45 protein-coding genes (1 of these 45 running past the window's edge) are annotated in these 57671 nt (G+C 71.9%); 23 read left to right on the top strand and 22 right to left on the bottom strand.

Annotated features, from left to right (window positions below):
* From IG64_RS22335 to IG64_RS22325, 3 genes are all read right to left on the bottom strand, one after another.
* Positions 1–611 carry the start of an ATP-grasp domain-containing protein gene (locus IG64_RS22335; RefSeq protein ID WP_051813195.1) on the bottom strand. Its footprint begins 631 nt before the window's first position, so the window shows 611 of its 1242 coding nt (coding positions 1–611); the start codon lies at positions 609–611; its stop codon lies beyond the left edge, outside the window.
* Positions 612–816: 205 nt separating this feature from the next.
* Positions 817–2103 carry an MFS transporter gene (locus IG64_RS22330; protein WP_037858981.1) on the bottom strand — a complete coding sequence of 429 codons (1287 nt, stop codon included), beginning with the start codon at positions 2101–2103 and terminating at the stop codon, positions 817–819.
* Between the two features lie 76 nt (positions 2104–2179).
* Positions 2180–2986 carry a helix-turn-helix domain-containing protein gene (locus IG64_RS22325; RefSeq protein WP_199811638.1) on the bottom strand — a complete coding sequence of 269 codons (807 nt, stop codon included), beginning with the start codon at positions 2984–2986 and terminating at the stop codon, positions 2180–2182.
* 215 nt (positions 2987–3201) lie between these two features.
* On the opposite strand from IG64_RS22325, the gene IG64_RS22320 reads away from it, so the two are divergent.
* From IG64_RS22320 to IG64_RS22290, 7 genes are all read left to right on the top strand, one after another.
* Positions 3202–4248 carry a PLP-dependent cysteine synthase family protein gene (locus IG64_RS22320; protein ID WP_078884143.1) on the top strand — a complete coding sequence of 349 codons (1047 nt, stop codon included), beginning with the start codon at positions 3202–3204 and terminating at the stop codon, positions 4246–4248.
* Complete coding sequence (locus IG64_RS22315) at positions 4245–5336, top strand: methyltransferase (protein WP_107474327.1); 1092 nt, start codon at positions 4245–4247, stop codon at positions 5334–5336. Before IG64_RS22320 ends, IG64_RS22315 begins: the two co-directional genes overlap by 4 nt.
* 3 nt (positions 5337–5339) lie before the next feature.
* Entirely contained in the window at positions 5340–6740 is a 1401-nt protein-coding gene (locus IG64_RS22310) for an ATP-grasp domain-containing protein (protein WP_063758826.1), read from the top strand.
* Positions 6741–7619: a TauD/TfdA dioxygenase family protein gene (locus tag IG64_RS22305; RefSeq protein ID WP_037858980.1), complete on the top strand. Its 879-nt coding sequence runs from the start codon at positions 6741–6743 to the stop codon at positions 7617–7619.
* A gap of 2 nt (positions 7620–7621) precedes the next feature.
* On the top strand, positions 7622–8401 hold the full coding sequence (locus IG64_RS22300) for an HpcH/HpaI aldolase family protein (protein ID WP_037858978.1): 780 nt from the start codon (positions 7622–7624) through the stop codon (positions 8399–8401).
* Positions 8398–9324 carry a PLP-dependent cysteine synthase family protein gene (locus IG64_RS22295; RefSeq protein WP_037858976.1) on the top strand — a complete coding sequence of 309 codons (927 nt, stop codon included), beginning with the start codon at positions 8398–8400 and terminating at the stop codon, positions 9322–9324. The genes IG64_RS22300 and IG64_RS22295 overlap by 4 nt, the downstream gene beginning before the upstream one ends.
* A 99-nt stretch (positions 9325–9423) precedes the next feature.
* On the top strand, positions 9424–11067 hold the full coding sequence (locus IG64_RS22290) for an APC family permease (RefSeq protein ID WP_037858974.1): 1644 nt from the start codon (positions 9424–9426) through the stop codon (positions 11065–11067).
* Positions 11068–11286: 219 nt separating this feature from the next.
* Here the strand turns inward: IG64_RS22290 and IG64_RS22285 are convergent, their stop codons facing one another.
* The 7 genes from IG64_RS22285 to IG64_RS22255 all read right to left on the bottom strand — a co-directional run bounded on the left by IG64_RS22285 (position 11287) and on the right by IG64_RS22255 (position 21213).
* Positions 11287–12696 carry a dihydroorotase gene (locus tag IG64_RS22285; RefSeq protein WP_037858972.1) on the bottom strand — a complete coding sequence of 470 codons (1410 nt, stop codon included), beginning with the start codon at positions 12694–12696 and terminating at the stop codon, positions 11287–11289.
* Positions 12684–13835 (bottom strand): acyl-CoA dehydrogenase family protein, encoded by a 1152-nt coding sequence (locus IG64_RS22280; protein ID WP_234438589.1) that lies wholly within the window; start codon positions 13833–13835, stop codon positions 12684–12686. The genes IG64_RS22285 and IG64_RS22280 overlap by 13 nt, the downstream gene beginning before the upstream one ends.
* Positions 13814–14860: a PrpF domain-containing protein gene (locus IG64_RS22275; protein ID WP_037858971.1), complete on the bottom strand. Its 1047-nt coding sequence runs from the start codon at positions 14858–14860 to the stop codon at positions 13814–13816. The genes IG64_RS22280 and IG64_RS22275 overlap by 22 nt, the downstream gene beginning before the upstream one ends.
* Complete coding sequence (gene asnB, locus IG64_RS22270; RefSeq protein ID WP_037858969.1) at positions 14857–16656, bottom strand: asparagine synthase (glutamine-hydrolyzing); 1800 nt, start codon at positions 16654–16656, stop codon at positions 14857–14859. Before asnB ends, IG64_RS22275 begins: the two co-directional genes overlap by 4 nt.
* 323 nt (positions 16657–16979) lie before the next feature.
* Positions 16980–17642 (bottom strand): maleylpyruvate isomerase N-terminal domain-containing protein, encoded by a 663-nt coding sequence (locus IG64_RS22265; protein WP_037858968.1) that lies wholly within the window; start codon positions 17640–17642, stop codon positions 16980–16982.
* A gap of 156 nt (positions 17643–17798) precedes the next feature.
* The gene (locus tag IG64_RS22260; RefSeq protein ID WP_037858967.1) at positions 17799–18404 is read right to left on the bottom strand and encodes a TetR/AcrR family transcriptional regulator; all 606 of its coding nucleotides are present in this window, start codon (positions 18402–18404) and stop codon (positions 17799–17801) included.
* Positions 18405–18687: 283 nt separating this feature from the next.
* Positions 18688–21213 (bottom strand): FtsX-like permease family protein, encoded by a 2526-nt coding sequence (locus IG64_RS22255; RefSeq protein ID WP_037858966.1) that lies wholly within the window; start codon positions 21211–21213, stop codon positions 18688–18690.
* Positions 21214–21398: 185 nt separating this feature from the next.
* Between IG64_RS22255 and IG64_RS22250 the strand changes: the two genes are divergently transcribed.
* Both IG64_RS22250 and IG64_RS22245 read left to right on the top strand, forming a co-directional pair.
* Entirely contained in the window at positions 21399–22784 is a 1386-nt protein-coding gene (locus tag IG64_RS22250) for a sensor histidine kinase (RefSeq protein WP_051813191.1), read from the top strand.
* A complete protein-coding gene (locus tag IG64_RS22245; protein ID WP_037858965.1) occupies positions 22781–23512 on the top strand; it encodes a response regulator transcription factor in 732 nt (243 codons plus the stop codon). Before IG64_RS22250 ends, IG64_RS22245 begins: the two co-directional genes overlap by 4 nt.
* A gap of 527 nt (positions 23513–24039) precedes the next feature.
* Here the strand turns inward: IG64_RS22245 and IG64_RS22240 are convergent.
* Both IG64_RS22240 and IG64_RS22235 read right to left on the bottom strand, forming a co-directional pair.
* Entirely contained in the window at positions 24040–24672 is a 633-nt protein-coding gene (locus IG64_RS22240; protein WP_037858964.1) for a response regulator, read from the bottom strand.
* Complete coding sequence (locus tag IG64_RS22235) at positions 24672–25943, bottom strand: sensor histidine kinase (protein ID WP_037858962.1); 1272 nt, start codon at positions 25941–25943, stop codon at positions 24672–24674. Before IG64_RS22235 ends, IG64_RS22240 begins: the two co-directional genes overlap by 1 nt.
* Positions 25944–26140: 197 nt before the next feature.
* Here IG64_RS22235 and IG64_RS22230 point away from each other — a divergent pair, with 197 nt between their 5' ends.
* Positions 26141–26878, top strand: coding sequence for an ABC transporter ATP-binding protein (locus IG64_RS22230; RefSeq protein ID WP_037858960.1), 738 nt, complete (start codon positions 26141–26143; stop codon positions 26876–26878).
* Entirely contained in the window at positions 26872–29328 is a 2457-nt protein-coding gene (locus IG64_RS22225; protein WP_037858958.1) for an ABC transporter permease, read from the top strand. The genes IG64_RS22230 and IG64_RS22225 overlap by 7 nt, the downstream gene beginning before the upstream one ends.
* A 261-nt stretch (positions 29329–29589) precedes the next feature.
* On the opposite strand, the gene IG64_RS22220 is transcribed toward IG64_RS22225, so the two are convergent.
* Positions 29590–30513 (bottom strand): alpha/beta fold hydrolase, encoded by a 924-nt coding sequence (locus IG64_RS22220; protein ID WP_037858956.1) that lies wholly within the window; start codon positions 30511–30513, stop codon positions 29590–29592.
* 264 nt (positions 30514–30777) lie between these two features.
* On the opposite strand from IG64_RS22220, the gene IG64_RS22215 reads away from it, so the two are divergent.
* On the top strand, positions 30778–31368 hold the full coding sequence (locus IG64_RS22215) for a TetR/AcrR family transcriptional regulator (RefSeq protein WP_037858954.1): 591 nt from the start codon (positions 30778–30780) through the stop codon (positions 31366–31368).
* Between the two features lie 704 nt (positions 31369–32072).
* On the opposite strand, the gene IG64_RS22210 is transcribed toward IG64_RS22215, so the two are convergent.
* The 5 genes from IG64_RS22210 to IG64_RS22190 all read right to left on the bottom strand — a co-directional run bounded on the left by IG64_RS22210 (position 32073) and on the right by IG64_RS22190 (position 38067).
* Complete coding sequence (locus IG64_RS22210) at positions 32073–32459, bottom strand: nuclear transport factor 2 family protein (RefSeq protein ID WP_037858952.1); 387 nt, start codon at positions 32457–32459, stop codon at positions 32073–32075.
* Positions 32460–32540: 81 nt separating this feature from the next.
* Positions 32541–32984, bottom strand: coding sequence for a nuclear transport factor 2 family protein (locus IG64_RS22205; RefSeq protein WP_037858950.1), 444 nt, complete (start codon positions 32982–32984; stop codon positions 32541–32543).
* A gap of 150 nt (positions 32985–33134) precedes the next feature.
* Positions 33135–34625, bottom strand: coding sequence for an MFS transporter (locus tag IG64_RS22200; RefSeq protein WP_037858948.1), 1491 nt, complete (start codon positions 34623–34625; stop codon positions 33135–33137).
* A 323-nt stretch (positions 34626–34948) separates the two neighbouring features.
* Positions 34949–36430, bottom strand: a complete 1482-nt coding sequence (locus IG64_RS22195; RefSeq protein ID WP_037858947.1) for an MFS transporter — start codon at positions 36428–36430, stop codon at positions 34949–34951.
* 1166 nt (positions 36431–37596) lie between these two features.
* On the bottom strand, positions 37597–38067 hold the full coding sequence (locus IG64_RS22190) for an SsgA family sporulation/cell division regulator (RefSeq protein WP_037858945.1): 471 nt from the start codon (positions 38065–38067) through the stop codon (positions 37597–37599).
* Positions 38068–38725: 658 nt separating this feature from the next.
* On the opposite strand from IG64_RS22190, the gene IG64_RS22185 reads away from it, so the two are divergent.
* The 6 genes from IG64_RS22185 (at position 38726) to IG64_RS22160 (ending at position 44605) form a co-directional block, all read left to right on the top strand.
* Entirely contained in the window at positions 38726–39184 is a 459-nt protein-coding gene (locus IG64_RS22185; RefSeq protein WP_037858943.1) for a nuclear transport factor 2 family protein, read from the top strand.
* Between the two features lie 68 nt (positions 39185–39252).
* Positions 39253–40485: an epoxide hydrolase family protein gene (locus IG64_RS22180; protein WP_078884140.1), complete on the top strand. Its 1233-nt coding sequence runs from the start codon at positions 39253–39255 to the stop codon at positions 40483–40485.
* Between the two features lie 190 nt (positions 40486–40675).
* Positions 40676–41617 (top strand): 2-dehydropantoate 2-reductase, encoded by a 942-nt coding sequence (locus IG64_RS22175; protein WP_051813187.1) that lies wholly within the window; start codon positions 40676–40678, stop codon positions 41615–41617.
* A gap of 508 nt (positions 41618–42125) precedes the next feature.
* Positions 42126–43355 carry an epoxide hydrolase family protein gene (locus IG64_RS22170; RefSeq protein WP_037858941.1) on the top strand — a complete coding sequence of 410 codons (1230 nt, stop codon included), beginning with the start codon at positions 42126–42128 and terminating at the stop codon, positions 43353–43355.
* Positions 43356–43646: 291 nt separating this feature from the next.
* A complete protein-coding gene (locus tag IG64_RS22165) occupies positions 43647–44024 on the top strand; it encodes a hypothetical protein (protein ID WP_037858940.1) in 378 nt (125 codons plus the stop codon).
* A 35-nt stretch (positions 44025–44059) separates the two neighbouring features.
* On the top strand, positions 44060–44605 hold the full coding sequence (locus IG64_RS22160) for a carboxymuconolactone decarboxylase family protein (protein ID WP_037858939.1): 546 nt from the start codon (positions 44060–44062) through the stop codon (positions 44603–44605).
* A 1010-nt stretch (positions 44606–45615) separates the two neighbouring features.
* Here the strand turns inward: IG64_RS22160 and IG64_RS22155 are convergent.
* From IG64_RS22155 to IG64_RS22145, 3 genes are all read right to left on the bottom strand, one after another.
* Positions 45616–46389, bottom strand: coding sequence for a GNAT family N-acetyltransferase (locus tag IG64_RS22155; RefSeq protein ID WP_037858938.1), 774 nt, complete (start codon positions 46387–46389; stop codon positions 45616–45618).
* Entirely contained in the window at positions 46386–47039 is a 654-nt protein-coding gene (locus IG64_RS22150) for a TetR/AcrR family transcriptional regulator (protein WP_051813185.1), read from the bottom strand. The genes IG64_RS22155 and IG64_RS22150 overlap by 4 nt, the downstream gene beginning before the upstream one ends.
* Positions 47040–47390: 351 nt before the next feature.
* Positions 47391–47951, bottom strand: coding sequence for a TetR family transcriptional regulator (locus IG64_RS22145; protein WP_037858937.1), 561 nt, complete (start codon positions 47949–47951; stop codon positions 47391–47393).
* A gap of 179 nt (positions 47952–48130) precedes the next feature.
* On the opposite strand from IG64_RS22145, the gene IG64_RS22140 reads away from it, so the two are divergent.
* The 3 genes from IG64_RS22140 (at position 48131) to IG64_RS22130 (ending at position 52157) form a co-directional block, all read left to right on the top strand.
* Positions 48131–50122 (top strand): helix-turn-helix transcriptional regulator, encoded by a 1992-nt coding sequence (locus tag IG64_RS22140; protein WP_078884138.1) that lies wholly within the window; start codon positions 48131–48133, stop codon positions 50120–50122.
* 31 nt (positions 50123–50153) lie between these two features.
* Complete coding sequence (locus tag IG64_RS22135; RefSeq protein ID WP_234438588.1) at positions 50154–51650, top strand: MFS transporter; 1497 nt, start codon at positions 50154–50156, stop codon at positions 51648–51650.
* A 72-nt stretch (positions 51651–51722) separates the two neighbouring features.
* Positions 51723–52157 carry a nuclear transport factor 2 family protein gene (locus IG64_RS22130; protein WP_037858933.1) on the top strand — a complete coding sequence of 145 codons (435 nt, stop codon included), beginning with the start codon at positions 51723–51725 and terminating at the stop codon, positions 52155–52157.
* A gap of 290 nt (positions 52158–52447) precedes the next feature.
* Here the strand turns inward: IG64_RS22130 and IG64_RS22125 are convergent, their stop codons facing one another.
* Positions 52448–54655 (bottom strand): alpha-galactosidase, encoded by a 2208-nt coding sequence (locus IG64_RS22125; RefSeq protein ID WP_037858930.1) that lies wholly within the window; start codon positions 54653–54655, stop codon positions 52448–52450.
* 197 nt (positions 54656–54852) lie between these two features.
* Between IG64_RS22125 and IG64_RS22120 the strand changes: the two genes are divergently transcribed.
* Both IG64_RS22120 and IG64_RS22115 read left to right on the top strand, forming a co-directional pair.
* Positions 54853–56082: an ROK family transcriptional regulator gene (locus tag IG64_RS22120; protein ID WP_078884137.1), complete on the top strand. Its 1230-nt coding sequence runs from the start codon at positions 54853–54855 to the stop codon at positions 56080–56082.
* A 183-nt stretch (positions 56083–56265) separates the two neighbouring features.
* Positions 56266–57579, top strand: a complete 1314-nt coding sequence (locus IG64_RS22115) for an ABC transporter substrate-binding protein (protein WP_037858927.1) — start codon at positions 56266–56268, stop codon at positions 57577–57579.
* Positions 57580–57671: the final 92 nt, after the last annotated feature.

Genomic DNA, 57671 nt, shown 5'->3' with positions numbered 1-57671 from the left:
CTGCTCAGCGTCTCGACGCTGAACTCGGGCCCGCGCAGGTACTCCTCGATCAGCACGGGACCCGCGTAACCCTGGTCGGCGAGCCGGTCCTCCCAGTCGTCCATGTCCCGCGCCTCGTGGATGAGCCGTACACCGCGGCTGCCGGAGAGCAGGGCCGGCTTGGCCACCACGGGCAGCTCCAGCCGCGGCAGCAGCGCCCGGGCCTCCCGTGCCGACCCGGCCACGGTGGCCCGCACCGGCGAGAGACCGCGGTCGCGCAGCAGTTGCCGCATCGCCGCCTTGTCGTTGATGACGCGCAGCGCCTGCGGCGGGTTCGGGGCGAGCCCCAGCGCGTGCGCCTCCTCGCAGACGGGGAGCTGGGTGTCCTCGTTGCCCAGGTGCAGGACGTGTGAGACGCCCAGCCGTGTGGCCGTCCGGGCCACCAGCCGGCGCAGCCCGGCGACGTCCCGGAAGTCGGTGAACAGCAGTTCCTCGGAATACCGCGCCACCTCGTCCCGGTGGTCCTGCGGGATGCGGTCCGGGTCCCAGATGGAGAAGACCCGGAAGCCCTCCTCGGTGGCCTTGCGCACGTACGCGCGCCACGGCATCACCATGAGGATCTTGTCTGTCATCGCTGCGCTCCATTCACTTGTGCGGTGAGCGGGCCGCCGTACGCCGCGCGGCCGGACGGCCGGTCACGACGACGGGCCCGCGCTCGCGGGCCCCCGGCGGACGAGGCGTGTCCCGGGAGGATCTCGGTGCCGCCGGCGACGACGCTCCGCGCCCGCGGCCGTGCGCGCCGGCGGACGGGTGCGGCGTCCGCCTCGCGGACCGCGCTCACGGCTGCGCGCTTTCCTGGGCGACCAGGACGGGCTCGGCGGCCGCCTGCGCGTCGCGCACCCGGAAGAGCGACCGGTACAGGAGCATCGCGCCGGCCCCGAAGACCCCGAACAGCACGCTCATCCCGGCCGCCGGGATCAGCACGCCGATGGTCACGCAGAGCGAGCCGACGATCATCCCCAGCTGCACGTTGATCTGGTACACGGCCATGTACCTGCTCCGGTCCCCGGCGGGCACCAGATCGGCCAGCAGGACCTGGCGGATGGGCACCGACATGATCTCGCCGATGGTGAGCACCACCGCGGCCGCGAGCAGCAGCCAGGGGGCGTTGCTCGCCCCCCACACCATGTATCCGGCCGTGAAGAGGCCGATGCCGCCGAAGATGCGCTGCCGGTCGGACAGGCGGCGGAACAGCCAGGCGGCGAACAGCGCCAGGCAGACCACGATGAGGGTGTTCGCCGCCCGGAGGATGCCGAGCATCTCGACGCCGTCGACGGTCGGCCGCCATCCGCCGACCGCGAGCAGCTGCTGCCGGCCGAAGTCGTCGCTGAGGCGCACGGCGATGTAGTACGAGATCTGGATCTCGATGCTCCGGATCAGCAGGGCGGACAGGATCAGGCGGGCCAGGACGCTGTCGCGCAGCGCCGCCGTGTAGCCGTTCAGGAGCGTCTTCAGCCAGCCACGGTCCTGTGCCGCGGCCGTGTGGCCGCGCGGTGCGGTCTCGCTGATCGCGACCAGGGTGACGAGCGCGATGACGCTCGCCAGCACCGCGGCGCCGGCGAGGAGGTAGAAGAAGTACCGGCCGTAGACGAAGCCGCCCACGAGGGAACCCATGAGGAACGCCAGGTTGATCGACCAGTAGTTGATCGTGTAGATCTGCGCACGCGTCTCTTGCGTGGACACGTCCACCATCATGGCGTCGTTGGCGGGTACCGCGATGCCGAAGAGGCTGGTGCTGAGCAGATAGCAGCAGAAGGTCGCCGTTCCCGAGTGCCACCACGGAGAGTTGGCCAGCGCGAGCAGCACGAGGGCCGCGGCGCTGCCGGTCTCGCCGACCAGGAGGGTGGGGCGCCGGCCGAGGGTGTCGGACATGTGGCCGCCGACGAACGTGCACCCGACGACGGCGACGGCGATCGACAGGGTCAGCAGGCCCGCCGTGGCCGCGCCGTACAGGTGCGAGAAGTGGATCACCATCAGCGGGGCGAGCATGATGTCCAGGAACTTCCGGACGAACCCGACTCCGATGCGCAGCTTCAAGTTCCGGTGTACGTCGGCGGTGATCATGGATACCTCGAAATCCTGGTCGGGCGGTGGGGGGAGCCGGGGCCCGGGGCCGATGCCGGCCGGCCGGACACGCCGTTCAGCCGGCCCGGCCCGCGGCCGGACGGGGCGTGGGGAGCGCGCGCAGGTCCGGCAGCGCGAGCAGGACCGGCGGATCGGTCGGCCTGATCGGGCGCAGGCGCATCGACAGGCTCAGGGCCGTGTGCGGCCCGACCGTCACCGCGTCGCGCCGGTCCACGAACAGCAGTTGGCGGGGGCTGCGGTCCAGGCCCGCGGTCGCGACGGCATGGACGAACCACGTGCCGGGCGGGACGTTCGGCAGGACACAGCGCGGGGGCCGGTCGCCGGCCGCGTCGATGACCTTCGCGGCGACGGGCGGGCTCTGGAGAATGGCGGACGGGAAGAACCCCACGTACGCCCGCAGTCCTGAGCACCCGTCGGGAAAGGAGATCGTCACGGCCGCCGTTCCGCGTGACGCGTGCACGTGGTTCTCCGGCGGGAGGAGACCGAGTACGGTGCCTTCCCCGAGGTGGCGGAACTGGCTCGGTGGCATGCCGACGCTCTGGGTGAAGTAGTTCGTGAACGACCCGAGGCTCTGATATCCCACGGCGGACGAGATGTCCGTGATGGTCCTCGTGGTATTGACCAGCAGGCGCTTCGCCTGATGAATGCGTACCGCGGACAGAAATCGGCCGGGGGTGACGCCGGTGATGTCCCGGAATGTCCGGGCGAAGTGGAAGCGGCTGAGCAGGGCGCTCTTCGAGAGCTCGTCCAGCGAGACCGGCTCGCTGTACCGCTCCCAGATGTACTCGATCGCCCGTTCAATGGATTCGCGGGGGGTGCCCTCGTGGACCTCCGGCGCTGCCCGGCACCTGGCTGCTGTCACGACCGACATTCTGCGCCGCCGAAATATCGCTCCGGTCGAGCACGGCTCGAGCACCGCTCGAACCGGGCTGGGACGGGCTGCGGCGGACCGGGTGTCAGCAATATGGGATATGGCTTGGACTTTGCGCCCGGCGCATGCTGTGAAGCATGCGAGGCGCCCGTCATCCCCGCCGGTGGAAGCCGCCGGCGTGAACGAGACGGCGGAGAGGAATCCTGATGGACGAGGTCCGGAAGATTTTGGCGCCGGTGGTGGACGAACTGCTGAAGCCGTTCAGCCAGGTCGCCGAAACCGAGCTGCAGAGCATGGCTGCCATTCATGAACGATATCCAGGAATAGCCAGATTCCGTGAGCGGCTCGGGAACACCCCGCTCATCGAGGTCCCGTCGAGGCCCGGTGGCGCGACCATTCTCGCGAAGTGCGAATGGGGAAACCCGGCGGGGTCGCTGAAGGACCGCGTGGCCTACGCGCTGGTGTGCGATGCCATCAGGCGCCACGGGGACCGGCCCGCCGAGGAGCTGCGGCTGGTGGAGTACTCGGGCGGGAACCTGGGGCTGGCGCTGTCCTGTCTGTGCGCGGAAGCGGAGATCCCGCTGCGTCTGGTCGTGGCGTCGTTCACCTCGGAGAGCGTGCTGGACACGTTGCGGTCCCGCGGGACCGCGGTGGACATCGCCCCGCAGGAGGAGGGCTTCCTGGGCACGATCAGGCAGGCGCTGCGGATCGCGGACACGGACGGCTCCTGGAAGCTCCTGTTCCAGCACGTCAACCCCGCGAACCTGACGATCCATCAGGCGACCACGGGCACCGAGATCGTCAAGCAGCTGGCCGGCCGCAAGCCGCACACCTGGGTCGCCGCCATCGGTACGGGCGGCACCCTCATCGGCGTGCTGAACATGCTGCGCACCGTCAATCCCGGCGTCCGGGCGGTGGGTGTGACGCCGGCCGAATCCCCCTACGGGCACGGCGGGGCTCCGGCGACTCCCCAAGGACTGTGCGGCACCGGTGGACTCGGGTACGGCCTCAAGCAGCCGTTCGTGAAGGCGTACGAGCATGACGTCGCCGCGCACCAGCAGGTCTCCTATCCGGAAGCGCTGGAGGGTGCCGCGGAGTTCTACAGCCTCACCGGCACGCGGATCGGCACCTCCGCCTCGGCGAACTGGCTGGTCGCGCGCAAGATCGCCGCACAGCTGCCGTCCGACGAGCTGGTGGTCACCATGTTCGCCGACGCCGGAAATCCCGAGCAGTGGAAGGCGATAGGGAAATGACCACGTCCGCGGGGCAACCGGGGAGTCCTGAACACGTCCTGGGACGGTTCCGGGACATCGCGGTCGGCCCGACCAGGTTCATGACCGTGTACGCCTGCTACGAGCTCGGCGTCCTGGACCACCTCCGGAAGAATGACGGTACCTGGGTGTCGGCCGCCCGCCTGGCCGAGGCGGCCGGCGTCCGGCCGGACGCCGTCGAGCAACTGCTGCACCTGCTCGTCAAGGAAGACCTCGTCACCTACGACGAGAGCGCCGGCGGCTACCGGGCAGGCGGCCTCGCCTGCCTCTCCGAGGACGAGTTCGCCCGGGCCATGCGCCTGATGACCATGATCAAAGAGGTCTGTCTGCGGCAGCTCTACCACCTGGCCGACAGCGTGCGGACGGGAAGGGTGGTCGGCCTGGAGGAGATCTTCGGGTTCCACGGCAACCTCTACGAGGCGTGCGCCGAACACGAGCAGCTCCGTACCGCGTGGTCCGCGATGATGGACCAGACGACGTCCCTCATCGACCCGTGGTTCTTCGAGAACGCCGGCATCGAGCACGGCAGCAGGGTGCTCGACCTGGCGGGGCACACCGGACTGGGCGCGATCCTGACGTGCAAGTACAACCCGGAGAAGAACCTCCAGGTGGCCTGCTTCGATTTTCCGGAGAAGCAGGACGATGCGCTGGAGAACTTCCGCGCGCACGGTGTCGAGGAATCCTGCACCTTCATCGGCGGCGACGTGTACGACGGCCTTCCCAAAGGCTTTGACGTCGTCCTGGTGAAGCATTTCCTGGATCAGCTCGGCAAGGAGAACGTGTTCCGGGTGCTTCGCGCCGTCTACGACTGCCTGGAGCCCGGCGGGCGGATCTACGCCCTGGTCCCGACCTACCCGGAGAACGTGAAGGACTCGAGCCAGGCGGACTTCTTCCCGGCGTATTTCCTCGGCTGCAGCACGGCCGAGGGCGGTCCGCAGAAAGTCTCCACCTACAGGCAGTGGATGGAGGAGTGCGGTTTCACCGCCATCGAGACGATCACTCACGAGGCCGGCATGCGGCCTCCCGAGATGATCCATGTGCACAGCATCATCTGCGGAGTGAAGGAATAGCCGGTGAAAAAGCGAATCCTGCTGGTGCACAGCCGGTCCGGTCCGCCCCTTGATTTCGCGCTGCCCCGGCTGGCCGCCCGCGGAGAGCTCCACGTACTCGCGTTCCGGCCGCTGCCGGCCGGGGCGGAGGTGTTCTGCGCCTCGGTCATCCCCGCCCACGAGCGGCGGCTGAAGGGGGACGAACTGGTCGACGCGATCGTGGAGGCGGCCGTCCGGGTCGGTGCGGACGCGGTGTGCGGCCTGTCGGAGTACACGGTGGTCCCGGTCGCGCTGGCGGCCGAACGGCTGGGCCTTCCCGGCCCGGGCCCGGGGGCGGTCTCCTCGCGCGACAAGCGGTTGATGCGGGCCGCGTGGGAGAAGGCCGGGGTGCCCCAGCCGGCGTACCGGACGGTGACTTCGGCCGCTGACCTGCACCGGGCGTTCTCCGGACTGCGGCCGCCGCTGCTGCTGAAGTCGGCGTGGGGCGCCGGCTCGACCGCGCAGCTCGTCATCTCCTCCGAGGAGGAGATCGAGCCGGCGTGGGAGGAGACGTCCGCGGTGATGAAGGCGGCGGACGCGGCGAACGTCCTCATGCTGGAGGTCCCGGGTGCCGAGAACGACTTCCTCGCCGAGGAGATCATCCCGGGGACGACGCGGTCCTGGTGGGAGGACGGAAGCGGCTACGGCGACTATCTGAGCGTGGAGGGAATCGTCGTCGAGGGTGTGTACCACCCGGTCTGCATCACATCGAGGCTGCCGACGATCCCGCCCTACATGGAGCTGTGCAACATAGCGCCGTGCGAACTCCCGCTGCCGCTGCAGCGTGCGGTCGAATCGGTGGCTCGCGCCGCGGTCGACGCCCTGGGGCTGCGCACCTGCGGTACGCACACGGAGATCAAGCTGATGGCGGACGGGGAGCTCGCGCTGATCGAGTCCGCCGCGCGCTTCGGCGGCGCCGCGATCCTCGCGCAGATCGAGCACGTCTACGGCCTCGATCTGGTCGGGATGCTGGCCGACGCGCTGCTCGGACTCCCGGCCGGCCCGCCCGATTCCATGCTGACCGGGCAGGACGCCGAGGGGGCCGCGTGCACGCTGTCCCTTCTCGCCACGAACGCCGTGGGGGACCCGTGGTCCAAGGACCTGGTCTGGGACAGCCGCGTGGTCGACTGGGCGTCCTTGGTGACACCCGGTTCGAGGATCGAGACCGTACCGAGCCTGACGGTCCCGGACGGGACGCCCATGCCGAAGTACGAGCGCAGCGGCGGAAAGATGGTGCTGGGCGGAGTTCTCTACCTGGAGTCGGCGGATCCCGCCACCCTCGTGCACGACGCGTACGCGGTGCTGAACGGCCTGGAGGACGCGTTGGCACGGGGATGGCAGAAGCGGACCGCGCAGGAGTCCGGGAAACACAGGGGGGTTGAGTAGATGAGCGCGATCGGCATCCGGCGCATCGGCGGCCGCATAGGCGCCGAGATCACCGGTATCGACCTGGGCGCCACGATCTCGGATCAGCTGTTCTCCGAGATCAAGCAGGCGTTCCTCGATCACAAGGTGCTGTTCTTCCGCGATCAGGACATCACCGACGAACAGCAGCTGGCCTTCGCCGGCCGCTTCGGCCCGCTCACCCACCGGCATCCGCTGATGCGGACCGCCGAGCAGAGCCCGCAGGTCCTCGTCGTGGACGGGGAGGACCAGCGGGCCAACCACTGGCACTGCGACATCAGCTTCACCGAGACCCCGTCTCTGGGCACCACACTGCGCAGTGTGGTGCTGCCGCCGTACGGCGGAGACACGCTGGTGGCGAGCGGCGAGGCCGGGTACCGGGACCTCCCCGCCGAGTTGCGGGAGATCGCCGACCGGCTGTGGGCGGTGCACACCAACCGTGCGGAGCAGCCGCGCCTGGGCACCGAGCGGGGCGAGGAGGTGCGCCGGGCCTTCCTGGCCAAGCGGTTCGAGACCGCGCACCCGGTCGTCCGCGCCCACCCGGAGACGGGCGAACCCTCCCTGTTCCTCGGCGGCTTCGCCCAGCGGCTGGTGGGAATGACCCTGCGGGAGTCGCGGCCGATCATCGACGTGCTGCAGTCCTACGCCCTGCGTCCGGAGAACCAGGTCCGCTGGACCTGGCGGCCGGGAGACGTGCTCATCTTCGACAACCGCTGCACGCAGCACTACGGCGTCAACGATTACGACAGCCACCGGCGGCTGCTGCACCGGGTCTCGGTCACCGGCGACGTGCCCGTCGGCCTGGACGGGAAACACAGTTACGCGATCCATGCCGGCGACGGCGACGAGGAAGGGCGGTAGACATGTCGTTGCCGGAATCGTTCGCGCGGCGGCTCCGCGCCCGCGAACAGCTCACCGGTTACTGGATCTCGTGCGACAACCCCGTCGCGGTCGAACGCATCGCCCGGCTCGGCTACGACTACATCGGGGTCGACGGCCAGCACGGGGTCCTGTCGCAGCCGGGATGGAACGCCGCGATGATGGCGGTGGACGCCGGACAACGCGCCGCGGGCCTGATCCGGGTCCCCTCCGTGGATCCTGTCGCCATCGGCGCCGCTCTGGACACCGGAGCCCGCGGTGTGATCGTGCCCATGGTGGAATCGCCGGAGCAGGCCGGGATCGCGGTGCGGGCCACCCGGCACTGGCCTGCGGGGACCCGCAGCCTGGCCGGCCCCGTGCGGGCGCAGTTCCGGCTCGGTGACGTCCCGGCCGAGATCGACGAGGGCGTGGTCTGCATCGTCATGATCGAGACCATGGCCGCCCTGAACGACCTGGAGAAGATCTGCGCGACTCCGGGCCTGGACGCCGTCTACCTGGGACCGGCCGACCTGTCCGTGGCGCTCGGCGGACGGTACTTCGGCGATCCCGCGGTGCAGCCGGCGCTGCTGGAGGCGACGACCGCCATCGCCGAGGCCGCCCGGCACGCGGGCATCGCCGCCGGCATCCACTGCATGGACGGGCAGAGCGCGGCCCGGTGGCTGTCGGAGGGCTACACCTTCGCCACCGTCTCCAGCGACATCACCCACCTGGAACAGGTCGCGGCCGCGCACCTGGCGGCGGCCCGTGGGGCGGGGGTCTCATGAGCGCGGAAGGCCGGATCCACCAGTCCGTCGAGGAACTGGTCGGCGGCACCCCACTGCTTCAGTACCGGCTGCCGGGCGCCCCCGAGGACGTGCGGACTCTGGCGAAGCTCGAGATGCTGAACCCGCTCGCCAACGTCAAGGACCGGGCGGTGCTCTACATGTTCCGCGCCGCCCAGCGGTCGGGGGAGCTGGCGGAAGGCGGGACGGTGATCGAGTGCTCCTCCGGGAGCACCGGGATCTCCCTCGCCGCGCTCTGCCTGCGGCACGGTCACCGCTGCATCATCGTCATGCCGGACAACGCCACCGTGGAACGGCAGCTGATCCTGCGCAAGCTGGGGGCCGAGATCAGATTCGTGCCCCACGGCGACGGGCTGCTGGCCGCATGGGCGTACGCGGAGCGGCTGCAGAAGTCCATACCCGGCTCGTGGCTGCCGCACCAGGACACCAACCCCGCCAACGCGCTGGCGCACTACGAGACCACCGGCCCCGAGCTGTGGCGGGACACCGCGGGCGAGATCGACGTCCTGGTGTGCGGCGTCGGCACCGGCGGCACGCTGACCGGGGTCGCACGTTTCCTCAAGGAACGGCGCGACGTCCATGTGGTCGCCGTCGAGCCCACCAGGTCGGCCGTCCTGTCGGGAGGCGAAGCGGGACCGCACGGCATCCCCGGGATCGGGGCGGGCTACGTCTCGCAGATCACGGACCTGGCGCTCATCGACGAGGTGATCGCGGTGTCGGACGACGACGCGGCCGGCACGAGCCGGGAGATCACCCGGGCCACCGGCCTGCTCGCCGGGATCTCGTCGGGGGCCGCGGCCCATGCCGCCCGTGTCGTCTCCAGGCAGCCGCGGTGGTCCGGGGCGACGATCGCCGCGGTGTTCCCCGATTCCGGCGAACGCTACCTCTCGACCGGCGCGGACTGAGGCGCCGGCCGGATCCCTCCCGCCGCGCGTGCGCTGCGCGGCGTCCTCCGGTGCCCGCTACTCTCAACGCACGTACGACGAGAGGGAGGAGACGGTCACGTGCCTCGGGACCGGCCGGCCGACGGGGAGGCGCCCCCGGCGGCAGCGGCCCAGGAACGGCGGCTGCGCCGGGATCTGGGCTTCTGGGGGCTGACGGCGATCGCCTTCTCCAACATCGTGGGCTCCGGGTGGTTGTTCGCCGCGATGTACGCGGCGCAGACGGCGGGCCCGGCGTCCCTGCTGTCGTGGGTGGCGGCGGGCCTGCTGTGCGTCCTGGTGGCGCTGGTGATGATCGAACTGGGCGCGTCCCGGCCGGAGGGCGGTGGCACGGTGCGCTGGCCGCTGTACGCCGGGGGACGGCTGGTGGGCACGCTGATCGGCTGGTCGGTGCTGCTGTCGGTGGGCGGTACCGCGGCGGAGATCAGCGCGATCATGCAGTACGCCGGGCACTACCTGTCCGGGATCTACCGCGACGGCTCCCTGACCGTCGTCGGTCTCGGCGTCGCGGCGGCGCTGAGCGCGGTGCTGACGGTGCTGAACTGGTTCGCGGTGCGGATGTTCGCGCGGCTCAACAACCTGCTGTCCGTCTTCAAGATCGCGGTGCCCGTCGTCACCGTGGTGGCGCTGCTGGCGTCCGGCTGGCACGCCGGGCGGCTCACCGACCACGGCGGATTCGCTCCGTACGGATACGCCGCCTGTCTGTCGGCCCTCGCCGGTGGCGGCATCGTGTACTCGGTGAACGGTTTCCAGGCGCCCCTGGACTTCTCCGGCGAGACCCGGAACCCGCGGCGCACCGTGCCGGCCTCGGTGCTGACCGGGATCGCCCTGGCCGTACTGATGTACCTGGCGTTGCAGGTCGCCTTCCTGTTCACGGTGCCGGAGGGCGCGCTCGGGCACGGCTGGCACGGCGTGGACTTCGAGTCGCCGTTCGGCCAGCTGGCGCTGCTGCTCAACCTGCACTGGCTGTCGGTCCTGCTGTACGCGGACGCCGTCGTCTCGCCGGGCGGTTCGGCCTACGTCGGTGTCGCCCTGGACGCCCGGCACACCTACGCACTGGCCAAGAACGGCACCCTGCCGCGCTGGTTCATGACGGTGGAACCGCGCTCGGGCATCCCCCGCCGAGCGCTGGTGCTGAACCTCGCGGTGATCATGGTGTTCCTGCTGCCGTTCGGCGGCTGGCAGGACATCGTGAGCGTCATGGGGGACATGTACCTGCTGACTTACGCGGCCTCCGCGGTGGCGGCCGCGGTGTTCCTCGCCGATCCGGGCAGCGGCACCGCGGGATGGGTCCCCGGACTGCGCTGGATCGCTCCGGCGAGCTTCACGGTGGCGGCCGAGTTCGTGTACTGGTCGGGCTGGCACGATCTGCGGCTGGCACTGCCCCTGGTGCTGGTGGGCCTGCTGGTGTTCCTCGCCATGCACCGCAGCGCAGGAGCGGCCCGGCCGCTGCTCCCGGAGCTGCGCACGGGAGCGTGGCTGGTGGTGTTCCTGGCGGTCCTCACGCTGCTGTCCTGGCTCGGTTCGTTCGGCGGTTCCGGACGGCTTCCGGCGCCCTGGGACTCCCTGACGGTGGCGGCGTTCGCCTTCGCGGTGTTCTTCTGGGCGGTGCGGGCGGGCACCGGCTGGCTGCGGGCCTCCCGGGGGACGGACGGCGGCGTCTTCCCCGGCGCGGCGTCGCCGGAAGGGCCGTCACCACACCCGTAGGCGTGCCCGGGTGAGTGCCCGACTTCCGCAGCGCCGCGGTGACCTGGCGGCCCGTCGCGCCATGGTGACCGGCATGACCGCTCCACCGCACGTCTCCGGCGCGCCGGACCGGCCCGGCGCGCCGCAGCGGCCCGCGCGCCGGTCCTCTCGCCGGCGGCCCCGCCCCGCGGGCGTCGAACACCCGCACCGCGGGGCGAACACCTCACAGAGCCGCCGGGGTCACGCGGGGGCGCCCTCCGCCGTGAGCGGTTCGCGCGGCACCGCCGCCGGCAGCCAGCGTCCGGTGGGGCTGCCGAAGCTCCGGTCGGCCGCGTCCCAGACCACCTCTCCTGCCCGGATCGTGGTCAGCACCCGGCCGGCCATCGTCCACCCCTCATAGGCCGACCAGCCGCACTTGGCGTGTACGTCGTGGGCGGAGAGCATCCACGGGTCGTCCGGACCGAAGATCGCCAGGTCCGCGTCGGCGCCCGGCTCCAGGCGGCCCTTGCCCGGCAGGCGGAAGAGCGCCGCCGGCGTGGCCGCCAGGTGATCGACGAGCCGCGTGATCGCCACGTCGGAGGATTCGTCGGGCCACCGCCGGCGCATCCCGGTCCAGACGGCGACGGCCAGCTCCTGCACACCGGGAATCCCGGGCGGAGCGTCCGGCACCGGCAGGAGCTTCTCCGCCATGGTGTGCGGAGCGTGGTCACTGCCCAGGGTGGCGACCTCGCCGCGGCGCAGGGCCGCCCACAGCCGGTCCTGGTCCGCCGTGGAGCGGATGGCCGGCGACAGGCGGGTACGCGCCCCGGTCCGCAGCGTGTCGTGGTCGGTGAACGACAGGTGGTGCGAGGTCACCTCGAAGGTGAGGGGCAGCCCCTCGGCGCGTGCGGCCGCGAGCAGGTCGACCTCCTCCCCGCTGGACACGTGCAGGATGTGTGCCTTCGTTCCGTACCGGCGCACGAGCCCGATGACATCGGCCACGGCCGCGATCGCACCGCTGCGCGGCCGTGAACGCTCGTAGGCGGCGTGGTCCCGCAGCCGCCCGCGCACACCGTCGAGCATCGAGAACAGGGTGTCCCGCTCGGCGTGCAGCACCAGCCGGACGTCACCTGCGGCGGCGGCGGCGAAGATCCTCTCCAGCTGGTCCCGGTCCCGTACGACCGTCGGCGCGGTCTGGTGCCCGGCCATGAAGACCTTGGCACTGGTGGCGATCGCGGGGTCGAGGCCGGCGAGCAGTTCGGGATGCTGCGGGTCGGCGCCCAGATGGAACCGGTAGTCGACCAGCGACGACCCGGACACCAGCGCGGCCTTCGCCGCGATCGCCTCCGGCGTCAGTCCCGGAGGCTTCGTGTTCGGCATGTCGATGACCGTGGTGACGCCGCCCGCCACGGCGGCCCGGCCGGCGTGCTCCCAGTCCTCCTTGTGCTCCAGGCCCGGCGTGCGGAAATGCACATGGGAGTCGATCAGCCCGGGCAGGACGTAGGCGTCACCGGCGTCGAGCCGTGGCACTCCCGGCGCGGCCTCGTCGACGCCGGTGACGGCGGCGATCCGGCCCGCGGACACGACGACCGCGCCCCGTCGCACTCCCGTGGGCGTCACGAGGCGCCCGGTCACCACGAGATCGGCACGTTCCGCGCTCAGTTCTCCCATGACGCCGCCACCAGCTCCCGGCACAGATCGTTGGTCGGGCCCATCAGGGTGACCGCCCGGGCATCGGCGATCAAACGGTTCAGCCGGTGATCGACGACGTAACCGGCGGACCCGAGCATGCGGGAGACCTCCAGGCACATCTGCTCGGCGGCGGCCGAGGCGTGCAGCTTGGCCTGCAGGGTGGTCCGGCCCGGATCGTCCGACGACCGGTGGCCCGCGCGCACGACGAAGGCACGCGCCGACTCCAGCAGCGTGCTGAGCGAGACCATCTGGTGCCGGACGGCCTGCGCCCGGGCCGCGTCGAGGCGGGCGCGGTGTCCGGCGGCGAGGTCGTACACCGCCTGGGCGATGCCGGTCGACACCGCGCCGAGCGTCGCGCCGCTCTCGCGCACGCCGGCGATGACGGCCGTCGCGTGTCCGAGCGGTCCCAGGCGGTCGTCGTCGGTGACCTCGCAGTCGCTGAGCTGGACGAAGCCCGTCGCGGACCCGCGCATACCGACCAGTTCCAGACTCAGGTCGGGCATCAGTCCGGGGTTGTCGCCGCGCACGAGGAAGAAGGTCTGGCCCGCCGAGCCGTAGCTGCTGTGCGGGTCCTCCTGTGCCGTCGACGTCTGCACGAGCACGAGGTAGAGATCCGCGACACCGGCGCCGGTGGTGAACGCCTTTGCGCCGCTCAGCAGCCACCGGCCGCCCGGGAGCCGTTCGGCGGTGGAGGCCAGCCGCTTCTTGGCGGCACCCGCCCCCGTCTCACTCCATGCCGAAGCGGCGAGGAACTCGCCCGAGGCCAGGGCCGGCAGATACCTCGTCTTCTGCTCGTCGGTCCCCCATTCGTCGATGCGCGCGCACACCGCGAAGTGCTGGAACAGGATGATGGCCACCGACGGGTTCACCGCCGCCACCTGCTCCACCACCCGGTTGACGGCCGCCGCGTCACCCCCGGCGCCTCCGTACGCCTCCGGGACGGCGGTGGCGAGCAGTCCCGAAGCCCGCAGCTCCGACAGCACCGCCCTGTCGGGCTCGCCGCTGACGGCGGCTCGGGCATCGGACTCGCGCAGCATGTCCAGGATCGGCGGGTCGAGGGTGGGGCCGACGGTGCGGACGACGTCCTCCGTGCGGATCAGGCTGGAAGCGACAGACATTCTCCGAACTCCCTGGGTCGGAAACGGGTGAGCGATTCGGGGAAGAACGGGCCGTGGTACCGGACGGTCTTGTTGCCCACCGCGACCCAGGCGAGTTCGGTCCGGCCGTCGCCGATCCGGGTCGTGGCGGTGACCGCCGTGCTTCCGCCGGTGGTCCGGATGTCCACCTGGCCGCCGAGACAGCCGACATCGCGTGCCGCGAGCCACGGAATGGTCTCCGGGATGCAGCTCGCCGCCCCCAGGCAGACCGCGCCGGTCAGCGCCAGCGTGGGGTGCCAGCCGGGCACGGTCACGGCCCGGGCCGCTATCCGTCCGGCTCCGTCGGGAACGACCACCGCGATCTTGGGGAACGCTCCGTCGGGCGACCAGTCGAGCAACCGGGCCGCCGCCGAGCGGATCCGTCCCAGCCGGTCGAACAGGCCGGCGCCCCCGGCGAACAGTTCCGCGGCGTCGCTCACCCCGGCTTCCCGCGCGCCGACGAAGACGTACGGGTTGCCGGAGGAGACCATGGAGACGGTCACCTTCTCGTCCTCCAGGTCGAGAGTCGTCTGAGGCTCGTCGCGCAGCAGCAGACCTGACACCGGGACCGGGGGCGTGTGCAGGAAGTACATCGTGCACCGGGCGGTCTCCCGGTCGGCCTCCTCGGTCTCGCACACGAGGTGATCGCCGTTGTTGAGGACGTGCACCCGGACCCGGTCCCCGGGGCCCTGCCGGGGAAGCATCCCGGACCGCCCGGCGGCCATCACGGAGCACAGCACGGAGTGCCCGCACGAGCCGCGCAGATCGAACCGCGCCAGACCGTCCGGCAGCGCCTGGATGAAGCGGTAGTCGAGATCGAACAGCGGATGCGACGATGGCTCGATCAGCGCGATCTTGAGTATGTGCGCCCCGCCGGCCCGCACCAGCCGCCGGCGGACCTCGGTGAGGTCCTCCAGGAGCGGCTCCCTCTCCCTCGGGAACTGCCGCGCGTCGAGGACGAGGGTGGGGCAGGGGCTCCCGGACGCGTAGGCGATGTGACCGATCACGCGACCATCGCTCCCCTCGCGGCTTCCGCCCGTGCGCCCGGCCGGAACCGCTCCCGCCAGACCTCGTGCACCAGCAGCGCCCAGATCGTCAGCGCCGCGGTGTCCTCGGGGCGGTCGGCCTGGGTTTTGAAGAGGTTCCGCACGGCGCCGGGGTCGAGCTGGCCCGCGGAGCGCAGCCGGCTCGCGCCGAGCATGTCCCGGGCGAAGTCCCACAGCGGCTGCCCGGGGGCGAGCATCGCGGTGAGAGGCAGGGTGAAGGGCTGCTTCGGGCGGTTCAGGACGTCCATGGGCAGCAGTCCGGAGGCGGCCGCGTACAGCGCCCGCTTGACCCGGCCGCCGCTGATGCGCATGTGGTCGGGCAGCGCCCGCCCGAAGGCGACGACGTCGCGCTGGCAGAACGGCAGCCGCACCTCGACGGAGTGCGCCATGCTCAGGTGGTCCACACGGCGCAGGTGGTACGCGGGCAGACGGTATTCCATCTCGAACGCGGTGATCCGGCCCAGCGGGTCGTCGCCGTCGCGCAGGAGGCGGCTCGCCCGCTCGGGAAGCGCGGCCGTCAGCTCCACCTCGTCGGCGTAGTCCTTGGTGTAGAGCAGGCCCCGCAGCCGCGCGGGGGCGACGGCGAGGGCATCCGCGTACGACGCACCCCACGCTCCGCGGGCCTCCGCCGCCGCGCGCATCCGGTCGTAGCCCCCGAAGACCTCGTCCGCGCCGTCGCCGGTCAGCGCGACCTTGAAGCCGGCGTCCCGTACGGCGCGGAAGAGGGCATAGGTGCTGACGGTGATCGGGTCGGCGTTCGGCTGACCCAGGTGCCACACGACGTCCGACACCAGGTCGGGGAAGGTGGCCGGGTCGATCTCCACCTGGTGGTAGACCGCCCCGGTCCGCTCCGCGATCTGGCGAGCGAAGCGCCGCTCGTCCCCGGGCCAGGTGCCCTTGTAGGAGAGGTTGAAGGTGTGGAGGTCGCTGCCGTCCTCCGCGGCGAAGGCCGTGACCAGGCCGGAGTCGAGTCCGCCGGAGGTGATCGAGGCGAGCGGGACGTCGGCCGCCCGGAGCCGGCGCACCTCGTTCCGCAGCATCGCGCGCAGCCGGCCGGGGATGTCGTCGCCCGGCAACACGCCGGGCCGGGGCGCATTCCGGCGCAGGACGCGCAATCCCGAGGTCCGGTCGCAGACCGCTGTGGCCGCCGGCGGAAGCACCTTGATGTCGCCGAACATCGTCTGCTCGCCGAAGGGCGTCTTCGTCGCGAGGTAGGCCTCCAGTCCCGGCGTCCAGGCGGTGCGCGACACCGCGTCGAACGCGAGCAGGGCGGGGATCTCCGAGGAGAAGTGCAGCGCTCCCGACGCCGGATCCCACCGGTAGTACAACGGCTTCATGCCCACGTGATCGGTGGCGAGCACGAGCCGTGGCTCGGCCCGCTGGTCGAGGACGGCGATCGCGTACATGCCGTCCAAGTGCTCGGTGAAACCGTCGCCGTACACGTCGTACAGCGCCGGGAGGACCGACCCGTCGCAGCGATCGGAGAAGGTGTAGCCCCTCGCGCGCAGCCGCTGTCGGAGCTCGTCGTGGTTGTAGATCTCTCCGTTGAAGACGACTCTTATCCGGCCGTCGAGAAGCTCGTACGGCTGCTGGCCGCCGTCCAGGTCCACAATGGCCAGCCGGTTGTTCCCGACGGACCACATCGCGTCGTGCACACTGCCCTGGCCATCGGGGCCACCGTGCCGCTGAAGCGCGCCCACCCTCTGGAGTTCGCGCGGGGTCACCACGCCATTAAAATGACCAAATATCCGACACATCGCCCGACTCTCGCCTGTGTGAATTAATGGGAACTGGACCATCAGCACCGATGTGACGGTAGGTCGAATCCGTCTCCTGGCTCAGCGTGCGGCTTCTGCCGGTTCTGCTCTCACCGAGAAAGGAACCGGTCCTCGTTCATCCCCTGCATCGCCCTCAGTTGACCAGCCCGCCCTAGAAGCGGGCTAGAGCGTCGGTCCGGCACAGCGGCACAGCGGCGGCCCCGGGCGGAGCCGGGCAGGCGTGCGCGAGCCGGCACCGCGGGGCCACCACAGGGTCGTCGCCCCCTGCCGCCGGCCGGCCCGTCACGTGTCCGGCCGGACGGTCAGCCGAGGCTGACCGGGAGCCGTGCCGCCTGCCCGCCGAGCCGCGTTCTCTCCGTTTCGGCCGGCGGCCGTCGGCCGGTGCCGACGAGGAGTGCGTCGGTGTCGGAGAACGACGGCGGGAAGGTGACGCCGGTGATCTTCTCCACAAGTTCCCGTGACCGCGCGAGCGGTCCGGCGGGCGGTCGCGGCACGCCGGGCCGATGCGCCAGGTGTGCGACGAGGTCGAGGTGGTGCAGCGTCCACTCCAGGACGTACGCGTCGAGGTAGTCGCCCGCGGTGAGCACCTGTTCCTGGGTGCGGACCCGCAGCCCCGGGGCGGCGAGCCGGGCGGCGCGCCCGGCGGCGGAGCCGACGTCGTCGAGGTGGAACTTGAGCAGCCGCGGCTCCTCGTAGGCGGCGGCCAGGCGGACGACCAGCGCGTCGAGCGGGTCGTCACCGGTCGGTGTCTCCACCACGTCCCAGTAGGTCACCGCGTCCCGGGTCGGCTCCGCCTCGGTGGGGGTCGCCAGGGTGATCAGGACGTCCTGCGCGTCGATGACCAGGTGACACACCAGGTCCCGCACCAGCCAGCCCGCGCAGCCGGACGGCTGTGCGAAGTCCTCGTCGGGGAGCGCGGCCACCGCCGACCGCAGTGCCGTCCAGGAGTGCGTGAAGAGATCCACCGTCGCAAGCTAGCACCGCCCTGCCCGGCACGACGACCGCCTTTCCCCGCCTCTCGCCCACCCGCTCCTCCTCACCCCACTGCGGCCGACCCACCATGTGAGACGCGTTCCTGCGGCCGGATCCTGAGCGGTTGGGCGCGTGGGATCCCGGCCCGCTCAGACGGCCGTCGGGTCCGCGGCGCGCAGTTGGGCGATCCCCCAGTCCAGGGCGGCCTCCAGGTGGGTGAGCCGGCCGGTGGCGAGCAGGAAGGACACTCCGCCCTGGACGCCGGCCAACAGCGCCGCCGCGGCGGTGTCCACGTCGAACGCCTCCGGCAGACGGCCGGTGCGCACCAGCGCCCTGATCCCCTCGGCGATGTGCTCCTGCCACCTGCGCATCAGCTCGACGACCACAGCCTGCGCCCCGGGAGAGGCGGTACCGACCTGTCTGAGCAGTGAGCCCAGCGGACACGTGTCGCCCTGCTCCCGGTACCGTTCGACGACCGAGTCCCGCCACCGGTACCACGCGTCCCAGTCGTCCAGGTGCCCCAGATGCGGCTGCTGGTCGTCCAGGACCCGGTCGGCCTCGAAGTGGGCGACGGCGAGCAGGAGTTGGTCCCTGCCTCCGGGAAAGTAGTGGAACAACTGGCTCTTGCTGGTCCGGGTCCGCTCGCGGATGTCGTCCAGTGTGGCCGCGATCCCCGCTTCCCGCAGGACCTCGGCGGCACCGGCGACGATCCGCCGCCGCGTCGCCTGCCCCTTGGGGGTCAGAACGTGGGCCATACTCCAGCTTCCCTTCACCGGACCGGTGCGGTTCATTCTACGGCCGGCGGTGTCACCGGTACGGAGAATGGACGCGCCCCGCCCGGCACGTGGGGGACCGAACACGCCGCCCCTGCCCCGCCCTACGGCGCCTTGCCGGCAGGCGGGGACCCGAACGTCCCCTGGCGGGCGGGGACCCGAACGCGCCGCCCCCTGCCCCCGTCCTACGGCGCCTTGCCGGCAGGCGGGGACCCGAACGCCCCTGGCGGGCGGGACCCGAACGCGCCCCCGCCTGCCCCCCGCCCTACTCACCGACCGCCCGCGTCACCGGCACCCGCGCCGCCCGCACCCCCGGGCCCAGCGCGGCCAGCACCCCGATCACGGCCGCGCCGAGGAAGAACAGCAGCAGCGACGCCCACGGCACGGAGATCACCGCGCCCGTCTGGCCGGACACCGCCGCCACCCCGGCGGCGCCGCCCGCCAGGATCCCCAGTCCGGCGCCCAGCAGGGACACCACGACCGACTCCACCCGCAGCACGGAACGCACCCCCGCACGGTCGAGGCCGACGGCCCGCAGCAGCCCGATCTCCCGCACCCGCTCGAACACCGCCATGCCCATGGTGTTGGCGACCCCCAGCGCCCCGATGCCGACCGTGACGCTGAGCATCGCGTACAGCACCGACAACAGCGGACCGAACGCCTCGGCCGCCTCCCGCCCGGCGTCGCCCCGGTCCTGGACGACCAGCAGCGGATTGTCCAGGGCGCGGCGGATCTCCTGCTTCAGGGCGGCGGTACCACCCGGCTGCGCGCGCACCAGGACCGAGGTGACCGGGCCGCCGCGCGCCACGCCGGCCCCCGCCAGGGCGCCCTCGGGCAGGAGGGCCGGGCCCAGGGCCTCGGGGCCGTCGTAGACCGCGACGACCGGCCGGTTCAGAGAGGACCCGCCCGGCACCCCGGCGTCGGACAGCTCCCGGCCGGTGAGGCGGTCACCCGGCCGCCAGCCGTGTTCGGCGGCGAGCGCCGAGCTGACGGCGACTCCCCGGGCCAGGTCGTCCAGGGAGCCGGCGCGCACGGTGAGAGCGCCGAGGCGCCCCCGTCCCACGGCATCCGGATCGACGACGGCCGTCCACAGCGTCGAGCCGTCACGCAGGCGGAACGCGGCCTCCCGCACCGAGGTCACCGCCGCCACGTGCGGCAGCCGCGCGACCTTCCGCGCCGTGTCCGCGCCGACCTGGGCGAAGTCGACGGCGGTGATCCGCAGGTCCGTCGGCATCTGAGCCTGCGCCTTGCGGTCCGCCGTGGCGCTCAGCGACGACAGGGCCACGGTGACCGCGCTGACGAGCGCCACACACACGGTGAGCGCCCCCGCCGTCGCCGCGGTACGCCGGGGGTTGCGGCACACATTGGCCAGCGCCAGCACACCGCGCACCCCGGACACCCGCCGCAGGGGCGCGCGCAGCACACGTGCGAGCGGCGGAGCGAGCACCGGGACGAGCAGGACCAGCCCGCCGAGCAGCACCGGCAGGCCGACGGCGAGCACCCCGAGGTCCCCGCCGGCGAAGGCCAGCAGGAACGCGCCCACGGCCGAGGCCGACAGCCCGGCGAGGGTGCGGCGGCGCAGCGAGGGCGCCGCCGCGGGCAGGTCGGTGCGCAGCGCGGCGACCGGGGCGACGGCGGAGGCACGCAGGGCGGGCACGTACGCGGCCGCGGCCGTGACCGCGACCCCGACGGCGAGGGCCGTCAGCAGCGGGACGGGGGCGAGGGGTTCCAGCGGAGCCGCGACCGCCGGTCCGGTCGCGGCTCCGAACAACGCACCCAGCGTCCCGGCCACGCCGATCCCGGCCGCGTACCCGGCCAGGGCGGCGACCGCCCCCACCAGTACCGCCTCGCCGAGCACCGTCCGCAGGACCCGCCCGCGGCTCGCGCCCACCGCCCGCAGCAGGGCGTGTTCGCGGGCGCGTGCGGCGCTGAGCATCGTGAAGGTGTTGCCCACCAGGAAGGCCGAGACGAACAGGGCGATGCCCGCGAAGACCAGCAGCAGCGTGCCGAGTTTGGCGCGGTCGGGCGCCGCCGCGGCCCGCGCGTCCAGCTCCGCGCGGGGGACCGCCTCCAGGCCGGCGGGCAGCGCCCGTGCGACGCGGTCGGCGAGCACGGACGGCGAGGTGCCCGGGGCGGCCGTGAGCGTCACCGACGCGTACGCGCCCGGCTCCGGCGCGAACAGCGTGCGCGCGGTGGCCTGGTCGAACGCGGTGACCGTACCGCCGGCGGCGACGGCGGGGTCGTCCACGGTGAAGACACCGGTGAGCCGGACCGAGCGGACCTCGCCCCGTACGACGATCCGCACCCGGTCCCCGACCCGGTACCCGCCACGCCGGGCCGACCAGCGGTCGAGGGCCACCTCACCGGGACCGTGCGGGCCGCGCCCGTGCGTCAGGGGGTAGCGGGGGTCCCGTCCGCGCCGGTCCGGTACGAAGTTCACCCCGGCCGCCTGTGACGCCGGGCCCACCAGGGTGCCGTCGCGCGCCACGAGGAACGCGGGGCCCGCCAGGGTGCCGCGCGCCGCGGCCGCCCCGGGCAGGGCGGACAGCCGGCGCAGCAGCGCCTCGTCCGTCACCGGGGCGGTGCCGGAGGGCCCCGGGGTGCCCGTGGCGCGCACCTCCACCGACACGTCGGGCCGCGAGGCGCGCTGGAGCCGGTCGGCGCCGGCGGCCAGGGAACGGCTGTACAGCAGCGAACCGCTGACACAGGCGACACCGATCAGCACCGCCAGGGCGGGGAGTGCGAAGCGGCGCAGGTCGCGGCGGACGGAGCGCAGGACGGTACGGAACATGAGGCCTTCCAGTGCGGCGGCCGGTGAGCGGGACGCCCGGGGAGAAGGGGCAGGTGTCCCGATCCTGGCCGCCGGCGGGGCGCCTGCGGATCGGCCGGAGGACCGAAACCGGCCGGCCGGTGTGCGCGGGGCATCGGCCGAACGGCCGAGGCGCGGCCCGGCGCGGGCCCGTAACCTGCACAGACATGAAGCAGTTCTTCGACGTCCCGGTGGTCCGCCGGATCGGTGCGCGGGTGACCCGCCGGGTCGGTGCCCCTGCGGGCCGGCGGATCGCGGCGGTCTGCGCGGGGGCCGTCCTGCTGGCCGCGGTGGCCGCCGAGGGTGCCGACACCGGGTCCGTGCCGTCGGCCGCGGGGTGGACGGTGTCCGGCGGGCTGGCCCTGGCCGCCCTCGCCGTCCCCCGCGACCGCTTCGGCCGGACGGCCCTCGCCGCGGTCGTCACGTCCTGCCTGGTGACCCTGGTGACCCACCGCACGGGCGTCCACGCCGAACACACCTTCGGCGTCGTCGAGTCGTGCGCGCTGCTCCTGGTCGTCGCCCGCGCGCTGCGCCTGCGGCCGCCGCTGCGGGCCGCGGCCCTGGCCGGGGGAGCGGTGACCGCCCTCACGGTGATCTTCCTGCGGCTGCCGCCGGCCGAGTACGGGCGGACGGGTTCGTTCGCCGTCCCCGTCCTGTGGGGCGCGGCGGCCCTCGCGGCGGTGCTCGGCCTGTACCTGCGTCTGCTCGACAGGTTCCGGGAGCGGGAGCACGAGACCGCCCTCCAGCAGCAACGCCTGGACTACGCGCGGGAGTTGCACGACTTCGTCGGCCACCATGTGACCGCGATCATCGCCCAGACCAAGGCGGTGCGCTTCGCCTCGGCCGCCGGGCGGCCGCCGGACGCCGGGGAACTGGACGGCATGCTCGCGCAGATCGAGGAGGCCGGTTCGCAGGCGATGCAGTCGATGCGGAGCATGGTGGCCGTGCTGCGGGATCCGCGCGGGCCGGGGGCCGTGGCCGGGCCGGGCGCCGGTCTCGCCGACCTGCGTGCGCTGACGGCGCGGTTCTCCGCGGCGGGACCGGCCGCCGGCCTCACGCTCGACCCGCGCCTGACCGCCGCGGAGCTGCCGCCCGGCATCGCCACCACCGTGCACCAGGTCGTGCGCGAGGCCCTGACGAACGTGCGCAGACACGCGCACGGAGCGAAGACGGTCACGGTGGACGTCCGGCTGGGCGGCGACACCGCCCAGCCGGTCGTACGGGTCTCGGTGTGCGACGACGCGGAGGCCGCCTCCGGGGCCGCGGCCACCGCCGCCCGGCCCGGACGAGGGGGGCGCCACGGGGCCGGGCAGACAAGCGGCTCCGGGTACGGCCTGGTCGGGCTCCGCGAACGCGCCGCCATGGTCGGCGGGACGGTCACGGCGGGCCCGCGCCCCGGTGTCGGCTGGGTCGTCGAAGCGGACCTCCCGCTGCCGGGCCCCTTGCCGGACCCCTCGTCCTCTTCCCCGCGCGGCTCCTCGGCCTCTTCCCCGCCCGGGCCGCCGCCCCTCGGCACAAACGCCGCCCGGGCTGCTGACACCCTGGACCCATGACGATCAGAATCCTCATCGCCGACGACCAGCAGATGATCCGCTCGGCCTACGGCATGATCCTCGGTTCGCAGCCCGACATGGAGATCGTCGCGTCGGTGGCCGACGGTGCCACCGCCGTCCAGGAGGCCAGGCGCCTGCGCCCGGACGTGTGTCTGCTGGACATCCGCATGCCGGGCCTCGACGGTCTGGAGGCGACCCGGCTGCTGGCGGGCCCGGAGGCGGACGAGCCGCTGAACGTGCTCATCGCGACCACCTTCGACGTGGACGAGTACGTGTACCGTGCCCTGCGCAACGGGGCCTGCGGCTTCCTGCTCAAGGACGGCTCGCCCGCGCTGCTCGTCGAGGCGGTCCGGGCGGTGGCCGCGGACAACGCCCTCATCTCGCCGTCGATCACGGTCCGGTTGCTGAAACACATGACGGACGCGGCCTCGGAAGCCGTGACGCGCGCCGGGCGCCCTGAGCGCGCCGGGCGGGCCGGGAGGCCGCCGAGCGAGTCGCGCACCCCCCGCGAACTCCCGCTGACCGCCCGGGAGACGGACGTCGTACGACTCGTCGCCCGGGGCCGCACCAACGAGGAACTGGCGGCCGAACTGCACGTCTCGCTCTCCACCGTGAAGACGCACCTGGGCAGCGTGCAGCGCAAGCTCGCGGCCCGCAACCGGGTGGAGATCGCCGCCTGGGCCTGGGAGAACGGCGTCTGCGGCGCCCGGGACGGCCGGGACCTCTGAGAGCTGCGGAAGTGAGTTCCGCTCGGCGGGCGGTGCGCGCGTGCGGCGCAGGCCGGCCGCAGCGCGGAGGGAACACGAGGGACGGCAAGGCGAACCCACCATGGGCCGTACGGCGATCAGCGCGCCCCCCGCCGCGCTTTTGACGCCGGCCCTGCTGCCCGCACCTGCCTGACCGGCCCGTCCCGCCGTGGGTACAGGTCCCGCCGCTGCGCTTCTGCAGCGGTGACACCGACGGCACCAGCCGATCCTGGCCGCCCGCAGGCAGAAGCGGGCGGCGGCGGTCCGCCGGCTCGTCGCGGACCTTCCGGTGATCGGCAGCACCGTCTCCCAGCCGGTGATCACAGGGGTCGGGCAGTGCTCCGCCCGGTGGTTGCTCCTGTGGGCCACCCCGGCTTCCCGGCCCCTGCCGTGTGCCGACGGGCACGACACACCGTGGAATGACGCTCAGGTCTCGCCTGGTCCCGTCCTTCGCGTCGGCCCGGGACCGAAGCCGGGTGAGGGCCCGGTGGCGGGTGCCGTCTCGTTGCTCATGCCCGCAGGTAGGTGAGGACGGCGAGGACCCTGCGGTGGGTCTCGTCCGTCGGGGGCAGGTCCAGCTTGGTGAGGATGTTGCCGATGTGCTTGCCGATCGCCGCCTCGGACACCACGAGTTGCCTGGCGATCGCGCCGTTGGACCTGCCTTCGGCGATCAGTGCCAGTACCTCGCGTTCGCGCGGGGTGAGCTGCTCCAGCGGATCGCGGCGGCGGCGCAGCAACTGGCGCACCACTTCCGGGTCGACCACCGTCCCGCCGTCCGCCACCTTGTGCAGCGCTTCCACGAACTCCTCGACCTGGCCCACCCGGTCCTTGAGCAGATAGCCGACGCCTGATCCGTCGCCGGAGTCCAGAAGCTCGGCGGCGTAGGTCCGTTGCACGTACTGGCTGAGGACCAGGACCGGCAGCGTGGGGCGCTTCGCGCGCAGCCGCACTGCCGCGTGCAGGCCCTCGTCCTGGAATCCGGGCGGCATGCGTACGTCCGTCACCACGATGTCGGGGGCATGCTCCTCGACCGCGGCGACCAGTGCCTGCGCGTCCCCGACGGCCGACACCACCTCGTGGCCGCAGCGGCTGAGCAGGCCGATCAGCCCTTCCCGCAGCAGCACGCTGTCTTCGGCCAGCACTACGCGGAGCGATCGGCCGCGCTGGTCAACTCGCAAGGAAACTCCACACGCAACAGAGTCGGCCCACCCGGCGGACTGGTCAGGGCAAGTCTGCCATCCAGGACGGACACCCGGTCCGCCAGACCGGTGAGGCCGCTGCCCGCCGAGGCGTCCGCGTCGCCGCGGCCGTCGTCCCGCACTTCGAGGAACAGGCGTCCGTCGCGATGACCGCCGCACACCTGCGCGCGGTCGGCCCCGCTGTGTTTGGCGACGTTGGCCAGTGCCTCGCAGACCACGAAGTACGCGGCGGATTCGACCGCCCGGGGTGGCCGGCCCGGCAGTTCGAGGTCGACGTCGACGGGGACCACGCAGCGGTCGGCGGCGTCAGCGACCGCAGCGTGAAGACCGTAGTCCGTGAGGACCTTGGGATGGATGCCGTGGATGAGCTCGCGCAGCTCCGCCAGCGCCTTGCCCGCCTCCTCGTGGGCCCTGGTGAGCTGGTCGGCGAGCGGGCCGGGCGGGGCGTCGAGGCGGGCCAGCCCGAGGGCCATCGTCAAGGCCACGAGGCGCTGTTGCGCGCCGTCGTGCAGATCGCGCTCGATACGGCGCCGCTCGGCCTCGAAGGCCTCGACCAACCGGATGCGCGAGCGGGCCAGTTCGACCACCTCGGCGCCGAGCTCGCCCTCGCGGGAAGCGATCAGCAGCCGGGCCAGCTCGGCGCGGGCACCCGCCGTGACCCCGAGCACGTAAGCGCACACGACCATCAGGAGCAGGCCCAGCACGGCGACGCCGAACGCGGCCGGCCAGGTGGTGACCGTCCACTGTTTGAGCACCTTCGCCTCGTGGCCGTCGCCGGCCGTGGCCATCAGCAGCGGGGTGGCGGCCATGGACAGCGGGAAGAGCAGGGCGACCGTGATCGCCAGTGCGTCGACCGGCCACAGCAGTCCGGCGAACAACAGCGCGTAGCCGAACTCCCGCCAGGTCGCCTGTTCGCGCAGCCGGGTGGCCAGCCAGGCCCGCAGTCCCGGTGCGGCCGGCGCCTGGTGCCGGCCGGACAGCGGGTCGCGGTGGACCAGGCGCAGCCTGCGCCGCTCCACCTCGGCCACCGGGATCCCGCTGAGGGCGACCAGGAGGAGCAGCGGCAGTCCCACCAGGACGAGGGCGAGCGCACCACAGACCGTGGCCACCGTCACGATCCCCACCAGCGCGGCGACGCCGGTGACCGCGCCGGTGAGCAGGTACGCGGCGGAGCGCCAGGGCCAGGCCGACAGCAGGAAGCCCGGCCGGGACATGGCCTGCCACACGTTCCGAGGGTGCATGGGCATGACCGTACGTGCCCCCACCGGTCCGCTGCCATCGGGCAGGTGTCCGTACCTGGGGTAGGCCTGGCCCCACCCCAGGTCTCTTTCCCGCCCTACTGCGTCACGAGGGGCTCACCGGGTTTCGTGGAGGGATCAACGAGCCCAGGAAAGATGCTGGTGGGAGACACATGACCGACGACGCGATCCGGCTGCGCTCCGTGACCCGGCGGTACAGCTCGGGCAGTACCTCCGTGACCGCCCTCGACGAGGTGTCGCTCGCCTTCCCGAGGGGGACCTTCACCGCCGTGATGGGCCCGTCCGGGTCCGGCAAGTCGACCCTGCTGCAGTGCGCGGCGGGCCTGGACCGGCCCACGTCGGGCTCGGTCACCGTGGGCGACACCGAGCTGACCGGGCTGAGCGAGACCAGGCTGACCCTGCTGCGCCGCGAGCGCATCGGCTTCGTGTTCCAGGCGTTCAACCTGCTGCCCTCGCTGACCGCCGAACAGAACGTGGCCCTGCCGCTGCGGCTGGCCGGCCGCCGTCCGAAGAGGGCCCGGGTGCGCGAGGTGCTCGAACAGGTCGGACTCGGCGACCGTGCCCGGCACCGCCCGACCGAGATGTCCGGCGGCCAGCAGCAGCGAGTCGCCCTGGCCCGCGCCCTGATCACCCGCCCCGAAGTGCTGTTCGGCGACGAACCGACCGGCGCGCTCGACTCGCGGACCAGCCGCGAGGTGCTGACCCTGCTGCGCGGCACGGTCGACCGGGACGGCCAGACGATCATCATGGTCACCCACGACCCCGTCGCCGCCTCCTACGCCGACCGCGTCGTCTTCCTCGTCGACGGCCGGGACGACGGCGAGCTGACCGGCGCCTCGGCCGAGGACATCGCGGCGCGCATGACCAAGCTCGAGGCGGCGCCGTGCTGAGCATCACGCTGGGCACCCTGCGCACCCGCTGGGGCACCTTCGTCGGTAGCTTCGTCGCCCTCTCCCTGGGCGTGACGCTGATCGCCGTGATGGGGCTGGCCCTGGCCTCCTCGTTGGACGCACCCGACCGGGGACCGGAGCGGTTCGCCGCCGCGCCGGTCGTCGTCAAGGGCCAGGACACCCTGGAGGTGCCCACCTCGCTGGGAGACCGCACCCGGAAGCTCGCGCAGCCGCGTGCCGTGCCCCGCGACGCGGTCGCGAAGCTGCGGAAGCTCGGGACCGTCGTCGAGGACCGGTCGTTCACCGTGCGGGCCGGGGGCCTGCCCGCCGATCTGGTGGGCCACCCCTGGTCCACGGCGGCCTTCGCGCCGTACCACCTCGAGGCGGGACGCGCGCCCGAGGCCGCGGACGAGGTCGTCGTCAGCGGCGACCGGGCCCGTCCGGGCAGCCGGGTGCGGACCGACGGCGGCACGGTGCGCGTCGTCGGCACCGTGGGCGGGCTCGGCTTCGAGGACGCCGTGTTCTACACCGACGCCCGTGCCGCCGAACTGTCGCCGCGCAGCCTCCAGCTCGTGGTCGACGCCGACGCGGCTGCCGTGCGCGAGGCGGTGCGCGGCATCGGGGGCGTCCAGGTCCTCACCGGGGACGCGCGCCGGTACGCCGACGCCGACCCCGACCGGGACAGCGAGGCCCTCACGGCGATGAACGCCATGTTCGGCACGGCCGGCGGAGTCGCCGGGTTCGTGTCGGTGTTCGTGGTGGCCTCCACCTTCGCGTTCGCGGTGGCCCAGCGGCGCCGCGAGTTCGGGCTGCTGCGCACCGCCGGGGCGACCCCGGGGCAGATCCGCCGCATGGTCGTCTCCGAGGCGCTCGCGGTCGGTGTACTCGCTTCAGCCGCCGGTTGCGTGCTCGGTTCCCACGGGGCTCCCAGACTCGCCGAGTGGGCGGTCGACGAGAACCTCGCGCCCCGCTGGTTCACCGTCGGCGACCACACCTGGCCCTACCACATGGCGTTCTGGACGGGCATGTTCGTGGCCTTGGGCGGCGCTCTGGCCGCGTCCTGGCGGGCCGGGCGCACCGGTCCCACCGAGGCACTGCGCGAGGCGTCCGCCGACACCCGGCCGATGACGGGGGGCCGCCGGCTGTTCGGCGCGGCCCTGCTGATCACCGCCGCGGTGACGCTGATCCTGGCCCTGGTGACGAACCCGGGCGGCCTGCTGCAGCGCAAGACCTATGTGAGCCGGCCGATGCTGCTGATCACCGCGGTGGCGCTGCTCGCGCCGGTGCTGGTGGGACCGCTGGCCCGGCTGATCGCCTGGCTGCCGGCCCGACTGCCGGGCGCCGGCGGGATGCTGGTGCGGGAGAACGCCGCCGCCGGGGTGCGCCGCACCGCCGCTGTCGCGGCGCCCGTGCTGGCCACGGTGGCGCTGGCGGGCTCCCTGCTCGGCGCCACCGCGACCCTCGACGCGGCGAAGGCCACCGAGGTGCGCGAGCAGACGGCCGCCGACTTCGTGGTCACACCGGCGGGCGACGCCGGCTTCGACGAGGCGACGCTGCGGCGGCTGCGGGCCGTGTCCGGTGCCGAGGTCTCGGCGAGCGCGTCGAGCGCCGTGTACGTCCTGGAGGACGGTGTGGCGCTCATCAGGTCCGACGCCAGGGCCGTCGAGCCGGAAGGGCTCGCGGCGACGGTCCGTCTCCCGCTCGCCGCGGGGAAGGTGAGCGACCTGGACGACGACTCGATCATCGTCAACGGGGAGTGGGAGACGCACACCGTGGGCGAGCGGGTGGACGTGTGGCTCGGTGACGGCACGAGGAAGTCCCTGAAGATCGCCGCGGTCATGACCGTCGGCACCGGCGACAACGGCGTCTACGTCACGCCGCGCAACGCCCCCGCGGCACCCGTCGACCGGGTCGACGTACGCCTCGCGGACGGTGCCGGCGCGGGCACCGTGGCCGCCGGCCTGCGACGGGCGGTGCGGGCGTCGGGCGGGCAGGTCCTCGCCAGGGACGCCTGGGTGCGTGCGACCTGCCCCGTGACCGACGGGACGACTCGGACGGGTTTCTTCCTGGTCCTCGGGATCGCTCTCCTCTACACCGGCATCTCACTGGCCAACACGATGGTCATGGCGACCTCCGACCGGGTCCGTGAGTTTGCCGTGCTGCGGCTGGCCGGCGCCACCGGACGGCAGGTGCTGAGGCTGGTGGGCGCGGAGGCGCTGATGGTGGTCACGGTCGGCGGCCTGCTGGGAGCGCTGGTCGCCGGCCTCGATCTCGTGGGCATGTGGAGCGCGCTGGGCCTGCTCTCGGTGCGGACGTCCATCGAGATCCCGTGGGCGACGCTCGCGGCGGTCCTGGGTGCCTGCGGGGTGCTCGGCGTGCTCTCGGCGGTCGCCGCGGCCGGCGTCTCCCTGCGCCGCAGTGCGGTGGATCTGGCGGGAGTACGCGAGTGACCTCCGTTCCGCCGCCGCCCGCCCGGATGCGGACCTCGTGGATCGCAGTCCGCGGGACTCTTCCCGCGGACTGCGGGTGCGTTCCTGACCTTGAGGAGAGCGGTGTGCGGCGTGATGGCGTCCGGTCGCCACCGGAGAACGTGTGGAACCGGACCGGCAACGCCCTGCCGTACCAGTCCCGCGCCGGCCGCCAGTGGGACTGCCCTCCACGAGCCGCTCGCCGCCGGTGCGGTGGAGCACTGCTCCTGCTTCCGCCCGGGCTCAGTCGTCTTCGGCGATGAAGTCGGTCAGTGCGGCAGCGACGGCATCGGGCTGTTCGTCGGGGATGAAGTGTCCCGCGTCCGGCACGACGGTCCCGGTGGCATGGCCGGCCCACGGCCTGAGGGAAGCCGCCATGTCGGGGATGGAGCCGTGGCTGCCGGAGATGCCGAGGACCGGGACCGTCAGGCGCTGTCGTTCCAGCGCTTCGTGGTTCTTCCGCGCCGACTCGGCGGCGTACCGGTAGTAGGCCAGGGACGCACGGAGACCGCCGTCGGCGGCCACGGACGCCGCGTACTGCTCGATCTCGGCGTCGTCGAAGGTGCCGGAGGAGAGGGTCTTGGCCTTCAGGAACCAGCCGACGTACTCCCGTTCGCGGCCGGCGAGCAGTGCCTCGGGCAGGTCGGGCACGAGGTGGAAGGCGAAGTGCCAGGTCTTCCACGCCTGTTCGGGGTCGGTCGGAACGGCGTCAGGCAGTGTGATGCCCGGGATGCCGGCGTCGAGCAGTGCCAGGCCGCGCAACTGACTCTGGTGCTTCAACGCGAGGGAAAAGGCGACCCAGGCGCCGATGTCGTGTGCCGCCAGCCAGTATGCCGAGACGCCGAGCGCCTCGACCGCGGCATGGACGTGCGCGGCGACCGTGTGCGTGTCGTAGCTGATGTCCGGGCGTTCGGAGTGGCCCTGGCCCGGCAGGTCGATCGCGATGACCCGGAATCGGCCGGCCAGGTGCGGCATCACCTTGCGCCATGCCCACCAGGTCTGCGGGAACCCGGCGAGCAGCACGACGGCCGGACCGTCCGGCCGGCCGCCCTCGACCGCGTGAAGCCGGACGCCGTCCGCGTCGGCCCAACGGTGGGTGAAACCGGCCAGGTCGGGCAGCGGCAGGCCGCGGACCGGGTTGCCGGGGGCGCTTGCGGGGTCGTTCATGATTCTCCTCCACCGGTGTGAGGTGTGTCGACGGTCTGCTGAAGGTGTCAGGCGTGCTGGTCGGCGAGGCCCACGAGCGCGGTGGACACGACGGGACGAACGCGACGGCGCCGCCCGCGAGCACGTGGTGCGCGTCTCGCCGCCCCGTGCGGTTCGCGGGGCGGCGGGCCGTGAGCACGCCTTCACCCTAACCCATCTTGAACTGAATGGTTCAAGATGGGATGATGGTCTCCACCGAGAAGGCGGAGCAGGAGGGCGTGCGGCATGGCAGGCAGGAAACAGTTCGACGTCGCCACGGCGCTCGATGCCGCGATGATCCAGTTCTGGCGCGCCGGTTACGCGGACACGTCGGTGGACGACCTGTCCCGGGCGACCGGACTCAACCGCAGCTCCATCTACTCCTCCCTCGGCGACAAGGACACGCTCTTCCTGCGCTGCCTGGAGCGCTACACCACGCGCTACGGGGACAAGTACGACGCCGCGTTGTCCTGCGCCGCCGACCGTCCCCTGGCGGCCGCGCGGGCGTTCTTCGACATCACCCTGGAACGCATCGCGGACCCCGGTCTGCCCGACGGATGCCTGGTGGCCCAGACCGTCATGGCGACCCCCGTGCTGAGCGCGAGCGTCGCGGCGCGCGCACGGGAGGCGATCGGCTTCCAGCACACCCGGCTGCGCGCCGCGCTGGAAGCAGCCCGGGTGCACGGCGAGGCGGCCGAGTCCTCCGCGGCCCACCTCGCTGCCGTGAACCAGTCACTCGCCGTCATGAGCAGAGCCGGAGCGAGCACGGAGCAGCTGCGCGCCATCGTCGACGTGACCCTCGACGCCCTTGCGCGGACCCTCGGCGCGAGCGAGTGAGATGCGGCCGGCACCAGCGGACTTCGCCGTCGCACCTGCCGGACCATCCGGCCTGCCGGCGGAGCCACCACCGGCTCGGTCTTCAGCATCCGGCGTCGAACGGCACCCCGAACCTGATCACTCGGCCCCGGATCCGGCGTACGCCGAAGCGGCCTCCGTGTGAACATGTGCTCCGACGAAGGAACACACACGTCCAGCACGGAGGCCGCAAGCACAGATCTGCTGCATCGCGACGTCCGCCAAGCTGAGCAGTGTCAGGCGCCTGTGGGTGTGGACGACCGTGCGCGAGGTGGAGGTCGCGGCCACCGTCAGCGAGGTGCGGGTTTCGAGTCGGCTGCCGTCGTAGTCGGCCGCTCGTCCTGGTCCGTGCCGTCCCCGAGGCTGTCGGACGGCAGGACGGGCGGGGCCCGATCCCGCACCGCGAACTTGCCGCCGGCCTTCCAGGGGGCGAGGTGCGCCGCAGTTCTTCCCGGTCCGGAGCCGTGCTCCGTCCGTGCTGTCGGTCAGGGACTCGGACGCGCGCCTGACCGCCGGCGGGCGGCACGTTCTCCCGCCCGCCCGTGCCGCCCACGGCCGGTGCGGAGCCGGCGGCCCCGATGCCGATTCCCGGCCCCTTCGGTTCCTGTCCGGCCCGCGTCACGGTGCCGGACGGCGAAGCGGTCGGGCGCCGGGCCGCCCGGGCGGACGAGTGGCCGCCCGAGCGCTCACATCAGAGTGCGGGCGTACTCCGAGTTGGTGTAGTCGCGCCACTCGACGATGAGGCCGTCGCGAAGCCGGTAGACCGCCATGTTCTTGATCGGGGCGAGCGGACGGCCGGGCAGGGCCAGCCCGTGCACCTGCTCCTCGATCACGATGTCACCGTTGACCGCCTGGTTGAGTGTCGTGAACTCGACGCGCTCCATGTTGGCCAGCACACCGGCCCACATGCGCACGAGGCGGTCGCGGCCCTTGATCACGGGGTCGCCGTAGTTCTCGAAGACGATGTCCTCGTGGAAGTAGGGCGCGAGTTTCGAGGCGTCCCGGAGGGCGAACGCGGCCAGGAATTCCCTGATCACGGTGCCGTTGTCGGGGGTGCTGGAGGTGCCGCTCATGACTGTCGGTTCCTTACGGTGTCGGGGTCGGTGTCGGTGAGACGTGTGGGAGGCGGTACGCGAACGTGCGGGGCCTGGCGGTCAGTCGACGATCTCCATGCGCAGACGGGTCAGCTCACTGCCGGAGATGTACCACTCACCGTCGATCTTGCGGTAGGTGTCGTGGTAATGGCCGAACCCGTGCATGAAGGAGAACGGGGCCTTGGGGTGGGCCTCCCGGTCATGGAAGATGAGGTCCTCCATCGCCCACACGCCCTGCGCGGTGGTGTCCGAGGCGAAGGTCACCTCGTGCGAGAACAGGTGGTGGACGGGCTGGCCGGCGCCGACCCGGGAGCCTATGGTCCGCGCGAACTCGGCGGCGGTGACCTCGTGGGTGAGATTGCCGTCGACGTCGCGGAAGCGCATGACAGCGTCGTCGGTGAACAGACCGGCCACCTTCTCCCACTGCTTGGTGTCGGCGTACCGCGCATAGCGAGCCTTGAGGTCACGGATCTGGTCGAGGTCGGTGTGTGTCGCGACGGGCATGTTTCTTCTCCTGCGCTCAGATGTTCCGAGTATGTTTCTTCGGCGTCTTCGGCGTCTTCGGCGTCTTCGAGGTCTTCGGTGTCTTCGAGGTCTTCGGCGTCCCGGGCGCCGGTCCGGCCGTGCGGCCGACGGGAGGCCGCCCGGACGGTCTCAGGAGCGGGCGGCAGGGGCGGGGTGCTCCACGGACCTCCGGGGGGCGGTCTCCAGGATCCGGGTGTGTGTCCCCTTCTCCGGGATCAGCAGGCACGACACCAGCCCGACGAGTCCGGCACCGGCCAGCAGCAGGAACACCGTGGTCCAGCCCCCTTCGCTGGGGTGGCCGGTCGCACCCGCGGAGGACGACAGGACCGTGGTGACGACCGCCGCGCCCACCGCGCCGCCGATGGTGCGGATGTTGGCGTTCATTCCGCTCACCGCGCCGGTGTGTTCAGCGGGCACCGCGTGCACGACCAGGGCCGACAGTGCGGAGAGTCCGATACCGAAGCCTATGCCACCTATGGCAAGAGCCAGAGCGAATTGCCATGTTTCTTGGTGGAAGTATGCCAGCAGGAGCAGACTGACCGTCACGGGCACGGAGCCGAGCACCAGCAGCGTCTTGGCGGGCACACGGGTGGCGAGCGGCCCGGCCGCCACGCCGCTCAGGAACTGGGTGAGGGTCACCGGCAGGAAGAGCAGGCCCGAGGCGGTGATCGATTCGCCGAGCCCGTAGCCGGTGGAGGCCGGCACCTGGAGCAGGGTGGGGACGAAACCGAACACCGAGTACAGGGTGAAGCCGAAGAGGAACGATGTCAGATTGGCCGTCCACACCGGCCGCAGCCGGAAGACGTTCATGTCGATCAGGGGGTGACGGGACCGGTTCTCCCACCAGACCCACACGGCCCCGGCCACGACCGACGCGGCCAGCAAGCCCAGGGTCAGGGGGGAGCCCCATCCCCACTCCTGGCCGAGGCTGAGCGGCAGCAGGAGGAGGACCAGGGTGCCGGCCAGGGCCAGGACGGCGACGGCGTTCAGCTGTCCCGGTGCGGTCGGGCCGTTGGTGCGCGGCAGGAAGAGGCCGACGGCGAGGGCCACCAGGCCGTTGGCGAGAGCCGGGAGCCAGAAGAGCCACGGAACCCCGAGCGAGGTCACGATGGGGCCGGCCACGAGCACCCCGAGCGCGCCGCCCACCGAGCTGACGGCGGCGATCGTGCCGACCGCGGTGCCCACGCGATGGGCAGGCAGCAGGTCGCGCAGCAACCCGAAGGCCAGGGGCAGCGCGGCGCCGCCGGCGCCTTGCAGGACCCGGCCGAGGACGAGCAGGGGCAGGTTGGTGGCGAGGGCGCCGACGGCGCTGCCGAGGGCGAGGAGGACGAGCACCGCGACCAGGACACGCCGCTTGCCGATCTGGTCACCGAGCCGGCCCAGGACCGGCGTCAGGATGGCGCTCGCGAGCAGGAAACCGGTGAGCACCCAGCCCACTCCGACCTGGCTGGTGTGTACGTGCGCCCGCAGTGCTTCCAGACCCGGGTTCACCACGGACTGGACCAGGGCGTACGACACCGAGGCCACGGAGAGAAGGATCAGCGTGTTGCGGGCCCCGGCCCCGGGGGAGGAGGCGGGGGCGGGGCCCTGTACCGTTTCCGACTCAAGATTGGATGACATGGTCCAATTCTCTCGGACGCGCTTTGGACTGTCAAGTCCACTGTTGGCGTTCTGCCGGCCGGTGTATCCGCTGGACGCAAAGACTCGGTGGAGGCCGTGAGAGCCGCCGTCAGCTAGTCGGCGCGCCCCGTCGCCTGGAGCGTCACGACACCACCTCGGACGGCGGCCGGGATGCTCCGCGCCCGGACCCGTACCGTCTCCGCCACAAGTTTGAACCCAATGGTCCACTAGGTGGGGCCGAGCGGGCGTGGCCGCGCACGGCGGGCGTGTCCGGCGAAGCGCTGGGGAAAAGACCGCGGAGTCCAGACACGTAGCGGTACGGCTCAGGCGGGCCGTACCGCCCGCTTCTCCCCGGCGGTCTCGACGACGGAGCGGGCGGCGGCGCGGGGACCAGCGATGTCGACGAGGAGCAGGGAGACGACGGCGGCGACGAACAGGGATCCGGCCGCCCATCCGTAGGCGATGCGGTAGCCGTGGATCAGAGCTTCCGCCCGGGGGGCGGCCGTGTGCGCCACGAGGTAGGTGGCGGTGGCGCTGGTGGCGAGGGTGTTGAGCAAAGCGGTACCGATGGAGCCGCCGACCTGCTGGGAGACGTTGATCATCGCGGAGGCCACGCCCGACTCCTCCTCACTGACACCGTGGTTGGACAGACTGGTCGCCGGGTTCAGCGCGGTGCCGAGACCGAGACCGAGGCCGATCTGCGCGAGGAGCAGCACGGGACTGAAGGGGCTGTCGGCCTGGAGCGCGAGCAGCAGCAGCGTGGACAGGCCGGCCAGCAGGTAGCCGCCGGTCATGACCGCCCCCGGCCGTACCCGCGCCAGGAGCCAGGTACCGATCCAGGCGGCGCCCACCGCCTGGGCGACGGCCACGGGAAGGAAGGCCACGCCGGTGAGCGCGGGGGAGTAGCCCTTGACGATCTGGAGGTAGAAGGTCAGGAACAATGAGACGCCGTAGAAGCTGAGCAGTCCGAGAGCGGCGGACAGGTAGGCACCGAGCCGGTTGCGTTCGGTCAGGATGCGCAGCGGCAGCAGGGGGTCGCGGCGGCGGGCCTGCAGCAGGGTGAAGGCCGCCAGCAGCACCACGGCCGCGGTGAACGTGCCGAGCGTGACGACGTCGTGCCAGCCGTGGCTCTGGGCGAGGGAGAAGCCGTAGACGAGTCCGGCCAGTCCGACGGTGGCCAGCACCGCGCCCGGGAGGTCCAGGCGGGTACCGCGGTCGGCCGGGGAGTCGGCACGGACGAACAGCAGCGCCCCGACGAACGGAACGGCGGCCAGCGGAACGCTGATGAGCATCCCCCAGCGCCAGTTGAGGTACTCGGTCAGCACACCGCCCAGCAGTAGTCCTACCGCGCTGCCGGCGGTGGCCACGGCGGCGAAGATCCCGAACGCCTTGGCGCGTTCCCGGCCGGCGGGGAAGGTGAGCGAGATCAAGGACAGGATGGCGGGGGCGAGCAGTGCCCCGAAGACACCCTGCAGTGCCCGGGCGGTGAGCAGCACCCAGGTGGTCGGAGCGAGCCCGCCCAGCGCCGACGCGGCGGCGAAGCCGACGAGACCTATGAGGAAGATGCGTTTGCGGCCCAGCAGGTCGCCCAGCCGTCCGCCCAGCAGGAGCAGACCTCCGAAGACCAGGGTGTACGAGGTGAGGACCCATTGCCGGCCGTCGTCGGAGATGTGCAGGTCGGCCTGTGCGGAGGGGAGGGCGACGTTCAGGATCGCCGCGTTGGCGATCACGATGAGCTGGGCGGCGGAGACGAAGAAGACAGCGAGCCAGCGCTGTCTGTCGCTCGGAACTGTGGCATGTGACATGAGGTGTCCAAACGGCCTGTGCGGGCGCCGCGTCCGGTGATCGGTACGGCGTGCGGGGTGGTGGGGTGCGGGACAGGAACGGCCCGGTGGCGAGGTCCTGTCCGGCGTGCTCCCTCGGAGACGGTTCGCCGAGCGGCCGGCGGGCCGGGCATGTGGGCGGGGGTCTGTCGGACAGGTCCTGAGAGCTGCGAAGACAAGTGGGCGCCGCCCGCCGGGGCCCACTTTTGTTCGCAGTTCTAAGTGACACTGGAACATCGGAGCCCGGGATCCCGGCGACGGGCAGGGACGACGGCCCTAGTCGGCATGACAGCGGTGACACAGACGGGCGGACTGTCCGCAGGGGAGAAACATGTGCATGCTACGCATGCCATGTCCGTTACGTCTAGATCGACGGCCCAATGACGCACACGTGTGTGATCCCGGACATCCGCGGTCTGCCCTGTGCCGGTCCGTTCCCCCGCAGAGGCGCTCAGCTCGTCGTAGGGACTGTTCCGGCGAGCCCCTGACGTCCTTGTCGAGCAGGGTGTGTCACGCGTAGGCGTGCGGGCAAGTCGGTAGGTGTGCGGACAAGTGACGTCGACCGGACGAAACAGTACCCGGCGCCGCACGTCTCAGGTCTCAGGCCGATCGTGGCGCAGGGGTGAGCGGCATGCGAACGCGGGAGCCGTGCGATGACGCTCGTACGGGGTGGCCTGCTCCGTGTCGCCGGGTGACCGTTGCCGCGGGCGGCGCCGGCGCGTGCGCAGCGGCCGCGCCGGGCCGCACCCTCACGCGCGGGAAACCGATGCGGACCGCCGGCCCCTTCGGTCCCTGGCCACTCTTCGCCGCTCAGGCGTTCCAGCACGACCGTCGCCCGTCGCTCGTCGCGGCGCAGCGTGCAGTGCACGCACCTCTGTCACGGTGGGGCGCATGATGTCCGACCGGTCGCCGCACAGCCCCGGCCAGGTGGCGCGGAGTATCCGCCCCCCAGCCCGGGTGGGCAGCGGTGTCCGTCCGGTCCGACGAGCCGGGACCCAGGACAGCGGGATCCGGCCCGGCGGCAGACGGGTGGGATCCTCCGAGCGGTGCCCGGAGAGCCTGGAGCCGTCCGGCGGGGGCGTCACTCCTCCGTCCGGCGTCCGGCACACGCATCAGTCAGGTGACTGCGGTCCGCGCTCGCCGCCGGGTCAGTCGCTGAACGGGGCCCGGCCGTCCAGCAGTTCTCCGAGGAACGCGTCCCAGTCCAGGGCGTCCGCCTCGGCCTCCGCCGACACGACGCCGTAGGTCATGTCCAGCCATTCCCCGACCTCGGTGACGGGCAGCTCGAAGACGGCGCTGGTGCCCTTGGACTCCAGGAGCAGCCAGGCCGCCTCCCCCTCGTCGCTGTGCGTGGGCCACGCCTGCACGTCGCCCTCTCCGCTCTCCTCGTACAGCCCCCGGTACAGCAGCTCACGGCTGATCCGCCAGATCACGCTCGGCCCCCGCCACGGGGTGAAGGTGGCGGACACGATCATCGGGGTCACGGGGTCGAAGCGGAACTCGGCCCGGATGGGCTGCCGCGGCACGCCGTCCAGCACCCGCCGGATGTCCAGGGAGAGAACGGGCACCTCCCGAGACGCCGTCCGGCGTACCTGGATGCCGGGCTGTTCGCCGTTCATGACGGGATTCCTTTCGTGGAGGGGTGATTGCTCCGACTGTTCCGCACTCACGCGTACGACGGCATCCGTCACTTGACCTTCGCGGGGAACACGTCACTGCCGAAGGGCGGACGAACCGGCCGCCTCTCCCGACCGGCCGCTGTCCGGGCCGTCTCCCCGGTCTGCGCCGCCCCGCGCCGGCGGCCCGTCTCGCAGGGCCCCGGCACGTCATGGGACTGTCAGGAGCGCGGCGGCCCGGCAGCGCCGGGGACCCGGCCGCGTCACCTGGTGCGCGGCCGGCTCGAAGCCGGGAATCAGCCAAGAAGGCAGTCGGATGACCGATGTCCCGAGCCACGGCTGTGCGGACGATTCAGGTGGTATTCACGGCAGGGGCCACGGCTCGGCGAAACGGCGCCACCGACGGGCACGACACCCCAGGCGAAGCGGTTCGCAGAGGAGAGCACCGAGAAGGAACTGGACCCCATGGTCCATATAAGTGATGCGGGTCACGTAGTATGGACTTGCCAGTCCATAATGCGGGGCGCATGATTGGACCATCGAGTCCAACGGTTTCGCCTCCGGACCACGGCGGACCGATCCGGCCGGCCGGGCGGAACAGACGCAGGCCGGGGCCCCTCCATCAGGTGCCCGTCCCTCACGGAACAAAGGAAAACCGATCATGGATACTGCAGAGCGTCTCGCCACCATCGAGGACCTGCGTCGCGTGATGGCCCGCTACGTCCGTTACGCGGACCACCAGCGCTGGCAGGATCTCGCCGGTCTGTTCACCCCTGGCGGCTCCTTCACCCCCCACAAGCCGGACGGCTCGGTGTGGATGCGTATGGAGGGCCGCGACGGGATCGCCGCCACCGTCGGTGCGAGCGGCGGCCCCGGCGTGACCTTGGTCCACCACCTGTTCTCCGACGAGATCGATGTCGACTCGGCGACGACCGCGCACGGCGTGTGGGCGATGGAGGACATCGTCACCCGTCCCGAGGACGCCGAACTGTCGGAGGCCATTCCCTTCCGGGTCATGCACGGTTTCGGCCACTACCACGCGCGCTTCGTCAAGAAGGACGGCACCTGGTACATCGACGAGTTGAAGCAGACCCGCGTCCGCCTGGACTTCTCCGTCTGACGGACCCCGCGACACCCCCTCGCCCCCGGCGATCTCGCCACACCTCCTGACCCGAAAGCAGCGAATCCGTGAGCAACGAGCCGACCACCGCGCTGGAACCGTACAAGATCGACGTCTCCCAGGACGTCCTGGACGACTTGCAGAACCGGCTGCGCAACACCCGGTTCTTCGACGACCTGGACAACGAGGAGGAGTACTACGGCCTCAGCACCGCCTACCTCAAGCCGTTCATCGAGTACTGGGCGGACGGCTTCGACTGGCGCGCGCAGGAGAAGCGGCTGAACTCCTACAGCCGGTACACCGTCGAGATCGACGGCACGCCGGTGCACTTCGTCCACGTGCGCGGCAAGGGCCCGAAGGCGACCCCGCTCCTCGTCAACCCCGGTTGGCCGTGGCCCGGCGAGTTCAGCTACGGCCTCATCGGCCCGCTGACGGACCCTGCCGCGCACGGCGGCGACCCCTCGCTCTCGTTCGACGTCGTCCTGCCGGACCTGCCCGGCTTCGGCTTCTCCACCCCGGTCGGCAGGGGCGATCTGAACTACTGGAAGATCGCCGACATCATGCACAAGCTCATGACCGAGGTGCTCGGTTACGAGAAGTACGGGGTGGCCGGCTCCGACTACGGTGCCCTGGTCACCAGCGCGCTCGGCCACAAGTACGCCGACAGCATCATCGGCCTGCACTACGGTCACGACATGCCGCCGGGGCAGTTCTCCAACGAACGGTTCTGGGACCTCACCGACGGCGCCAAGATCCCCGAGGACGCCTCGCCGGAGGTCCGGGCCGACCTGGTGGACTTCGTCGACACCTACGTCTCCCACGTCGCGGTGCACATGCTGGACGCCTCGACCCTCACCCACGGCCTGAACGACTCGCCGATCGGCATGCTCGCCTGGCTCCTGAAGCGGTGGAAGAAGTGGAGCGACAAGCGGGGCGACTTCGACGAGAACTTCCCCCGCGACTTCATCCTCACCCAGGCCACCATCTTCTGGGTGACGCAGTCCATCGGCAGCTCCATCCGGATGTACCGCAACGCCGAGCGCTACCCGTGGGTACCCTCCCACGACCGTCAGCCCACCGTGGAGCCTCCGGCCGGCTTCACCCTTCTCGTCGGTGACCACTTCCCGCCCGGGGTCAACACCCCCGAGCAGCGCATCGCCGCCTTCGAGCACGGGCCCACACGCGGAGCGTTCAACGTGGTCAACGTCAACGCCCACATGAAGGGCGGGCACTTCGTCCACTACGAGAACCCCGAGGCGTTCGTCTCCGACCTCCGGGAGACCTTCCGCCGGATTCTCTGACCCGGTGCCCCACGGGCCCTGCCGCCTCCACCAGGAGCGGGAGGGCCCGCGGGCCTGGATCGAGCTGCCCCCCGCCACGAGACACGTGTGGGTCTTCCACATCCCGGAGGCCGAACGGTGGCGACCGGGAACACCTTCTGCGGAAGGGACGGAACAGTCATTTCGCCGCAGGGCGAGAAGGAGCGGAGTCGTGCTTTTCACCGATGCACAGCCGGAGCCGACGGTCGCGGTCGTCGGCGCGGGAGCCGTGGGCGGTGTGGTCGCCGGCGCCCTGCACGAGGCGGGACATCCCGTGTACCTCTGTGTGCGGACCCCGTTCGACGAACTGCGGATACTCACCGGCGCCGCCGAGCGGCGGGTGCCCGCGCGGATCGTGACACGGCCCGCCCAGGTACGTCCGGTTCGCTGGGTCCTGCTCGCCGTGAAGGCGTTCGACATCCGGGGTACCGCCCCCTGGCTCGCGGCCCTGTGCGACGAGCACACCACGGTCGTGGTGCTCCGCAACGGGGTCGATCACACCGAGGACGTGCGGGATCTCGTACCGGCGGAGACCACCGTGGTGCCGGCGCTGGTCTACATCCAGGCCGAGCGCCTGGCGCCCGGCCGCGTCCGTCTCGGCTACGGCAACTCCTTCGAAGTGGCCGCGGGCGAGGAGGCCGGACGGCTGGCGGAGCTGTTCCGGGGCAGCACGATGGCGGTCCGCCCCCAGGAGGACCTGGTCACCGCGGCATGGCTCAAGCTGATGCTCAACGCCGCCGTGAACCCTCTCACCGCGCTCACTCTGCGCCGCATGGAGGTGTTCAGGGAACGGCCGATACGTGACCTGGCACTGGGCCTCATGCGCGAGGTGGCCGCAGTGGGTGCGGCCAGTGGTGCGCGCCTGACCGAGGAGGACGTACAGCGCACCCTGGCGTTCACCGCCGACTTCGCCGAGGGCAACGGCACCTCGATGCTCTACGACCGGCTGACCGGCAGGCCGGTGGAGTACGAGGCCCTCACCGGCGCGGTGGTCCGGCACGCCGAGGCCCACGGGATCGAAGTCCCGCTGAACCGTGCGGTCATGACTCTGCTCGCGGTGCTCGGTCCGCTGAACGCGGCTTTGGACGGCGGCATCCGCGCCGAGGCCTCCTGACGCTCCGGGCGACGCCACGGCAGTACGGCTCGAAAGCAGCCTCCGATGCTTCGTGTCCACCGCGGCCGAAGCCCCGCGTTGCGGCTCCCGGCACCCGCTGTGCCCCGTCGCGCCCGGGGGCTGTCACGGCCGCCCTGGGACCTCTCGTTCGGATCGTGCCGGGCTCGCGGGGCCTGGCACCGCACCTCGCGGGCGTCGTCGTCGGTCGCCATGGCTCCGCCATGACGCCCTCGTCCAATCCCGCTTCGTCACCCCATTGAGTGGTGACGAAGATGCAGCATATACTCGTCACCGGTCGAGCTGGTTACTGAAGGATCGCCGACACCCGTTCCCTTCGAGGGGCTCCGTCTTTTCTGAACTTGACGGTCCAGTTTTCTCGGGCCATGCTATTTGGACTACCAGGTCCATAGATGACCGAGGCCCACAGCGCACAAGACCCAAGGCACAAGGTCCACCCGAAGCGCAGCACCCGCGCGTGGACTCACCGTCGTGACAAGGAGCAGACACCATGAACATCCCCCCTTCGGGCAGGTCCCTCCCCCCGTTCACCGTCAACGTCCAGCAGGAGGTTCTCGACGACCTGCGGACGCGGCTGAGGATGACCCGCTTCGCCGCCGACCCGGAGAACGAGGACGGCCGGTACGGTCTGAGCACCGCCTATCTCAAGCCCCTGGTGGAGTACTGGGCCGACGGTTTCGACTGGCGGGCGGCCGAGGCCCGGCTCAACACCTTCAACCAGCACCGCGTGGACATCGGGGGCACCCCGGTGCACTTCATGTACGAGCGGGGAACAGGCCCGGCTCCGGTCCCGCTGCTCCTCGGGCACGGCTGGCCGTGGACCAGCGCCCACTGGAACAAGGTCATCAAGCCGCTCACCGACCCGGCCGCCTTCGGCGGCGACCCCGCCGACGCCTTCGACGTCATCGTCCCCTCCCTGCCCGGCTTCGGCTTCTCCACGCCGCTGACCGACCCCAGGGAGAACTACGCGAGCATCGCGGACCGCTTCCACACCCTGATGACCGAGGTGCTCGGCTACGAGAAGTACGGGATCGGCGCCGCCGACTACGGCGCGCTGGTGGGCGCCCGCATGGGCCACAAGTACGCGGACTCCCTCTACGGCATCCACCTCGGCAACGAGATGCCGCCCGTGATGTTCCAGGGCGACCGGCCCTGGGACCTGTCCGGCGGCCAGCAGACCGAGAACCTCCCGCCGGCGGAGCGGGCCCGGCTCGTGCGGCGCAACAACATCTACGTTTCGCACGTGGCAGCCCACATCCTCGACGGCCAGACGATCACCCACGGACTGAACGACTCCCCGGTGGGCATGCTCGCCTGGATCCTGAAGCGGTACAAGACCTGGAGCGACCGCAACGGCGACTTCGAGGCCAACTGGCCCGCCGACGACATCCTGACCTTCGCCACCATCTTCTGGGTCAACGAGGCCATCGGCTCCTCGATCCGCGCCTACAAGAACGCCAGCCTCTACCCGCCGAAGCCGGTCAACGACAAGACCCCCTACGTGCAGGCCCCGGCCAGCTTCACGTTCCTGCTGGGCGACTCCTCGCCCGGCGCGGAGAGCGTCGAGGAACGCATCGGAATCTTCGAGAACGGCGGCGCCCGGTTCTACGCCGACATCCGCGACGTGAACGTCCATGAGAAGGGGGGCCACTTCGGCCCCTACGAGAACCCCGAGGCGTGGATCAACGACCTGCGTGCTTCCTTCCGTAAGCTGCGCTGACCGGGCATCTGCTCACATGACCGGTCCGGAACCCGGACGGCGGTCTCTTCCGGCACCGGATGGACAGGTCCGAGGGTGCGCACGTGGCTCGACGGCGTGTCCGCCGCCGCGCATTCCCGCCGGAGGCGCGGCACGGGCGCTGCGTGGCGTGTTTCAGCGCCGTGCCGGTCATGGCGTGTGCCGCCTCAACTCCCGGGGAGATCGACTCGACCGCACCAGACATGTGTGCATAGAGCCATGCATCGACATCATGTCGGTCATTCATCGACATATATCTCAAAGGACATCTCCATGGAATCTGCCCGTATCAGCGAGGCGCTCCGCGCCCTGGTCTTCGACCCCGACCCGGACGCGGGCCTGGGCGAGACCATCGACCGGTACTACGCCCCGGACTACACCCACCGCAGCGACGGCCGCACGCTGGACCGTGCCGCGTTCGTGGCCATGGTCGCCGGGATCAGGAGCCTGGTCGCCGCGGGCACCGTGACCGTGCTCGACGAGGTGCGCGACGGCTCCGTGTACGCCGAGCGGCACGTCTTCCGCCTCACCCTCAAGGACGGCTCAGAGCAGCACCGGGAGGTCGCGGTCTTCGGCGTCCTCGCCGAGGACGGCCGCTTCCTGCATCTGAGCGAGACCGGCTTCGAGGTTCCGCCGGAAGAAGCCGCCTGAACCACCGCCTCTCCCCTCGACGAAGGAAGTACGACATGCCCCGTCTGACCGACCCCGATCCCGTCTCCTTCCCGGACGACGTACGCGCACTCGTCGCGTCGCTGCCGCCGGACCCGATGGTGCGGATGATGGCGCACTCGCAAGGCACGGTGCGGCCCTTCGTCCAGTTCGCGAAGGTGCTGTTCACCTCACTGGAGCTTCCGGCCCGTTCGCGTGAACTGGTGATCCTCACCGTCGCCGAGTACAGCGGCAGCCCCTTCGTCGCGGCCCAGCACGACCCGTTGGCGCAGGCGGCAGGCGTCGACGAACGGACCCGGCGGCTGATCCGCGAGCGGCTGCTCGACAGCCCGGACCTGTCGCCCGCCGACCGTGCGCTGCTCCGCTTCACCGCGGAGGTGGTGCGCGGCCCCCGCGTCCCGGACGAGGTGTTCGAGGAGGTACGCGCGTTCCTCACCGAGCGCGAGGTGGTGGAGGTCCTGCAAGTGGCGGGCTACTACTGGTCCTTCGGCCGCATCTCCACGGTCCTCGACGTCGAGGTCACCCAGGTGTACGGCGACGGAGAGGTACTGAACACGCCCTGAGAGGGTGGCGGGAGCGGAACGCACGCCACCGACGGGGCTGGGGACCGCTCCGCCGTCCCGCACGGCGGGGACCGCCGCCGCGCCGGTGCCCACGGTGACCACGAGTCCGTGCACGCCACCGGGAACGGTCCCGAGGATGTTCCGCGCGAGGCCGCCGTCGCGGTCCACGACCAGATCGGCACCCAGAGCACGGACGAGTTCCTCGTCGGCCGGCGCGGCGACCGCGACCACGGTGAGTCCCTGGGCCTCGGCCATCTGCACCACGTAGCCGCCGACCGCACCGGCGCCGCCGGTGACCGCGACGGCCGGCCCCGGGGCAGGCCGAGCGGGTCCAGGGCGTGGCGGGCGGTGAGCCCGTTCATCGGAAGGGTGGCCGCCTCGCTGTGGCTGCTGCCCGCGGGCGCGCGGGCGACGCGCCAGGCGGGCAGCGCGACGGACCCGGCGTACGCGCCGCCCATGGGCTCGACGGGTGAGGCCACCGCCACCACCCGGTCGCCGATCCGCAGCCCGGTGGCTGCCCCGGGCCGGTCTCGTCGACGGCCCCCGCTGCCTCGAGACCGAGGATGTGCGGCGGCCGTACCGCGCCGAGGTCCACGGCGCCGCTCGGACGTACCGGTCGGCGGAATCGACCGTCGCCGCACGCACACGCACGCGCACACGCACACGCACCTGTTCCGGACCGGCGTGCGGCTCCGGCAGATCGAACACGGTGAGCTTCTACGTGCCTCCGAACTCGGACGCACCTACAGCTCTCACACTCAGCTCCGGTACGTGGCCGCGCTCGGCGCCGGTGGTGAGCCCGTACGCGCGGGAGGCCCGTCACGCGTATACACGATCAGTGGATCAAGCGAGGGCGTACGGGGCGACGACCCGATTCGTATGTGCGCCTGTGCGCCGACGACGGGGGATCGATCGTCGCCACGACTCCGTACGGCGGCAGACGTTTTGAATGACCACCCACGCGGTGGGCCGGGAACCGGTCACGCGTGTGTTTCTCCCCGCCCGGTGGGTCAGGCCGTGAAAGCGGACCAGGACTCCTCGGTGCGGAAACCGGCCTGCTGGAAGAACGGCTCGCTCTCCTCGCCCGAATGCAGATACGCCGTGTGTGCTCCGGATTCTCGCGCGTCCCGCAGCAGTGCCTCGGTCACCGCCCGGCCGAGGCCCCGCCGGCGGTACCCGGGCAGGGTGCCGATGTTGGCGAGACCGGCGTGGCCCTGTGTCAGGATGGCCAGCCCGGCCGCCGCCGGCACGCCGTCCGCCTCCGCGAGGTACGCGCGGACGAAGGGGCGTCCGAGCACGAGCGGTGTGTAGAGGCTTGTGAGGATGGCGGGCGGAGCCTCGAACGCGGCTCCCAGGACGGTGGCGAAGGTCTCGAACTCGTCCTCGTGCAGCGGGCGTACGGAGACGGGCTCCTGCGGCTTTGTCACGTCCCGCTCCTCTTCGAGCGGCAGCAGCATGAACGCCTGCCGGGTGAGGGTGTGCAGGCCGTGCGCGGCGGCGATGCGGACGATCTCCGCATCCGGCTCCCCCCGCAGCCGGATGCTCCAGGGCACTTGCTGCGCCTGTGCCTCTGCCTCGTCGCAGAGCGGGCCGATCTCCTTCGTGTCCGGGACGGCCGACGCGCTCAGGATGCCGTTCAGCGCGGGTATCCGCGACCGGGTGAACGCCAGGAGAGCGCCGTCGGGGCCGCGGCCGACGAAGCCGTTCGGGAGGGTGCCGGCGAGTGCTTCGACCGCTGCCAGAAAGGCTGCGGACGCATCGGACACGTTGTCACTATTGGTCATACATGTGAGTGTAGGACATATGTGTTTTCAGGTGTGAGTGCCGCGGAGAGTCCGGTGCCCTGGGCGCTCCGTCCCTTCAGATGGGCGATGAGGATGTCGATGACCGCCTCGAGAGGGGTGCTGTCACCGGTCGAGCGGAGCATCTGGACGCCGCCCTGTATGCCCGCGATGAAGGCCGCCGCGGCCTGGTCGGCGTCGAGCGCCGGGTCGATGAGCTCTTCGGCCCGCATGGCGGTGATCCCCTCCCGCAGGAGTCGTTGCCAGCGTCGGAGCAGGGACGCGGCGACCTCGGCGGCGCCCGGGGTGCTGCCCACCTGGTCCATCAGGTTGCCGAGCGGGCAGTGGGCGCCCTGTGCCTGGTAGCGCGCCACCACGGCGTCCCGCCAGCGTGTCCAGGCCGGCCAGGAGGTGAGCGAGTCGACGTGGGGCTGCTGGTCCGTGATGACGCGCTCGGCCTCATGGCGGGCGACGGCAAGGAGGATCTCCTCCTTGCCACCGGGGAAGTAGTGGAAGAGCTGTCCCTTGCTGGTGCCCGTGATCGCCCTGATGTCGTCCAGCGTCACCGTCCCCGGAGCGTCGCCGCGCATGTGTGCCGCCGCTCCTTCGATGATGCGCTGCCGGGTAGCACGGCCCTTCGCAGTCAGTGCCATGGCGTCAGGTTACTGCAACTCTGGAGGATTTAGTCCAGTCTGAGCGAGCTGCTGTCCGTTAGGTACCCATATGCCTGCTCCTTTCGTGGACTTGTTGGTCCAAAAGGCATCGTCCGCGCGTCGTGGACACCTCCGGTCGTCGGCTTTCCTGTGGCGACAGGTGTGCCGAAAACACGTCCGGGGTGTGTCCGGGGCGACGGAGAAGGAACACCCGCACCACCCCTGCTGTGATTGTCGACCTGTTCCTCATTCCACCGGCCGCTGTCGACGAGGCCGGACGCACCGGTCCGCACCCCGACACCCGGGGTCACCCCAGAGTGATCGCGCCCGCGGCCTCGGGACGGGACCCGTTCAGTTCACCAGTGCGGCGGTGACGCGCTTCACGATCTCGCGGCGCTGGTGACTGTCGTCGATGTCCACCACCGCCAGCACCTCGGGGTTGGCCGCCTCCCACAGCATCGCGATGTGGATCAGCAGGGCGAGCAGCACCCGGGCCTCGAACCGGGTGGAGACCACGCCCTTGGCCTGAGCGTCGGCGATGAGGGCGCTTCTCCTGCGCACGTCCTCCATCGCCTGTTCATTGGGCGTCTGGTCGCCCCGCTCCATGCGCTGCCAGGTGATCAGCCGCGGGAACTCCGGGTACCGGGCGTAGATGTCGCTGAGGTTCGCCGCCACCTCGGGCAGGTCCTCGGCGTCCTGCGGCAGGTGCACGATGATGTGCTCGACCAGGCTGTTCCAGACCGCTTCGAAGAGTCCCGCCTTGCTCTTGAAGTAGTGGTAGATCTGGGCCTTGTTGCACTGCGCGGCGTCGGCGATGCGGTCGACACGGGCGCCGTTGAGCCCGTACGCGGCGAATTCGGCCCGTCCGGCCGCGATGAGTCGTTGCTTGGTGGCTTCGGCGTCGCGCTGCATGTGCCGAGGATAGCGCAGCTACTAACTAACTGTTTACTTGACAGTTCACCGACCCGGATGTTCACTTTCAACTAACCGGGTAGTTGAAAGAGGTGCCCGGCAGTGCTCCGGGTTCTGCTCGCCCGTATGCGAGGGGCCGCGGCACGCTCGGCGCGGGGCTGCGGTGAGGGAGCGGGGACATGACATCAACCACGGTGCTGGTCGGGCGGGACGCGGAACGGGTGGGACTGTGGGAGTCCGTCGGAGCCACTGAGGGCAACTGCCTTCTCCTGCCGGGCGGTTCGGGTGTGGGCAAGAGCATCCTGCTGGACGACGTGGCGACCCTGGTTGCCGGGCAGGGCCCGCTGGTGATCCGGGTGGCCGGGGTCGAGGCGGAGGCGGAGCTGCCCCGCGCCGGGCTGCGGCAGATCCTGTATCCGCTGCTCGCCGCGGCCCCGCCCGACGCCGGCACCGGCGTGGTGTGCGACGCGGGGTCCGGTCGGACCGAGGGCACGCCCCCGCCGGTCATGGCCCTCGGCGGGGCGTGGCTCCGCCTGCTGTCGTCCGTCGCCGCGGTCCGGCCGCTGCTGATCGTGCCCGACGGCGGTCACCGGCTGGACGACGCCGGCGATGCCGTGTGCGGGTCCGCAGGCCGGCGGCCGGCCGGTCTCCGGGTGCAGGTCCGCGTGGCCTCCCGCGACGGCGCCCCCCTCGCCTTGCGCTTCCCCGCCGCCGCGCTGACGCGGGCCCCGGTCGCCGTTCTCGGTGCCGACGATGCCGCTTTCCTGCTGGTCCGGTACCACCCCTTGTGGAGCGGACGCGTCCACCGGCTGGTGCTGGACCAGGCCCGGGGCAATCCCCTGGCACTGCTCGAACTGCCGCCCCGTCTCGGCGGTCCTGTCGCGGACCGGGCGCCGGACGGTCCGTGGGGCACCCGGTACGCACCGCTGTCCGGACAGCTGCAGCAACGTTACGGCGCCCGCATCGCCGAGCTGAGCGGCCCCGTCCGCGCGGAGCCGGTGAGGGGCGCGCTCGACGGAGCGGGAGCCGAGCCGGGTCACGGCGCGGCCGCCGGGACCCGCTACCGCGTGCGCGACGGGGAGGAGGCGGTGGCACGCGGCCTGTCGGTCGCCGGTCCGGACACCGGCGCATCGGCATCGCGGCATCCGCTGGTACGGACGAGTGTCGTCCGGCCGGCCACTGGCCGGCAGCGCCGTGTCGCCCACGGCGAGCCGGTCCGTACCCGCCGCGACACCCTCGACCGGTACGCCACCCTTCTCGCGGCGGCCACGGCCGACCCGGACGAGAAGGCGGCCGCGGTCACGGAGGCGGCCGCGGTCACGGCGGCGGCGGGTTCTGCGTCCCGGAGCGGTGCTGCCGTCGCGGCGGGGGACTGCCCGCCCCGGGCCGCGGAGCGGAGCGAGAACCACGCGGTCACGGCGGCGCTGAGCGACGGCGACTTCGAGACCGCGTGCCGGCATGCCACCGGTATCACCGCCCCGGGTGCCTTCCGGCCCTGCGCGCACCAGGCGTCGCGCACCCTGTTCGACCTGGTGGAGGCGGCGCTCGGTACCGGGCGGCTGCGGCAGGCCCGGGAGCATGCGCCGGCCGCGCGGGACGCCGGTCTTCCCGGTGTCTCGCCGCGCCTGGCCCTGCTCACCCACGGCGCCTTGGCGATCACCGCCGACGACGAGGCGGAGGCCGCCGCCCTGTTCGCCCGCGCCGAATCCCACCCGAGCGGGGCGCGCTTCCCGTTCGAACTGGCGCTGGTCCGACTGGCGTACGCGAGGAGTGTGCGGCGCCGCGGGGGCGGCCCGGCCGCCCTGCGGCCGCTGGCCCTGGCCGCGGAAGCCTTCGACCTGCTGGGCGCCGTCGGCTGGGCCCGTTCGGCCCGGGACGAGCTGAGGGCCGTCGAAGCACTGGCCGGCGCGGTGCGGCGGCCCGCGGTGCGGTTGACCGCGCGGGAGCGGGAGATAGCCAACCTGGCGGCGCGCGGGCTGACGAACACGGAGATCGGCGAGCGGACGCGGCTGCCCGAGCGGACCGTCGTCACCCACCTGTACCGCCTCTTCCCGAAGCTGGGGGTCACGACGCGAAGCGCGCTGCGCGAGGCCCTGGACCGGTGGGACGAGGTCGCGTCCCCGGCGGCCGGGCGGGCGGGAGCGGCGCGGGCCACTGAAGAATGGACTTGACGATCCAATTTTGAGGGCTCATCATTGGACCATGAAGTCCAGTGATAGTTTTTCGGGTGACCCCGGGGCGGCCCTGTCACCCGCCGCGCGTGGTGCCGGTGTCGTGCTGATGATCCTCTCGATCTGCTCGGTGTCCTACGCCCTGGTGCAGTCGATGGTGAACCCCGCACTGGAGGCCCTGCGCGACCAGGTGCACACGGACCAGCTCGGGGTGAGCTGGGTGCTCACGGCGTTCCTCCTGTCGAGTGCCGTCATGACCCCGATCCTCGGCCGACTCGGCGACCAGATCGGCAAACGCCGCGTCCTGGTCGCCGTCCTGCTGCTCCTGGCCCTCGGAAGCGTGGTCGCGGCACTCGCGACCGACCTGCCCGTCCTGGTCGTGGGACGCGTGCTGCAGGGAGCGGGTGGTGCCACGCTGCCGCTGGCCTTCAGCATCGTCCGCGATCTTCTGCCCCGCGAGCAGGTCGGTGCCAAGATCGGCATGATCGCGGCGATCAGTGCGGTGGGCGGAGCCATCGGCCTGGTGGTCACCGGCCCGATCATCGACGGGCTCGGCGTGCCATGGCTGTTCTGGCTGCCCGCCATCGCCAACGGCATCATGATGCTCCTGGTGCTCGCCGTCGTCCCGGAGACCGGCACGAGGTCCGCGGGCCGGATGAACTGGCCGGCCGGTGCCATGCTCTCCCTCACGCTCGTCCTGCTCCTGCTGCCGCTGAGCCTGGGCCAGGAGTGGGGCTGGGCGTCGGGCAAGACCCTGGGGCTGTTCGCCGCCGCTGTGGTGGCCGGCGTCCTGTGGGTGCTCGTCGAGTCGCGTTCCAGGTTCCCGCTGATCGACATGACCGTCTTCAGGATGCGCGCTGTGTGGACGGCCAACCTCGCCTCGTTCCTCTTCGGTGTCACCCTCTACTCCGCGCTGGGTTTCATCCCCGTCTTCCTCCAGACCCCGTCCAGCACCGGCTACGGACTCGGTGAGTCCGTCACCGTGTCCGGCCTGCTCTTCCTGCCGGTCATGGCCTCCCAGTTCGTCGGTGGCCTCGCCGCCGGACCCCTGGGGAACAAGATGCCGGCGAAGTTGCTCCTCATCGTCGGCACCCTGCCGACCATCATCGGTTTCCTCATGCTGGGACTGCTGCACGGCAGCGCCTGGCTGGTCTCCCTCTCGGCCGCGATCGGAGGCCTCGGATTCGGCATCGGTCTGTCGGCTCTGTCCGCCGCGGTCGTCCACGCAGTGCCCGCCGAGCACACCGGCGCCGCGACGGGGATGAACGCAAACATCCGCACCATCGGAGGCGCCGTTGGCGCAGCCGCGGTCGCCGCCATCCTCGCGTCCCGCACGGGCAGCGACGGATACCCCGAGGAGAGCGGGTTCACGACGGCGTTCCTGGTGCTGGCCCTGGCCGGCATGGTCGGGCTGGTCTCGTGCCTGCTCATCCCGTCCGGTTCCGGCGCCGCCGGCCAGGCGGAAAGGCAAGCGGAGCCGAGGGCGGAGCAGCGCGTGCTCGCACCGGTCGAGGAAGACATCGCCTGAATCTCACGGGGTCCCCTGCGGGGACGGCCGCGACCGACGACGATCCACCACCACACTCAAGGATGAACATTCATGGCATCAGTCTCCGACTCCCGGCCCATCGAGAACTTGATCGCCGAGTACGCGGAACGTCTCGACAGCGCCGACCTGGCGGGCGTGGGCGCGCTGTTCGCCGAGGGCGCCTTCATCGGCACGGACGGCACCCGCTACGAGGGCAGCGCCGCCGTCGAGGGGATGCTGCGGGACCGCACGATCGTCCACAGCGACGGCACGCTCCGCACGCACCACGTCACCACCAACATCCGTATCGACATCGACGAGGAGGCCTGCACGGCCACGGGGCGGGCCTACTTGACGCTCTTCCAGGCCGCCGATGGACTGCCCCTCCAGCCGATCGCGGCCGGCCGTTACAACGACCGCTACGTGTGGCGGGACGGAACCTGGCGGTTCGCCGAGCGCCGCATCAACGTCCACCTGGTGGGCGACACGAGCTACCACATGAGCTGACACGGGCTCCGGCCGGCGCCGAGGGGCGAGAGCCCGCCGGCGCCGGGCGCCCGTTCACCCCGCTTCTCCGCCCGCCGCCCGCACCGCCGGCATCGCCGCGGCCCGCGCCCCCGGACCGACCGTGGCGAGGGCCCCGGTCACGCACGCGTCGGCGCACGGCGCGAGCAGCGACGACCCCGGCACCCGGAGCACCGCTCCCGGCTGTCGCGCGACGGCTGCCGACCGCGCCGCGCGGTCGGCGACGACCCGGCCCTCAGAGCTGCGAACAAGAGGAGCCAGGGCAGTACGCGTCAGGGAAGCCGGACCAGGTGCACCGCGCAGCTGGCCCAGTCGCCCGGCGCCAGGCCGGGGTGGAACCCGTACTCCGCGAGGACCGTGGCGTGGTGGACCTCGCCCGTGCGCGCGTCGCGGTAGCGGGCCCCGGGGGTGAGCCCCCGCAACCGCACCGGGAGCTGCGGGACTCCGTGCCGCGGCCCGCGCCGCCAGGCCAGCACCAGCGTCTCCGCGCCGTCCCCGGCGGCGTACTGCACGACCGTCGGGCCCTCGCCGTGCGGGCCGGCCAGCCGGTACAGATCGCCCTGCTGGACCAGGTGACGCACCTTCTTGTACGCGGCCACCAGCTCGGCGCCCTCCGCCAGTTCGGTCTCCGACCAGCGGGTCAGGTCGCCGCCGATGCCCAGCAGCCCGGACATCGCGGCATGGAAGCGGAAGCGCAGCGGCACCGTGCGTGCGGTGAGCTGGTTCGGCACGTCCGTCACCCAGGCGGACAGCACACGCGCCGGATGGATCTGGCCGAAGCCGTGCTGGATCACCAGACGGTCGACCGCGTCGGTGTTGTCCGACACCCACGCCTGGTCGGTGCGGGCGAGGATGCCCAGGTCGACGCGTCCGCCGCCGCCGCTGCACGTCTCCACGCGCAGCCCCGGGTGGTCGGCGCGCAGCCGGTCCAGGACGCCGTACAGGTTGCTGACGTACGCCGTCCACAGCCGGTCGCCGCCGTCACCGCCGCTGGGCCCGCCGGGACCGTCGCCGCCGCCGGACCCGCCGGACCCGCCGGGGCCGTCGCCGCCCAGTTGCTCCCCGCCCTCCTGCCGCGGCCAGCCGGCCTCGCTGAACGGGCGGTTCATGTCCCACTTGAGGAAGTCGATGCCGTGCTCGCCGACCAGCCGGGTGAGCCAGCCGTACGCCCAGTCGGCGACGTCGTCCCGGGCGAAGTTCAGCACGAGCTGGTGGCGCAGCTCCGTGCGGTCGCGGCCGGGCACGTGCAGCACCCAGTCGGGGTGCGCCCGGTACAGGTCGCTGTCCGGGTTGACCATCTCCGGCTCCACCCAGAGACCGAAGCGCATACCGAGCCCGTGCACCGCGTCCACCAGCGGACCGAGCCCGCCGGGGAAGCGGTCCGGGGACGGCGTCCAGTCGCCCAGCCCCGCCCGGTCGCTGCGGCGTGCGCCGAACCAGCCGTCGTCGACGACGTACAGCTCGACACCCAGCGCGGCGGCCCGCTCCGCGAGCGCCTTCTGGCTCCGCTCGTCCACGTCGAAACCGGTGGCCTCCCAGGAGTTGTACAGCACGGGGGCCACCTCCTGGGCGTGGGGCAGCACATGGCGGCGGACATACGTGTGCCAGGCCCGGCTCGCCGCGCCGAAGCCGCCCTCGGTGAACAGCCCGGCGAACACCGGGGTGGTGAACTCCTCGCCCGGCGCGAGCGGCACGGACGTGCCCTCGTGGCCGGCGCCGCCGGTGAAGCCGGCCCGCCCGTCGGGTGTCCGCTGCACCGTGATGCGCCAGCTCCCGCTCCAGGCCAGGGCCGCGCTCCACACCCTGCCGTGCTCCTCGGACGCCTCGCCGTCGTCCAGCATCACCCAGGGGCCGGCGTGGTGGCTGGTGATCCCGCGCCTGCTGGTCAGCACCGTCTCGCCGGGCGGCAGCGGATCGCGGCTGAGCTGGTTCTCCGCCGACCACTGGCCGGTCACGTGACTGATCCTGCAGCCGGGCAGCGGCGGCAGCGACCAGGCCGCCGAGTCGGCCCGCAGCAGGGCGAGGTGCCGGTCCCCGGCGTTGCGCAGCACCGTACGGCGCTCGATGACGTCCGTGTCCGCGCGCACCGTGTAGTGCAGCGCCACGTGCAGGGGGTACAGGCGGTCGCGGAACTCCAGGACCAGTTCCGTGCGGCCGGGGGCGGGTTCGAGGACTCGGTGGCCGGTGGGCTCCCACTCGAAGGCGCGTGAGCCGTCCGCGTAGCGGACCTGGAGGGACGGCGGGCCGTAGCGCGTGCCGCCGTCCACCGGGAGCTCCTCGCCCACCGGCGGCCGTCCCTCGAAGCTGCTCGCCGCCGCCGGGAGCGGGACGGCGAGGTCCACCGCCTCCGGCAGGGTCAGCCGTGGCCCCCAGGCGAGATGGCAGGGCGCACCCGTCTCGTCGACGCGCAGGGCGTAGGAGGTGCGGGGCGTGGTCAGCAGCCAGACCCCGCGGTCGGGGGCGTGGGAGATCGTCGGCATCGGGCCTCACGTTCGCGAGAAGGGGTGACAGCGGCAGAAGGCGGCGTGCTCGCAAGAGCCAAGCGTGACCTTCGACCCGGTGTCAACACCCCACTCGTCGCCTGGCTTTGAAAGACGATCACCTCGCTCAGGCAATCTTCAGAGGATTCCTGCTTCTTTCATTGACAGCAGAAAATAAGAGACCTAGGTTCCCGGCCATGTCCTCGCCCCTGTCCCCGCCGCCGCTCCTGGCCTCGCCCCGTTCCGCCGCACCCGCGCCGCGGCCGTCCGCCGAGACGTTCCCGGCGAACACCCCCGCCGCCGCGCAGATCTTCACCACGCTCCTCTCCCAGGGCCCCCTCACCCGCACGGAGGCGGGCCGCCGGGCCGGACTGTCCGCCGCGGCCGTCACCAAGGCGGTCCGGCCGCTGATCGAGGCCGGTTACCTGGTGGAGGACGCCGACGAGGACGCCCGCCCGGCGCTGGGCAGACCGGCGAACCTGGTCCGGGTCGACGGCGGACGCGCCCTGTTCATCGGGATCAAGGTGACCGGCGACGAGATCATCGGTGTCCTCACCGACCTGTGCTGCCGCATCCTGCTCGCCCGGCACCTGCCCCTCGCCGACCGCGCCCCCCGGGCCGTGCTGGCCTCGGCCGCCGCCCTGGTGGGGGAACTCCTGGCCGAGGCGGACGGGTTCGGCGTCCACGTCATGGGACTCGGCGTCGCCGTCTCCGGCGACGTGGACCGCGCCGAGGGCGTCGTACGGTACTCGCCGTTCCTGGACTGGCGTGACGTGCCCCTCGCGGAACTCGCCGCGGCGACCACGGGGCTGCCGGTCACCGTCGACAACGACGTCCGCGCCCTCACCGTCGCCGAGCAGTGGTTCGGCGCGGGCGTCGGGCTGTCGGACTTCGCCGTGGTGACGGTCGGCGCGGGCATCGGCTGCGGCCTGGTCGTGCACGGCCGGGTGGTGGCAGGCGCCCACGGCGTGGCCGGCGAGATCGGGCACGTCACCGTCGATCCGGCCGGCCCGCCGTGCCGCTGCGGCAACCGCGGCTGCGTGGAGGCGATCGCCGGGGACGCCGCCATCGTCCGGCGGATCAGGGACGCCACCGGCGCGGAGGTCGCCGACGCCGCGGAGGCCGTGGCCCTGGCCCGACAGGGCGTCGCCGGGGCGCGTGAGGCCTACGCGCGCGCCGGTGAGGCGATCGGCCGGGGCATCGCCACCGTGGCCAACCTGCTCGGCCCCGAACGCGTGATCATCTCCGGCGAGGGCCTGGCCGCCTACGACCTGTTCGCCGAGCAGATCCGCGACGCGTTCACCGCCGCCGCCTTCGGCTCCGCCGCCCAGTGCGACGTACAGACGCGCCCGCTGGCCTTCGAGGAATGGGCCCGCGGGGCGGCTGCCACCGCCATCCAGTCCTTCACCGCCCAGCACACACACTGACGGCACACCCGGTCACCGGCAGCCCGCACACCGACGGTACGCCCGCACACCGCACAGGCCGCCGGCGGACCACGGCACACACGCCGTCGGCGCACACCACGACAGCACACTCGGACGCACACTGAGATCGCGCCGCCCCCCGGCACCCCCGACCGTTCCCACACGCACGTACGAGGAGCAACCATGACGCAGCAGATCCGCACCCCGCTGGCTGCGCCCGGCCCAGGGCGGCGCAGGGTCGTCGGCGGCCTGTTCGGGCTGGGCGCCGCCGCCCTGGCCGCCCCCGTCCTCACCGCCTGCGGCGGGGGAGCGGGCGCCGACCCGAACACGGTCACCTTCGGCTCCAACGGCGCCGACGCCACCCCGAAGTCCGCCTACGCCGCCCTCACCAAGGCCTTCACCGCCGGCTCGGGCCTGAAGGTGAAGACGAACACCGTCGACCACGACACCTTCCAGAAGTCCATCACCAGCTACCTCCAGGGCACCCCGGACGACGTGTTCACCTGGTTCGCCGGGTACCGCATGCAGTACTTCGCCAAGAAGGGCCTGTGCACCGCGCTCGACGACGTCTGGGAGAAGATAGGCGGCGGTTTCAGCGAGGCGACCAGGCAACTGGCGCGGGGCGCGGACGGCAGGTACTACTTCGTGCCGCTGTACAACTACCCGTGGGCCGTCTTCTACCACAAGAGCCTCTTCCAGGAACGCGGCTACCAGGTCCCGCGCAAGTGGGACGAGTTCATCGCGCTGGCCAAGCGGATGAAGAAGGACGGCCTGTCCCCCGTGGCCTCCGGATACGGCGGCGGCGACAGCTGGTCGGTCCTCGGCGCCTTCGACTACCTGAACCTGCGCGCCAACGGCTACGACTTCCACACCTCACTGCTGCGCGGCCAGGTGTCCTGGACCGACCCGCGCACCGCCCGCGTCCTGGACCTGTGGCGCGAACTGACGCCGTACTACCAGGCGAGCGGGGGCGGCCGGTCCTGGCAGGACGCCGCCCAGTCGCTGCTGGACAAGAAGTCCGGCATGGCGGTCATCGGCCTCTTCCTCGGCCAGCAGATCACCGACGAGTCCCTCCGCGCCGACATCGACTTCTTCCCGTTCCCCGAGGTCGACGCCGCGCACGGCCAGGACACCGTGGAAGCCCCCACCGACGGCTTCATGCTCAGCCGCAGGCCCAAGAACCCGGACGGGGCGAAGAAGTTCCTGGAGTTCCTCGGCACCGCGCGGGCCGAACACACCTACATGGGCGTCGACCCGAGCAACCTCGCCGTCAACGAACAGGCCGGCACCGGCTCGTACAACGCCCTGCAGAAGAAGTCCGCGCGGCTCATCGCGGACGCCAAGCACATCAGCCAGTTCGCCGACCGCGACAGCGACCCCGGTTTCGTCTCCACCGTCCTGCTGCCCGGCCTGACCGAGTGGCTCAGCCACCCCGACGACGGCTCCGGCACGCTCAAGAAGATCGAGTCCCAGCGCTCGCGTTTCTTCACGGCCTGACCCCGGCCGGAAAGGCTCCCGCCGTGCCCTCCGTGACCCGCTCTCCCGCCCCGGCCCCCGCACCCCGCGCCCCCGGCCGGACGCCCCCCGCC

The sequence above is a fragment of the Streptomyces sp. NRRL S-340 genome (assembly GCF_000720185.1).
Taxonomy (GTDB): domain Bacteria; phylum Actinomycetota; class Actinomycetes; order Streptomycetales; family Streptomycetaceae; genus Streptomyces.
Note: the sequence above shows the minus strand (reverse complement) of the source record. Positions and strands in the feature narration are given on the sequence as shown.

Excerpts from the sequence above, each read along its gene's own strand:
- IG64_RS22330 (WP_037858981.1), bottom strand. The coding sequence starts at position 2,103 with ATGATCACCGCCGACGTACACCGGAACTTGAAGCTGCGCATCGGAGTC.
- IG64_RS22320 (WP_078884143.1), top strand. The coding sequence starts at position 3,202 with ATGGACGAGGTCCGGAAGATTTTGGCGCCGGTGGTGGACGAACTGCTG.
- IG64_RS22315 (WP_107474327.1), top strand. The coding sequence starts at position 4,245 with ATGACCACGTCCGCGGGGCAACCGGGGAGTCCTGAACACGTCCTGGGA.
- IG64_RS22305 (WP_037858980.1), top strand. The coding sequence starts at position 6,741 with ATGAGCGCGATCGGCATCCGGCGCATCGGCGGCCGCATAGGCGCCGAG.
- IG64_RS22300 (WP_037858978.1), top strand. The coding sequence starts at position 7,622 with ATGTCGTTGCCGGAATCGTTCGCGCGGCGGCTCCGCGCCCGCGAACAG.
- IG64_RS22295 (WP_037858976.1), top strand. The coding sequence starts at position 8,398 with ATGAGCGCGGAAGGCCGGATCCACCAGTCCGTCGAGGAACTGGTCGGC.
- IG64_RS22285 (WP_037858972.1), bottom strand. The coding sequence starts at position 12,696 with ATGGGAGAACTGAGCGCGGAACGTGCCGATCTCGTGGTGACCGGGCGC.
- IG64_RS22280 (WP_234438589.1), bottom strand. The coding sequence starts at position 13,835 with ATGTCTGTCGCTTCCAGCCTGATCCGCACGGAGGACGTCGTCCGCACC.
- asnB (WP_037858969.1), bottom strand. The coding sequence starts at position 16,656 with ATGTGTCGGATATTTGGTCATTTTAATGGCGTGGTGACCCCGCGCGAA.
- IG64_RS22260 (WP_037858967.1), bottom strand. The coding sequence starts at position 18,404 with ATGGCCCACGTTCTGACCCCCAAGGGGCAGGCGACGCGGCGGCGGATC.
- IG64_RS22255 (WP_037858966.1), bottom strand. The coding sequence starts at position 21,213 with ATGTTCCGTACCGTCCTGCGCTCCGTCCGCCGCGACCTGCGCCGCTTC.
- IG64_RS22250 (WP_051813191.1), top strand. The coding sequence starts at position 21,399 with ATGAAGCAGTTCTTCGACGTCCCGGTGGTCCGCCGGATCGGTGCGCGG.
- IG64_RS22245 (WP_037858965.1), top strand. The coding sequence starts at position 22,781 with ATGACGATCAGAATCCTCATCGCCGACGACCAGCAGATGATCCGCTCG.
- IG64_RS22235 (WP_037858962.1), bottom strand. The coding sequence starts at position 25,943 with ATGTCCCGGCCGGGCTTCCTGCTGTCGGCCTGGCCCTGGCGCTCCGCC.
- IG64_RS22230 (WP_037858960.1), top strand. The coding sequence starts at position 26,141 with ATGACCGACGACGCGATCCGGCTGCGCTCCGTGACCCGGCGGTACAGC.
- IG64_RS22220 (WP_037858956.1), bottom strand. The coding sequence starts at position 30,513 with ATGAACGACCCCGCAAGCGCCCCCGGCAACCCGGTCCGCGGCCTGCCG.
- IG64_RS22215 (WP_037858954.1), top strand. The coding sequence starts at position 30,778 with ATGGCAGGCAGGAAACAGTTCGACGTCGCCACGGCGCTCGATGCCGCG.
- IG64_RS22210 (WP_037858952.1), bottom strand. The coding sequence starts at position 32,459 with ATGAGCGGCACCTCCAGCACCCCCGACAACGGCACCGTGATCAGGGAA.
- IG64_RS22205 (WP_037858950.1), bottom strand. The coding sequence starts at position 32,984 with ATGCCCGTCGCGACACACACCGACCTCGACCAGATCCGTGACCTCAAG.
- IG64_RS22200 (WP_037858948.1), bottom strand. The coding sequence starts at position 34,625 with ATGTCATCCAATCTTGAGTCGGAAACGGTACAGGGCCCCGCCCCCGCC.
- IG64_RS22195 (WP_037858947.1), bottom strand. The coding sequence starts at position 36,430 with ATGTCACATGCCACAGTTCCGAGCGACAGACAGCGCTGGCTCGCTGTC.
- IG64_RS22190 (WP_037858945.1), bottom strand. The coding sequence starts at position 38,067 with ATGAACGGCGAACAGCCCGGCATCCAGGTACGCCGGACGGCGTCTCGG.
- IG64_RS22185 (WP_037858943.1), top strand. The coding sequence starts at position 38,726 with ATGGATACTGCAGAGCGTCTCGCCACCATCGAGGACCTGCGTCGCGTG.
- IG64_RS22170 (WP_037858941.1), top strand. The coding sequence starts at position 42,126 with ATGAACATCCCCCCTTCGGGCAGGTCCCTCCCCCCGTTCACCGTCAAC.
- IG64_RS22165 (WP_037858940.1), top strand. The coding sequence starts at position 43,647 with ATGGAATCTGCCCGTATCAGCGAGGCGCTCCGCGCCCTGGTCTTCGAC.
- IG64_RS22160 (WP_037858939.1), top strand. The coding sequence starts at position 44,060 with ATGCCCCGTCTGACCGACCCCGATCCCGTCTCCTTCCCGGACGACGTA.
- IG64_RS22155 (WP_037858938.1), bottom strand. The coding sequence starts at position 46,389 with ATGACCAATAGTGACAACGTGTCCGATGCGTCCGCAGCCTTTCTGGCA.
- IG64_RS22150 (WP_051813185.1), bottom strand. The coding sequence starts at position 47,039 with ATGGCACTGACTGCGAAGGGCCGTGCTACCCGGCAGCGCATCATCGAA.
- IG64_RS22145 (WP_037858937.1), bottom strand. The coding sequence starts at position 47,951 with ATGCAGCGCGACGCCGAAGCCACCAAGCAACGACTCATCGCGGCCGGA.
- IG64_RS22140 (WP_078884138.1), top strand. The coding sequence starts at position 48,131 with ATGACATCAACCACGGTGCTGGTCGGGCGGGACGCGGAACGGGTGGGA.
- IG64_RS22135 (WP_234438588.1), top strand. The coding sequence starts at position 50,154 with ATGAAGTCCAGTGATAGTTTTTCGGGTGACCCCGGGGCGGCCCTGTCA.
- IG64_RS22130 (WP_037858933.1), top strand. The coding sequence starts at position 51,723 with ATGGCATCAGTCTCCGACTCCCGGCCCATCGAGAACTTGATCGCCGAG.
- IG64_RS22125 (WP_037858930.1), bottom strand. The coding sequence starts at position 54,655 with ATGCCGACGATCTCCCACGCCCCCGACCGCGGGGTCTGGCTGCTGACC.
- IG64_RS22120 (WP_078884137.1), top strand. The coding sequence starts at position 54,853 with ATGTCCTCGCCCCTGTCCCCGCCGCCGCTCCTGGCCTCGCCCCGTTCC.
- IG64_RS22115 (WP_037858927.1), top strand. The coding sequence starts at position 56,266 with ATGACGCAGCAGATCCGCACCCCGCTGGCTGCGCCCGGCCCAGGGCGG.